The sequence below is a fragment of the Dokdonella sp. genome (genome assembly GCF_041395345.1).
GTDB lineage: Bacteria > Pseudomonadota > Gammaproteobacteria > Xanthomonadales > Rhodanobacteraceae > Dokdonella.
The window spans coordinates 57,672-115,342 of the sequence record NZ_JAWLAR010000014.1 but is presented as its reverse complement, the minus strand read 5'-3'; the positions used below and the strand labels follow the sequence as shown (position 1 = coordinate 115,342).

Here is a 57,671-nt window from a genome sequence, read left to right as displayed (position 1 = left end):
CTGGTTCGAGCTTGCCGTGCCGGTATCAACAAAGGTCGAGCAGGAGCTCGCCAGCGCCGAGGGCCATGTCAAGGTGGGGGTCAAGGTATTCGATCTGGGCGGCGGCGCCTGGCGCTACGACTACGTGGTGATGAACTACGATTTCGCTCGGGCCTTCACGGAAGGCAGCGAGCCCAATCTGCGCGTCGTGCACAACTTCGGCTTCGATCGATTCAGCCTGCCCGTTGCAGCCGGTATCAATATCAGCAGCCTGAACTTCAGCGATGGGGACATGGATTCCGGCAATGACTGGACTGCTTCCAGCGCTGGCGGAAACGTGACATGGACCGCTCCGGCGAATCCGAATCCGCCGGCGAATACGCCAGCGGTTTTGAATCCGCTCAACTGGGGCACGCTGTATCGCTTCTCGTTTGTTGCCAACGGCCCTTCGGGCCCAGGCAGCGCCAGCCTGCACATCGCCCAGAGTGGTCTGCCGGCCAGCCTCAGTACAACATTGCTGGTGCCGGTCAACGACGTGATATTCGCCCACGGTTTCGAATCGCCGTAACCAGCAACCAACCGCGTTTCAGCGGATGGACGTGCGCGCTCGGCGCTCGGGTCAGGCACGAGCGGGCGCGTGGCGCCCGCCTGGCCCGAAGGATTAAAGTTGGTCAGGAGCCGGGGGCAAATCGCAGCGAGTGGCGTGCAGGTCCGGGCAGGAATGGAGTCGGTTTTCCTTCGACCCAATCCTGATGACCCGCGCCATAGTAGGGTGAGAGAGGGTGGCCGCTTTGTCCGCCCGGCAATTCGAAATAACCGTTCTCCTCGTCGCCGGGCGCGACGGCAAAGCGCTCCGATGCGCCGAATTTCGGTCCCTGTACGCGCGGCATGTTGCTGTCGCCGGGCAACCGGTCGGCGGGCATGTCGAGATGGCGTGAAATGAAGCCGGGCAAGGCGCGCGACAGCGGATGAGTAATGCGGGCCATGTTGCGTTCGCCCCAGGTCCTCACTTCGATACCCCCGGGATGCGACTCGAGGCGCGCGGCCACGCGATCCAGGCAGGCCATCTGCAAGGCCTCCCAACTCGGATAGTTCGGTGGCAACAGATGCAGCGGCTGTTTCTCGAGCAACATCCAGATTGCATGTTCAGCCTGACCCAGCTTGGGCATCTCGAAATCCGGATAACGTACACGCACGGCACCGGCAAATGCATCGAGCACCGTGTCCTTCACTTCATTGCGCCAGGCTCGAACGATCCGGTAGCTGACCGAGTCGATCGATGCCCGACCCTCCCAATCCGCAAGCGATTGCTGGATCTTCGCCCGCTGCGGCGTCCCCGCGCTGTGCTCGAGCAGCTTGACCAGCCTTTTCCGCCACGGATCGAGAAACACGGCGCGGTCATCCAGCTGGATCTCGAGCATGTCGGTCGGGGTGAATTGTTCCTTGCCAAGCAGGTCATCGCGAATCTGTTGCTGGCGCGCGCCGAGGTCGTAGCCGCCATCCCCGAGCACGTCCAGATGCCTGCCTTCGTCGACAATGCGCGCGTTGGCCGTCCACAGTCGCTGCCAGGGTGGATTTGATATCAACGGATAATCGGCCGTGGCCAGCCATCCGTTCCAGCCGGTTTCCGGCGTACTCCAGTCTGCGGGCAGGCGTGGATCGAATCCGCCCACCCGGACCGGAATGCGCCCGGCAATAGTCCAGGCAATGCTGCCGAAGCGGTCCGCGACGAGAAAATTCTGGGCGGGCATGCCGGCGTTCTGGGCAATGGCGATGCCTTCGTCGGATGTCTCTGCCAGTTCAAGGCGCAGCAACTCCAGGTTTACTGCACCCTCGCGGTGTGCAGTCCATGCCAGGGCGAGCGGTGTGCCGTCGGCGTCGCTGGCAAGGATCGGGCCCCACTGTGTTTCCTTGATCTCAAGTACGTCAGGTGCCGAGCCCTTGACCAGGATCGTCTCCGACTGGGTGGCGATGGGCGCGCTGCCCGCGGCGGTCAGGTAGCGATCCGCATCATCCGGGTCGGCAACGACGCGAACCCAATCGGTGAAATCTCCGTAGCTGTTGGTAAAGCCCCAGGCGATCGAGCGGTTGCTCCCGGCGACAATCGCGGGCGTACCCGGCAGGCTGGCGCCTGAGACGTCGACGGTTTCGCCCGGACGGCGTGTATTCGGATAGATCAGACGGGCACGAAACCAGAGCCCGGGCACGCCCAGCCCGAGGTGCATGTCGTTTGCGAGCAGGGCAGGCCCGCCAGCCAGGGCGCCGTTCACGGCAAAACTGTTGCTGCCAGGAACGTCATCGGAGCCGGCTGTCCCGTTTCGCAACAGGGAGGCGTCGAGCGCACGCAGGTCGAGGTCGGTGGCAGGCGGCGGATCCGGCCAGCGCATGGGTGGTCCAGTCAGCGGCGCATCCCAGCGACCGCCGGTGGCGGAAAGAAACTGCCAGGCCGAATCCGGCAGGGCATCGCGCATGCGTGCGAACGCGAGCTCGCGCGTGTTGGCGGCGTCGTTCAGGGTGAAGTACATGGCATCGACAACAAGCACGGTGTCCGCGCTGGCCCAGGGGCGCGGTCGGGTGCCGGTCAGCAGATATGCAAATGGACGAGTGCCCAGATCGTTCAGTCCGGCATTGACGCCATCCCGATAGCGCTCGATCTGCGCGCGCTCGGATTCCGGCAACAGGGCAAGGGCCGCCTCGGCGCGTGCGCGCATGCGATGCGCCCGGGCGCGTCGATCAATCGGCAGCGCAGCCGCACCGAACAGCTCGGCCAGTTCGCCGGCGGCGCTGCGGCGCATCAGGTCCATCTCGAAAAACCGTTCCTGCGCATGCACATAGCCCAGTGCCCAGGTAACATCGTTTCGACTCGAGCCGGTGATGGTCACCGTGCCACGCTCATCACGATCGAGCGTGGTCTCGGCGCCCACTTCAGAGGTGACGACAAGGCCATCCAGTTGCGGCAGGCTTCCGCGAAGAAGCAGCCAGCCCGTGATGGTCAAGGCGATGACCAGTAGCGAAAGGGCGACAAGAACGCGGACCAGCCAGCGTGTGGACTTCTTCATCAGGCGGCTCCGTTCGTCATGCGCTGGTCTCGATGCGTTCGACGCGCTGGAAGCCGCGGGGCAACAGACTGCCGCGCGTGGCGCGGTTGCCGCCGTACTCAACCAGGTCGGCCCACTTCAGAATCAGCTTGCGTTGCCCGGCGAACAGCGTGGCTTCGCCCTTGCCTTCAGCAACGACGGCCACACCCACCACGCGTTCGCCGGCAGCCAGTTTGGGCTTCGGGATCTCGATCAGCTTGTTGCCCTTGCCGCCGTTGTCGAGCTCGGGCAGTTCGGCAACCGAGAACATCAGCAGATGTCCCGAACTGGTGGCGACGACAATGCGGTCGCGAGCGGAATCCTCGACTATCGCCGGGTTCAGCACGTGGGCCTTTTCGTCCAGGTTCATGAGCTGCTTGCCGGCCTTCTTGGTGCCCAGCAGGTTCTCGAAGCGGGTCACGAAGCCGTAACCCAGCGTCGAGGCGAGTACCAGGCGCGTGCCGGGTTCGGCAATCGCCACGGTATCGAACTGGGCTCCTGCCGGAAGGCTGAATCGCCCGCTGAGCGGCTCACCGTTGCCGCGCGCCGATGGCAGCGAATGCGCGGGCGCAGAGTAGCTGCGTCCGGTAGAGTCGATGAACGCGGCATGTTGTGTCGTGCGTCCTCTGGCGAAGGCCAGCAAGCTGTCGCCTTCGCGGTAGTTCAAGGCCGCTGCGTCGAGTTCATGTCCTTTGCCGGCACGTACCCAGCCCTTGACCGAAAGCACGATCGTGGTCGGCTCGCTGGTCACCAGGGCTGCCTCGTCGAGGGCCTGTGCCGCGGCACGGGCAACAAGCGGCGAACGCCGGTCGTCACCGAACTTCATCGCATCGTCGCGCAACTCGTCCTTGATCAGCGTCTTCAGGCGTGCCTTCGAATTCAGCAGAACGTTGATCCTCGCGCGCTCAAGCTCGAGCTCCTCGCGTTCCGCATTGATCTTCATTTCTTCAAGTCGCGCCAACTGACGCAGGCGCGTTTCAAGAATGTAGTCGGCCTGTTCCTCGCTGAGCGCGAAGCGCTTCATGAGCACCGGCTTGGGTTCGTCTTCGCTGCGGACGATGCGGATAACCTCGTCGAGATTGAGGTAGGCAATGCGCAAGCCTTCGAGCAGGTGCAGGCGGCGTTCGACTTTCTCGAGTCGATGCTGCAGGCGCCGAGTTACCGTATCCGTGCGGAAGCGCAGCCATTCGGTGAGGATCTGTTTGAGGTTCTTGACCTGCGGTCGTCCGTCCAGACCAATCATGTTCAGATTGACACGGTAGCTCTTTTCGAGGTCCGTGGTGGCGAACAGATGAGGCATGAGCTCGTCCGCATCAATCCGGCTGGAACGCGGGATCAGGACCAGACGGATCGGATTTTCATGATCGGATTCATCACGCACGTCCTCGATCATCGGCAGTTTCTTCGCCCGCATCTGCGCCGCGAGCTGCTCGATGATTTTCGATGGGGAAACCTGGTGCGGCAACGCCGTGATGACGATGTTGGCATCCTCGCGCTGATAGATGGCTCGAGCACGCAGTGAACCGTTTCCGGTCGAGTACAGGTTGAGCAGTTCACTCCTTGGCGTGATGATTTCCGCTTCGGTCGGATAGTCCGGGCCGCGAACGTGCTCGCAGAGATCTTCGATGCTGGCGTTCGGTTCGTCGAGGAGGCGAATGCAGGCGGTGGCGACTTCGCGAAGATTGTGCGGAGGTATGTCGGTTGCCATGCCGACGGCGATGCCGGTGGTGCCATTGATCAGGACGTGCGGAATGCGCGCCGGCATCCAGGCCGGTTCCTTCAGGGTGCCATCGAAGTTGGGTGTCCAGTCGACCGTCCCCTGGCCGAGTTCCTCGAGCAGGGCTTCGGCAATCGGGGTCAGCTTCGACTCGGTGTAGCGCATGGCCGCGAACGATTTCGGATCATCCTGCGAGCCGAAGTTGCCCTGGCCGCCAACGAGCGGGTAGCGGTAGGAAAACGGTTGCGCCATCAGCACCATGGCTTCGTAGCAGGCGTTGTCGCCATGCGGATGGAACTTGCCGATCACGTCGCCAATCGTGCGCGCCGATTTTTTCGGCTTTGCTCCCGCACTGAGGCCGAGCTCGCTCATCGAATAAATGATACGGCGCTGGACCGGCTTGAGACCGTCGCCGATAAACGGCAGCGCTCGGTCGAGCACAACGTACATCGAGTAGTCGAGATAGGCGCGCTCGGCGTAGTCCTTGAGCGCGATCTGTTCGTAGTTGCCTTGCAGAGTCATGATTTCCGGATTCGATGCGTTTGCGGGAGGGGCGACGCGAGCCGCGAATTGTGCCGGATCGGGACCCGTCGCGCACGGCTGCCGCTTGCGCCAGGTGAGCGCTACCCGGAGACTTGAGCCGTCGCTGACCCCGATGCCTGACAGGCGGACTTTCGGCCCCTGCCACTGTAAGGAAACGCCCAAGATGCCGGTCCAATCGACCATGAGCAGTCGCCAACACCAGTTCGAAGCCCTTGTGCGTGGACACTCCACCGACCTGTACCGCTATGCGTACTGGTTGTGTGGCCAGGATGCACTGGCTCAGGACCTGGTCCAGGACACGTTTCTGCGAGCCTGGCGTGCGCTCGACAATCTGCGCGAGGTCGCTGCGGTCAAGGCCTGGTTGATCACGATTCTGCGTCGCGAGCATGCGCGATTGTTCGAGCGCAAGGCGATGCCGTCCGATGACATCGACGATCTCGACTTGCCGGACCCGCAGCCGACGCCGGAACGCCGTACCGAGGAGTCGGCGCTGCGCCGGGCCATCGCCGAACTGGATCCGAAGTATCGAGAGCCGCTTGTCTTGCAGGTCCTCGGTGGTTTTTCCTGCGCCGAGATCGCCGAGCAACTCGGCCTTGGCGAAGCGGCCGTGATGACCCAATTGTTTAGGGCACGCCAGAAACTTAAGGGGCAACTGGGTCTGGATGACCCGGTAGCCGAGGTGAGTGAGCTATGAATTGCCTTGAATTCCGCCGACATCTGGGCAGCGAGCCAGCCAGTCGCCTTGATGCCTTTGTTGCGCACCGGGAGTCCTGCCCGAATTGTGCTGCGGCCAGCGCACGCGCCGATGCGCTCGAGATTCGCCTGCGGCGCGCGATCAACCTGACCGTTCCGGGCAACCTCGCTGATCGCATCCTGCTGGCGCAGACGACCGAGAAGCGCCAGGTTGCACGCAACCGCAGTCGTGCGCGCGGGTTCGGTGCATTGATTCTTGCCGCCGCAGCATCGGTTGTCGTTGCCCTGATCGCCTTGCCAGGGAGGCAGCAATCCCCGCCCGAGCTGTCGAACCTGGTCGTCGAGCACTTGCATCATCATGACGTGGGAAGTGCGGAGACAGGCAATCCGGTCGGCAAGGACGCCGTTATCGACGCGTTCGCGGCGCGCGGTGTCGTGTTGTCGGCGGTTCCGCAAGGCATCAACTACGTGCACCTGTGCCCGGCAGGTCCTTACCGAACCGTGCACATGGTCATGCCCGAGCCCAGCGGCGCAGTCAGTGTCTTCTACGTGGTCGATCCGCCATCGCGTGAACGCGCTGATTTCGAAAAGGATGGCATGCGCGGCCGCGAAGTTCCGATCGGGAATGGCGCTTTGGTCATGCTGGCCAGCGACAGTCGTGATTTCGACGCCATAGAGACGGTCTGGAAATCCGCGCTGATCGAAGGTGTCGCGAATGTTCCGCCGCCGAATCCGGAGGACGAGATCCCCCCGTCGGTCATGCGTCTGCAGTACGCCGCACCCTGATGCAACTCAAGACAACCACCAGGTCGGATTCCATGATTCCGGCCAGGGTCCGCTCATGCCCGGGATATGCCGTGGCCAAACTGGAGATCTGAAAATGAAGCCCATCGTCGATGCATTGATCAACTGGCCCGAGCGTGTCTCGGCGTACTTCGCCTGGCTGGGTCCGCTGGTGGCCAGAATTACCGTCGGCTGGGTCTTTCTCTGGGCTGGCTGGGGAAAGCTCGGCGCCTTGCCTCAAGTCACCGAGAATTTCCGCGAGTGGGGTGTCATGGCGCCCGAGATCATGGCGCCGTTTGTCTCCGGACTGGAGTTCGTGGGCGGCATCATGCTGCTACTTGGATTGTGCACCCGAATCTTTTCCGCGCCGCTGATCGTGGTCATGGTCGTCGCGATCAAGTCGGTATTCTGGGATCAGGTCGATTCGCTCGACTATTTGCTGGGATTGAGCGAGTTTGCCTATCTTGCAATCTTTCTCTGGCTCAGCGTGGCAGGCCCGGGCACCGTCTCGCTTGATCATGTGCTGCAGCGCAGCGTCGACCAGCGCAGCCAATGAAGGCATTGGCCGCAACGAGCAATCGGTGAAAGATTGTGCGTGAATGCCGGGTCTCATGCCCTGCGCATTCGCGCTGTTCGTCAAATCGTCATGGTGAAAGCGCGCACTAGAGGCGCATGGATCCAATACCGGCCCGTGTACGGATTTTCCGTCAGGCCGCAACACTGCAACTACACTTGGAGAACATCACAATGAACAATCTCAGCGCTGGAATTTCAGGATTCAGTCTCGCTCTCGTGGCAGCCAGTCTCGCCGGTGCCTCCGGGCAGGTGCTTGCCGGTGATGCCGCCGCAAAGGCCGAAGTCGGGCACTGCATGGGCGTGAATGCGTGCAAGGGCCACAACGGCTGCAAGACGGCCGAGAACGCCTGCAAGGGCAAGGCCGGTTGCAAGGGCACGGGTTTCGTCGCAACGACCGAGGCCGCTTGTACCGCAATGGGCGGCAAGATGGACAAGACCGCAGGCATGGCCATGGCCGAACAGACCGACGTCGTGAAATGCTACGGCGCAAATGCGTGCAAGGGTCACAATGACTGCAAGACCGCCGACAACGCCTGCAAGGGCCAGGGTGGTTGCAAGGGCCAGGGTTTTGTCGCCATTCCGGCCAGCACTTGCGCCGACGTAGGCGGCACCACCAAGTCCTGATGAGAAATCGCGCCGCCGGCGTGAATATGCCGATGCCCGAAGCTCCGGCTTCGGGCATCCGCCCGTGGCATGGTTATGGACTGGGTTTGCGTACCGAGCACTTTGACGCGGTCTTGCAGGAAGACCCGAAAGTTGACTGGTTCGAGATCATCTCCGAGAACTTCATGGTCGCAGGCGGCAAGCCGCGCCACTATCTCGATGCCATTCGCTCGCGCTATCCGATTGCCATGCACGGGGTTTCGCTTTCGATCGGCAGCACGGATCCGCTTGATCGGGACTATCTGCGTGGCCTGCGCGACCTGGCCAGTCATGTCGAACCGATCTGGATCTCCGATCACCTGTGCTGGACCGGATACGGCGGCATCAACAGCCATGATCTGTTGCCGCTGCCCTACACGGAAGAAGCCATCGCTCATGTGACCGCCAGGATTTCCGAAGTTCAGGATTTTCTTGGCCGTGAAATACTCATCGAGAATGTTTCGACCTATGTCGGCTTTGCCGATGCCGAGATGGACGAGGCCGCGTTTCTCGCAGAGATCGTGCGCCGAAGCGGTTGTCGAATCCTGCTTGACGTCAACAACATCTACGTCAGCTCGCGCAATCACGGCTACGATGCCGACGCCTATGTGGCCTCCTTGCCAGCGGACAGGATCTGGCAAATCCATTTGGCCGGGCACAGCGACTACGGCGACTATGTGATCGACACCCACGACCACCCGGTTCGCACGGAAGTGTGGGATCTCTATGCGCGCACCCTCGAGCGGATTGGTCCGGTTACCACGATGATCGAGCGCGACGACCACATTCCGCCGTTGGCCGAACTGGTCGCCGAACTCGATCAGGCGCGGCGGATCGGCGCCAAGCTGGATGCAGCAGTCCGCATGGAAGCATGCGCATGACTGCGCTTCGCGAACTGGAACGTCACTTCCTCGGCCACGTTCGGGGTGGCCAGGTGTTTCCGCGCAGCTGGTGCGGGCAGGGCAGCGTGGACAGCAATGTGGGACTCGCCATCTATGCAAATGCCTATCAGGCACGATTGAACGAGGCGCTCGAATCGGATCATCCCGTCCTGTCGGTCTACCTGGGCGATTCGCTGTGGTCGGAATTCTGCACGCGATTTGTCCACGACTGTCCATCGCGCGTGCGCTCGTTGCGAGACTTCGGGCAGCAGGCCCCCGACTGGCTGACCAGGAATGAACCGTTCTCTGCGCACCCTCTGATCGCCGAACTGGCCGCGTTCGAACGCCTGCTGCTCGATGCATTCGATGCGGCCGACGCGCCGCGCCTGCAATGGTCCAGCATGCAGCAACGGCCGCCGGATTCCTGGCCACGACTGCGACTGCGATTTCATCCAAGCGTCCGGCTGCTGGAAACCCGCTGCAACACGGTGGAAGTGTGGCGGGCGTTGAAGAACGAAGAGGCTCCGCCAGCAGCTACCGAGTCAACAGCGCCCGCGCATCTGATCTGGCGTGACGAGGAACGCATTTCCCGCTTTCGCCCGGTCGACCCTGTTGAACTGGCTGCATTGAAAATCTGCCTCGGCGATGCAGGAAACTTCGCCCAGCTCTGCGAGCGGCTGGCGCAGACGCATCCCGTCGATCAAGTCCCTTCGCTGGCGATCGATTGTCTGCGCCGATGGGTCGATGAGGGCGCAATCGCAGGAACAGACGAACGCTGAGCGGGGATTGCTTCAGTGCGGCAGGAAGTCGTTGGGTTCGATCAGCTTCCAGTCGGGCATGTCGCTTGCACACTGGCGCAGCAGTGCGCTGTGGCCAGCGCCATACACCACGATGACGCGATCACCCGGTTCGACCATCTGGGCAAGCCTTGCGCAGATTTGCAGGTTGCGCATGGTCCACTGTCCGACCAGTTCAGCGCCAGGCTGTGTCTTGCCATCTCCCATGAAAAGCAGGTTCATGTAGAAGCTGGAATCGTCACGAATGGCTTGCGCTGTATTCATCGAGTAGAGAAGCTGTCCAATGGTCGATGTCTGCTGCCTTGCACTGAACGCCTGCATCCTTTTCTCAACGTCACTGCTTGCCTGCTCCAGCTCCGCATATCGACCTGCCTTCTTCGCGAAGGCTTCCACGGCTTCGTAGGGAAAATTGCCGTCGACGTCGATGCCATGGACTTCGGCGAGATTCAGTTTCTTCGCGAGGCGAAAGGCAATCTGGTCGATCTCATTGCGACTTTCCTGGCGCTCTCCGGCCAGGTAATCGTGATATACAGGGACGGTGTGATTCGGTTGGTCGTCTGCATTGCGCTCGACTGCTACGCGATTTGGCCTGAAACGAGCCAGGCTGTCGACAACGTCCTTCAACTGCTTCTGGCGCTCTGGCGCGAGCACGTCATCCGCTTTCATGTTGTGCAGATCGAGGCCGGGATTGCCCATGTGGTAGGTGCCGAGGATCATGACCTCGACAGGCGCCCCGGCACTGGCCGTAGTCGCCAGGATCAGGCTCAGAAAAGCGGTTGCGGCTCGCGACATGTCGGCTCTCCGTTGCAATCGTCCCTCAGATGCGGGATGCATGCGGAGGGTTTAAGGCAACGCTGAACAAGTGGCGCAACCGTCACGACGTCTGTCTGCGTGCAGATCGCGGTGCGCTGACGCAGATGGACCGGCCGTCTCGGCAACTGCTCCTGCGTTGCTCTACCTCCTGCATCCATGCAGTCGCTTCGAGGCAGCGCAAAAAGGAGCTGCGCGCTGACAGGCGTCGCCTGGCAGATTGGTTCTCTACTGAAACAGGTGGCTTTCAGAAGGCCCGCCAGCCGCACCGCGAGTCTTGCCAAGGCCACCCGCCTTCACTTCGCCTCGCAGCACGACGGGCAGACCTTCTGAATGCCATGACGATTGCGCCACTTGTTCAGCGTTGCCTTGATCAGCGTTGAGCCGGATATCCGCCCGGGACACCTTGCGGACTGAAAACCATCTGCCAGAGCTGGTCGCGTCGGGAACGAAAGCTTGCTGCCGAAGCAGAAAGATAGAATCGCCACATCCTGCGGAAACGTTCGTCATAGCGAGCCGACAAGTCGGGCCAGGCCCGATCGAAATTCTCGATCCACGCCATCAGCGTTCGATCATAGTCCGGGCCGAATCCGTGCCAGTCTTCCAGAACGAAATGCCTTTCTGCCGCCCTTGCGATCTGCGCAGCCGACGGGATCATGGAATTGGGGAAAATATATTTTTCTATCCATGGATCGGTGTGGTTCGATGAGGTGTTTCCACCTATCGTGTGCAGCAGGGTCAGGCCATCGTCGGTCAGGCAGCGCCGCACGACATCAAAGTAGTTTGCGTAGTTCTTCTTGCCGACGTGCTCGAACATGCCGATCGAGTAGACGCGGTCGAATTTCTCATTGATTTCGCGATAGTCCTGCACGCGAATTTCCACTGGCAGGTCCGTGCAAAGCATGCGTGCGTATTCGGCCTGTTCCACGGAAACCGTGATGCCGACGCCGACAACGCCATGGCGTTGCGCTGCAAACTGCAGTGCTTCCCCCCAGCCGCAGCCGATGTCGAGGACGCGCATGCCGGGCTTGAATCCCAGTTTTCTGCAGATCAGGTCCAGCTTGGCTTCCTGAGCCTGGTCCAGGGTCTCGGAGGAAGGCCAGTAGGCACAGCTGTAGACCAGGCGCTTGCCCAACATGGCGTGGAAGAGATCATTGCCGAGGTCATAGTGTCGCTTGGCGATCGTATAGGCACGCTTTCCGCGCTGCAGATTCAGAAGCTCGGACTTGATCCACAAGCGCACGTCGTCAAGGCGTGCGGCGCGTTCATCCACACGCGCCACCAGAAGCCGATGGATGAACCCGTCCAGGTCATCCGTATCCCACTGGCCGTCCATGTAGGATTCGCCGAGGCCAAGCGAGCCGTGCGAAATGACACGCGCATAGAAGGCGTCGTCGTTGACGCGAAGGTCCCAGGGCGCGCCGCCGTCAACCTCGACGCCACAGTCCGCAAGCAGGGCGGTGACTCGTGATTTCAGGTCGGCTCTGGGCATGGCGGCATCCCCGGGCTAGTGGCGAAGTGCTACCCGGACCAGGGCGAAACCAAGTGTGGCAGCAAGTATCGAGCCGACCACATGTACCGTGATCATTGAGGCGGCCCAGCCCCATTGCTGGCGCAGCAAGTGATTCAGTGTCTCGCCGGTGAACGTCGAAAACGTGGTCAGACCCCCGAGAAATCCCGTGGTGATCGCCAGGCGCCATTCCAGCGGCAGCGTCTGGAACTGATCGAGCATGCCGAGCACGATTCCCATCAGCAATCCGCCGATGACATTCGCAAGCAGCGTTCCCATCGGAATGCCAGGCAGGGCGGAATCGAGGGCAAGGCCCAGCGTCCATCGAGCCAGCGCACCGATGCTCGCGCCGCCCGCCACGGCCAGGGCGGACAGAAAATTCATGCTCGCACCTGATCGGCTCGCAGCGCTGTCGTATCCATGCATTCAATCTTAATCGATGCCGCGCGGGATGACTTGCCTGGCGTCAATCCGTAGCATGCAGGGATCCCGGACCGAGTGAACCCTGCCATGACACCCGTCGGCGCAAGAAGCAGTCGCCGCCTGGCGCCGCTGCTTGGCGCCCTGGCCATGTTCGGCCCGTTTTCGATCGACACGATGTTCCCTGCATTCCCGGCCATCGCCGCGCAATTGCAGGCGAGCCCGCTGGCCATGCAGCAGACACTGAGCGTGTACATGGTGGCCTACGCCATGATGTCCCTGCTGCATGGGCCCTTGTCCGACTCACTGGGGCGTCGCAACGTGATTCTCGGCGGCGTCGCCGTGTTTGCGATGGCCTCGATGGGTTGCGCAATGTCGAACTCGATCGGCGAACTGCTCATTTACCGGGCCATTCAGGGTATCTCGGCAGGCTCGGGCATGATCGTGGGGCGTGCCATCATCCGCGACTGTTTCGAAGGTGCGGCCGCGCAGAGACTGATGTCGACCGTCTCGATGATTTTTGGCGTGGCTCCCGCGATCGCGCCGATTGTTGGTGGCTGGGTCATTGCCTACGCCCGCTGGCCGATGATCTTCTGGTTGCTGGCCGCATTCGCCGGCGTGCTCTGGGTCGCCTGCGCGTTCATGCTGCCGGAGACCCACCCGCAGGAACGGCGTCTGCCGCTATCGCCGCGCAGCATGGGCAGGAGCTACCTGCATATCCTCTCGGATCGCGCCTTTTTTCCACTGGTCTGTGCCGGCACCTTTGGTTTCAATGCCCTGTTCGTCTACATTTCATCGGCGCCGGCATTCGTCCTTGGACTTCTCGAACTCAACGAGCAGCAGTTCGCCTGGCTGTTCATTCCGGCCATCGGCGGTCTCATGTTCGGGTCGTTCCTGTCCGGGCGCACAGCAGGAAGGTTGAGTGCCGACGCCACGGTCAGGCTTGGCTATTCGATCATGCTCGGTGCTTCGGCGATCAATATCGGTGCGGCCTGGCTGTTGCCCAGGCCTATGGTGCCGTGGTCGGTATTGCCGCTGGGGTTGCATTCCATGGGAATCGGACTGGCGTTTCCGACCCTGACCCTGCAGTTGCTGGATCGATTTCCCACGCACCGTGGCGGAGTCTCTTCCCTGCAGGCATTCTGCAGTCTGATGATCAGCGCAACACTGGCGGGTGTCGTTTCACCGATGGTGTCCGACAGTGCACTCAAGTTGTCCGTGACTGCCGCAGCCATCACGACTTGCGGATTCGTCGCCTGGCGTGGGTTCCGCGTGATTGAGCGGCGACAACGCGCGCTTGCCGCGACGGAGCACTGAGGCTCGGCGCCTGCCTAGGCGGGTGGAGTTGCCGCCGATCCGCCCAGGATGGTGCGCAACAGGGCGAAGATCTCTTCCTTGGTGCCGACGACGTTGATCTGGGATTCGCGCGGAAAATCGGTGCCGAGGTTGACCGCATAGGACAGGCCGATATCGACGCCGTCATCGTCGAAGCGGTTGAATGTCTCGACCTTGCCGACATAGGCGATGCGATTGGCATCGAGAAATCGACCGTCCGGAATCTTTACCCAGCGCTGCATGGCTACACCCGTCTTTGCGTTTCAGGAATCCCCGGTTGCCGAAGACATGCGAGGCAACCGGGGACAGGGTACTGCTTCAACCCTCCCAACCGCACTCCTTTCCTTCATTCTGCTCGGTCAACCACGCGTTAAGCGGTGCGAAGTAGTCCAGGATCGCGCTGGCATCCATCTGTTCCTGGCCAGTCAGCTGCTTGAGAGTCAGCTGCCACGGCTGGCTCGCGCCCTCGCCAAGCATGGCCCAGAACTTTTCGCCGGCCTGCTTGTTCCCATAGACCGAACACTCATGCAACGGGCCATTGAATCCGGCGGCTTCGCACAATGAGCGCTGGAACTGGAACTGGAGGATGTGGGCGAGAAAGTAGCGCATGTAGGGCGTATTGCCCGGCACGTGATATTTGGCGCCCGGATCGAAGTTTTGCTCGGTCCGTTCGATCGGCGAAGAGACGCCCTGGTACTTCTGGCGCAGCTGCCACCAGGCCGCATTGTAAGAATCTGACGGAATCGACCCGTCGAAGACGCCCCAGCGCCATTCATCGATCAGCTTGCCGAATGGCAGGAAGGCGATTTTCGCCAGGGCGAGTTGCATCTGCGTGTTGAGGACCGCTTTCTCGTCAGCCTTGGCCTCGCCGGTCAGGCCGATCTGGTGCAGGTAGCCCGGGGTCAGGTTCAGCTGCACCGTATCGCCGATCGCCTCGTGGAAGCCGTCATGGGCGCCGGTCTGGAACAGGGGCGGCAAGTCGTTGTAGGCCAGGTAGTAATAGATGTGGCCAAGCTCGTGATAGATCGTGTTGAAATCCTCACCGGTCGGCTTGATGCACATCTTGATACGAACGTCCCCTTCGAGATTGGTGTCCCACGCACTGGCGTGGCAGACCACGTCGCGGTCGCGCGGACGCACCAGCATCGAGCGTTCGTAGAAGGAGTCGGGCAGGGCCGGCATGCCGAGCGACTGATAGAAATCCTCGGCGCTGCGTACCATCTTCTCGGCCGAGTAGTCCTGCTTTTTCAGCGCCGAATCCAGATCGACACCGGCGACTCCGGGGAACGGCTGGACCATCGGATAGAGAGCCGACCAGTCCTGCGCCCACATGTTGCCCGTGATGTGTGCCGGAATCGTGCCGTCGGCCGGCATCTTGTCAGCGTATTTCTCTTCGAGCTTGCCGCGCACATAGCACTGCAGCTGGGAATACAGCGGTTTGACCTGACCCCAGAGACGATCGGTCTCACTGCGCAGCGCCGATGCGTCCATGTCGTAACCTGAGCGCCAGGCCTCGCCGGCGTCGGCATAGCCTGTATCGCGAGCCCCTTCATTGAGCAGCTCGGCGAATCGGGTGTAGTCGGCACGCATGCCGTTGCCAACGGAATGCCAGCCCTGCCAGGCTTCGAGATCCTCGTCCCAGTCGCGGCTGCTGGCCAGGGTCTCGGACAGCTCATTGAGATTCCTGCAGGTGCTCTTGTCTTCGGGATTGCTGCAGTACTTTCCGGAGCCGTAGGCTGCACCCAGCCTGGAGGCGATCTCCGCCATTTCGGCCAGATGATCGGGATCCTTCGGCGCAGGCATCGAGCTCTGGCGCTTGAGCATTTCCAGGGCGCGCGCCGTGGTCGGCGAGATGCCGGCTACGTCATCGAACTTGCGCGAAGCCTCGATGGCGTTCTTGAGACGAATCAGGCCGCGTTCGTTGGCCTTGGCCTCGAGCAGGCCCGTATCCGGGGTGATGTAGGTGGCTGCCACCCATTGTGCGGCGACGTCCTCCACATAGTGGTCGCGAATTTCCTGGTTCACGCTGCTGACAAAGGCATCCGCATCCGCAGGGGTGACTGCGGGCGCGTTCGTGGCCGATGGAGCGCCTGCTGGTTCCTGCGTCGCGTTGCACGAGGCCAATGCGAGTGCGCCGGCCAGTACCGGCAGGTAGGTGAACTTCTTCATGCGAAATCTCCCGAATCGAACACGAAGGCTAGACCGAGTCCCGCGCTTCCTGCAAGCCGGCCGGAAGGGCCTTGCGACCGAGTGGTCAATACTTGCCCAAACTCATCCCATGCGGGTGCTCGCGCCGCTTGCAGGTGCGCTGCTGACAATTCGTTGCAATTGCCGTCACTGCGGGCAAAGACTCGGCGCGACGGGAATGGAATGTCCATGACGCGGAATTTTCCGGGCCGATACGCGTGCGTGACACCGGCGATTCGCGTTTTCGCCGTTCCTCGTCGCTCAGATCGGCCCTATTTCGCGCTGGTGCAAATTCCGTCATTGACGTAAATTCGTGCCGGCAGCCTGCCACGGGTGCTTTATTCGCCAAAATGCGCTGTCTGGCACGGATTCTCTAGCTGGTTTTCGTGCACGCGCGATGCTGACGTTCGGGCATTGATGTGAGGTTGTTGGAGCCGACCCGAAAGGGCGGAGATATCGAGGCGTAGGGCATCTGGCCCCAGGAAATGGAATCCCGGGTTGGCCTGATTCTTGCTTTTGTCTCGAGCAGCAAGGGGGAATCATGTTCAAACTCTCAAGTCGGCCCGCGGCTGGGCGAGTCTCGCCTGCATTGTTCAAGGCCGTAGCCGGGCCCGCGTTGGTGTGTTCCCCCGCGCAAGTACCCACTCATCCGTACGAAGTCCTACCCGGCTTTTCGCCGATTTCCGGAAATCCTATGAATTCTATTGCCGCGACCCGCCAGGCTGCGACTGCTTCCACCCGCCACTTCAGTGGAGTGCGACATAAATGGCGCGCCAGCCTGCTTGCACTTGCTTCGATCCTGGCCAGCACGATGTTTGCCCCGCTGGCGATGGCGCAGCAGGTCTGCGGACTGCCTGGCAGTGATCCGGCCTCCACCGCCTCGGGGATCGTCAACAGCTATTTCGATGGCAGCAATCAAGCCACCCTGAATGCATCGGCCACCACTCTGACGCTGGGCGCGGTCAGGGCCGGTAGCGCCACGACAACCGTATCGAATGGCGATCTGCTGATCGTCATGCAGATGCAGGACGGCGCCATCAACTCCGACAACACCGCCAACTACGGCAGCGGCACCGGAGTCGGCATGGGTACGACCAGCATCGGCAACGCCGGTCTGTATGAGTTCGTGCGTGCCACCAGCGGGGGCGGTGCGGGCGCCACGATAACCTTCACCCCGGCCCTGACAAACAGCTATCGGCAGGCGGCGGCGACGGCAACGCTCGGCCAGCGCCGCTACCAGGTGATACGCGTGCCGCAGTACGCCTCGGTAACCCTGCAAGGCGTCACTGCGCCGAGCTGGAATGGCCTTGCCGGCGGCGTTGTGGCAGTGGATTCAAGCCAGACCCTGACGCTCGGAAGCGGTACGGTTGAAGGCGAGACCAATCGCGCGGTGTTTCTGGGCGGCAAGGGTTTCCGTGGCGCATCCGGCTTTGGTTCGGCTGCAAACAGCCCGGGCACGGACTGGCGCCTGTCCGACAGTACCAGCCAGGCCCACGGCGGCAAGGGCGAAGGTATCGCCGGCACACCGCGCTATGTCTCGGTCAAGAACAACGGCTGGGGTTACCAGACCACCGGCATTGTCACGGATGCAACCCTCGTTCGCGTCGACAATGGTGTCAACGGATATCCCAATGGCGACCGTGCGCGCGGCGCGCCGGGCAATGCGGGCGGTGGCGGCACGGATGGTGGCGGCAACAGCAATCAGTACAACGCAGGCGGCGGCGGTGGCGGCAATTACGCGCAAGGCGGACTGGGCGGCCGTCCCTGGGCCCGACCGCTGGAAGATACCAACGGCCGCGGTGGCGCTTCCTACGCAGGAGTCTTGAGTTTCAGTCGCGTGTTCATGGGCGGCGGCGGTGGTGGTGGTGGTACCAATAATTCCACTTCAGAGAATCTTGCGTTCGAGAACCAGGCGATAGCCTGCAATATTTCGGCGGGTGCCAACACGGGCGCCAAGTGTTCGTCGGGTGCTGCGGGCGGTGGCGTCGCGATCCTGCGTGCGCGCACCGTTACCGGCACCGGCATCATCGATGTTCGCGGCGCACACGCGTACAACGTTGGCAATGACGCGGGCGGCGGCGGCGGATCGGCCGGTGCCGCGATCCTTCACGTGATCGAGGGCGGCAATGCCACGGTCAATGGAGCGGGCGGTGATGGTGGCAACGCGTGGGCGAGCAACAGTGGTGGAGCCAATGCAGTCGCAAACCGGCACGGCCCGGGTGGCGGCGGCGGCGGCGCATTCGTCGCTTTCAGTCCGGCGGCTCTGGGTATCACCGCAAATCTCGCCGGTGGCGCGCCGGGTCGAACCACCAATGGCCCGACCGACACCTACCTGGCCAACGGCTACAACGGCGGCCTGACCACGTTTCTCACGCCCGACGTGCCGGGCGTCATCCCTGGGGCGCTGTGCTATCCCGATCTGCGTCTGAGCAAGACCAACGGTACCGATGTATTGCTGACATCGGGCACCACGACCTATACGCTGACGGTCACCAATGCAGGCGCCGTTCCGACCAGTGGCACGATCACTGTCGTTGATGTGCTTCCGGTACAACTGAGTGTCGCCGATGGTCCTCTCGCCCTCGGCGGCGCACAGGCCGCCAACTGGACCTGCAATTCGGTCAGCAATGTCATCACCTGTACGTCCAGCACGGTCATCCCGGCCACATCCACCAGCGTATTCGCGTTCAGCGCAAATATTTCAGCGGCGAACGGAGCTTCCATCGTCAACCGTGCTCGCGTCGGCGGTGGCGGTGATCCCGACAATGCGCCACCCACACCTGGCAACACCCCGGCTTGTACTGCTGACAACGTGCCGGCAGGCTGCGCGATCGACGCCGACGTGACCAACGCGCCGTTCCTCACCCTTTCCAAGTCCGGCTCGGCCTTCGTTGCCGGCAATAGCGGCAGCTACACGCTGACAGTCACCAATATCGGTTCGCAGCCGAGCGCCGGGACGATACGGGTTGTTGACGTACTGCCTGCCTTCGTCACGTTCACCAGCGCTTCTTCGCCGAGCGGTTTCACCTGCTCGTCGACTCCGCCAAATGTGGTCTGCAACAGTTCCACCGTTATTCCGGTGGGAGGCACTGCGACCATTACGATCAACGTGGCCGTGGCAGCCGGTGCGTCGACCGCTGTTACCAATCGCGCACGGGTCGGAGGCGGTGGTGATCCAAGCAAGCCGACTCTGCCGGCGACCGACGGCAGCACGACATCGACCTGTCCCGCACCGATTCCGCCAGCCACCACAATCAGTGTTCCGCTGACGGGTTGTGCCGCGGTAACCGATCCCGTGCGTCGGGTCAATCTGACACTGGCCAAGAGCGATGGCCAGAGTTTCATGCCGGTCAATGGCCAGACCAACTATCAGTTCACGGTCAGCAACACAGGCGATGCCGCATCCATAGGGACAATCTTCTTCCGCGATGTCCTGCCCGCGCCAATGACATGGCCGGCGACCCTGACCGTTGGCGGTCCCGATGCAGCGAACTGGACCTGCGTCCGGGTCGATGGCACCAATGTGACCTGCAGTTCTCCGGCTTCCATTCCGGCCGGCGGCTCCAGCACTTTCAGCATCATTGCCAATGTCGGCGCGGTAGCGACGAACGGTACGAACTACGTCAACAAGGGGCGAATCGCCGGTGGCGGCGACCCGTATCTGATAAGCACGCCGCCAACATCCGGCGAAGTGACGGCATGTACTGGCGACAATGTGGCCCCGGGCTGCGCGATCGATCTCAATGTCGGTCAGACTGGACCGCAGATTCGCCTGGCGAAATCGCATCCGGATCCACAGGCTCGCAATCCGGGCGATACGTTCGCCTTCAATCTGCTGGTCAGCAATTCCGGCGGCGTCGCTTCCTCGGGAACGATCACCGTCGTCGATGTCCTGCCGGTCGGCTTGACGTATTCCGGCCCGGCAAGCTTCACCAGTGGCGGGTTCACGTGCTCCTTCAATGCGACCCCAGCACCGGGCTATTTTACCTGCACGCGCGCAACTGCACTGGCGGTTGGGGCAAGCACAACCATCAGCTACAACGTCACTGTCAGTACTCCGGCATCGAATTCAATAGTCAACAAGGCGCAAGTGGGCGGCGGCGGCGATCCGCAGAACGGGACAGCCCCGACCAGAACATCGACCCTGCAGTGCACGGAAGATGGCTCGCCAGGACTCGGTTGCGCGATCGATCCGGTTCCGTTGAATGCCAATCCCGGAATCAGCAAGTTGCAGTGCCAGGGCGCAGCCTGCGGTACGGCCATCGGGAATTACACGTCTTCGATAGCGCCGGTCGTGACCGGCACCCCGGTCCGATTCTTCCTTCGCCTGTCGAATGCCGGTCCCTCGACAGTCGTCAACGCGACGATCAGCGACACCGTACCGGTCAACTTCACTTCGCTGGCAATCGTCGCCGTCACTCCTTCAGGCGGTGCAGTCTGCAGTGCTGCGAATGTGGCGCTCTCGGCCAGCCTGCTGACGGGAACGATTCCGTCGTTGCCTGCCGGTTCGACCTGCGACATCGTCATTTCGGGCACGGCAAGCGTCGAGGGTATCGACGTTCCGAATACGGCAACCATCACGGCGCCGACCGGCATTGTGGATACGGTTCCCGGCAACAATTCGTCGACGGTGACCACCACGATAGTCGGGCAGGATCCTGCCCTGAACACGGAAAAGCTGCTCACTTCCAATGCCGATGGCGATGGCAGCACCACGGTGACCCTCGGCGATGTGCTGACCTACACGATCACGGTAACCAATGTCGGCAACATTCCGCTGACGAATGTGGTGGTGACGGATAGCCTGATCACACCGACCGGCGGCACGACGCCGTGCGCAAGTGTTCCAGTCGGTGGTACATGCACCCTGATCGGTACCTATACGGTGCTGCTGGCTGATGTGACCGCCGGCAGCATCACCAACACCGGCACTGGCGATTCGGATGAAACGTTGCCGGAAGACGATGTGGTGATTACACCCGTCACCCGTCCGGATCTGTCCATCAGCAAGACCGACGGTGGCATCACCGCCGCCCCGGGCGAAACGGTCACCTATACGCTTTCCTACGACAACGTTGGAACAACTGCGGCAACCGGCGTTGTCATTTCCGAGACGGTTCCCGCGAATTCGACCTTCAATCCCGGTGCAAGCACGGCTGGATGGACATGCGCCCCCGACAACAACGCAGGCAGCACCTGCACCTTGTCGATAGGCACTGTTGCCGCGAGCACGGGAAGTGGCGTGACCTTCTCGGTAGTCGTTGACGTGCCGTTCCCGAGCGGGATCAATTCAATCAGCAATACGGCCACCATTGCCGACGACGGTAGTCATGGGCCCGACCCGACGCCGTTCAACAACACCGGTAGCGATACAACGCCGGTTGTCGGTCCGCTGCTGACGACGACCAAGGTCGGCGTGCTGGACAACACGGTGGTGGCACCGAACAACCAGAGCAACGTGGGCGACACGATTGCCTACACGGTGACGGTGGCCAACTCGGGCAATGGCGATGCGACCGGCGTGACGGTCAGCGATCCGCTGCCGGGTCTGACCCTGACCTGCACGATTGGCGGCAGTCCGACGGCGTTGCCGACGACGTTGGCGGCGGGCGAGAGCCTGGTGTGCACGGGCACCTACACCCTGGTCGCGGGCGACATCAGCACCGGTCAGGTGGACAACACGGCGACCACGACGGGTACGAATGTGTGTGACCCGACGACGTTGGGTTCGATCTGTAGCGACAATGAAATCACACCGCTGGATCGCCTGCCGGTGCTGACGACGACGAAGGTCGGCGTGCTGGACAACACGGTGGTGGCGCCGAACAACCAGAGCAATGTGGGTGACACGATTGCCTACACGGTGACGGTGGCGAACTCGGGCAATGGTGATGCGACCGGCGTGACGGTGAGCGATCCGCTGCCGGGTCTGACCCTGACCTGCACAATTGGCGGCAGTCCGACGGCGTTGCCGACGACGCTGGCGGCAGGCGAGAGCCTGGTGTGCACGGGCACCTACACCCTGGTCGCGGGCGACATCAGCACCGGTCAGGTGAGCAACACGGCGACAACGACGGGCACGAATGTGTGTAACCCGACGACGGCCGGATCCGTGTGTAGCGATGACGAACTGACGCCGCTTTCGCCTATCGTGACCCTGGCGAAAACGCTGAGCGTCGGTGGTCCGACGGCGGAATCCGGCGAGACGCTGACCTACAGCCTGACGCTGACCAACGCGACGGGCACCAGTGCGAACTACGCAATTGCCGATCTGGGCGAGACCGTCCCGGCGAACACGACGCATGCGGGTGGAGATGACTTCACCTGTGCCGCAGCAACGGCGGGTTCGGCTTGCTCGAACACCGCGGCGATCACGGTGCCGGGCAACGGTAGCGTGACACTGAGCTTCAACGTCCTGGTGGATAGTCCGATCCCGGCAGGTGTGACCTCGATCCTCAACGTGGCGGTGCCACCGACCGGCGTGCCCTGCGATGCGGTTGCGGGTTGTGACGAAGACACCCCGACCCCGGCGGTTGTGACGGTGGCCAAGTTGCTGACCAGTGAGGACGGCAGCCTCGCAGGCATCGCCGAGGCGAACGAGACGCTGGTGTACACGATCACGCTGACAAATAGCGGAGGCAGTGCGGCGAGCTATGACCTGACTGACACGCTGAGTGCTGGTCTGACCTATGTGACCTCCAACCCGCTGGGCGCGAATGCGGGACAGACGACAACGTGGACGAGCCTGGCGGTTCCGGCCGGAGGCATGCTGGATGTGACTGTGACGGCGACGGTGGATAGTCCAATCACAGTGACTGAGGTGTCGAACCTTGCGAAACCGACGGGCGATCCGGATCCGGCGTGTCCGAGCACGACGTGCGTAGTGACACCGACACCGAATCCGAACATCACGGCCTCGAAGAGCTGAATCCGGCGTCCGGCACGTACGGTCATCGTCGGCCAGACGATCACCTACACGCCGAGTGCGACGGTGAGGATGCCGTGGCGCGACGACGGCGCCGACTCCTGCTGACCGACACCCTGGGTGCCGGTTTGACGCCCGGCACGCTGACCGCCCCGCGGTGGGTCAGCACGACCTCGCCTCAGGACGGTGTGTGCACGTTGCCGACCGGCACGGTGCCGGGCACCTACACGTTCGAGTACACCGCGACGGTGGATAGCGACGCGACGAACGGCACGATCAACGTGGCCGTCCCGGAGCGGTGGCGATCCGATCCGAGCTGCACGACGGTGGGCGGTTGCGAGACCGATCACCCGCTGGGCGATCCGAACATCACGGCCTCGAAGAGCTCGAATCCGGCGTCCGGCAATGACGGTCATCGTCGGCCAGACGATCACCTGGCTGACGCTGAGTGCGACGGTGAGTTGATGCGGCGACGACGGCGCTGCCGACCCTGGTTGACCGACACCCTGGGTGCCGGTCGGTGTTCGGCACGCTGAGGCCCCGCGGTGGGCTCGTGCACCGGCCAGACGGCAGGTGGTGTGCACGTTGCCGACCGGCACGGTGCCGGGCACCTACACGTTCGAGTACACCCTGACGGTGGATAGCGACGCGACGAACGGCACGATCAACAACGTGGTCGTCCCGGAGCGGTGGTGGCGATCCAGATCCGAGCTGCATGACGGTATGGTTGGCAGACCGATCACCGTCAAGGATCCGAACATCACGCCCCAGAACGAGCTCGAATCCGGCGTCCGCACGACGGTGGTCATCGCTCAGACGATCACCTACACGCTGAGTGCGACGGTGAGCGATGCGGCGACGACGGCCGACCTGCTGACCGACACTCCTGGGTGCCGGTTTGACGTTCGGCAGTTGACCGCCCCGGCAGGGCTCGTGCACGACCGGCCAGACGGTGGTGTGCACGTTGCCGACCGGCACGGTGCCGGGCACCTACACGTTCGAGTACACCGCGACGGTGGATAGCGACGCGACGAACGGCACGATCAACAATCGGCCGCTGTCCCGGAGCGGTGGTGGCGATCCGGATCCTCGAGCTGCACGACGGTGGCGGTTACGAGACCGATCACCCGCTGGGCGATCCGAACATCACGGCCTCGAAGAGTCGATCCGGCGTCCGCACGACGGTCATCGTCGCCAGATCACCTACACGCTGAGGTGACGGTGAGCGATGCGGCGACGACGGCGGCGCCGACCCTGCTGACCGACACCTGGGGTGCCGGTTTGACGTTCGGCACGCTGACCGCCCCGGTGGTGGGCTCGTGCACGACCGGCCAGGTGTGCACGCCGCCGACCGGCACGGCGCGCCGGGTACCTACCGCGTTCGAGACACCGCGACGTGGATAGCGACGCGACGAACGGCACGATCAACGTGGTCGTCCCGAGGAAGGGCGATCCGGATCCAGCGTAACGACGGTGGCGGAGCGAGACCGATCACCCGCTGGGCGATCCGAACGAGCCACGGCCCCGAAGAGCCTGGAACTGTCCGCACGACGGTCATCGTCGGCCAGACGATCACCTACACGCTGAGTGCGACGGTGGATGTATGACGACGGCGCCGACCCTGCTGACCGACACCCTGTGCCGGTCGTTCGGCACGCTGACCGCCCCGGCGGTGTGGCCCGCACGACCGGTGTGCACGTTGCCGACCGGCACGGTGCCGGGCACCTACACGTTCGGAGTACACCGCGACGGTGGATAGCGACGCGCGACGAACGGCATCATCAACAACGTGGTCGTCCTGAGCGGCGGTGGTGGCGCGCGATCCGATCCGAGCTGCACGACGGTGGGCGGTTGCGAGACCGATCACCTGCTGGGCGATCCATCACGGTCACTGAATCCGGCGTCCGGCACGACGGTCATCGTCGGCCAGACGATCACCTACACGCTGAGTGCGACGGTGAGCGACAGCGCGGCGACGACGGCCACCTCGACCGACACCCTGGGCAGCCGGGTCGAGTTCGGCACGCTGACCGCCCCGGCGGTGGGCTCGTGCAGAAGACCGGCCAGACGGTGGTGCACGCCGCTGGACCTCGGCGCGGTGCCGCGCACCTACACGTTCGAGTACACCGCAGGATAGCGACGCGACGAACGGCATCGATCAACAACGTGGTCGTCCGAGCGGTGGTGGCGATCCGGATCCGAGCTGCACGACGGTGGGCGGTTGCGATCGACCACCTTCCGCTGGGCGAGGTGAGATCGGCCGCTCTCCCGAAGAGCTGAATCCGGCGTCCGGCACGAGGTCATCGTCGGCCAGACGATCACCTACACGCTGAGTGCGACGGTGGATGACGCGGCGACGACGCGCCGACCCTGCTGACCGACACCCTGGTGCGCCGGCTTGACGTTCGGCACGCTGACCGCCCTCGGCGGTGGCCAAGCTTCCGTGCACGACCGGCCAGACGGTGCACGTTGCGACCGGCACGGTGCCGGGCACCTACACGTTGGAGTACACCGCGACGGTGGATAGCGACGCGACCGGCACGATCAACAACGTGGTCGTCCCGACAGGCGATCCGATCCGAGCTGCACGACGGTGGGCGGTTGCGAGACCGATCACCCGCTGGGCGATCCGAACATCACGGCCTCGAAGCTGGAATCCGGCGCGCGTCCGTACGACGGTCATCGCCGGCCGGTCGATCACCTACACGCCGAGTGCGACGGCGAGCGATGCGGCGACGACGGCGCTGACCTCGCTGACCGACACCCTATGCAGCGGTCACACGCTGACCGTTCCAGGCAGGCTCGTGCACGACCGGCAGACGGTGGTGTGCACGTTGCCGACCGGCACGGTGCCGGGCACCTACACGTTCGAGCACCGCGACGGGTGGTGGCGACGCGACGAACGGCACGATCAACAACGTGGTCGTCCTGGAGCGGTGGTGGCGATCCGGATCCGAGCTGCACGACGGTGGGCGGTTGCGAGACCGATCACCCGCTGGGCGATCCGGAACATCACGGCCTCGAAGAGCTCGAATCCGGCGTCCGGCACGACGGTCATCGTCGCCAGACGATCACCTACACGCTGAGTGCGCGACGGTGAGCGATGCGGCGACGACGGCGCCGACCTCGACCGACACCCTGGGTGCCGTCGGAGCCCGGCACGCTGACCGCCCCGGCGGTGGGCTCGCACGACCGGCCGACGGTGGTCGTTGCGCCGACCGGCACGGTGCCGGGCACCTACACGTTCGAGTACACCGCGACGGTGGATAGCGACGCGACGAACGGCACGATCAACAACGTGGTCGTCCCGAGCGGTGGTGGCGATCCGGATCCGAGCTGCACGACGGTGGGCGGTTGCGAGACCGATCACCCGCTGGGCGATCCGGTGGTGACCGTCGTGAAGAGCTCCAACCCGATTGATGGCGCGACAGTAGCTGCGGGCCAGACCATTACCTACACGGTGACGGCCGTAGTGGCGAATGCACCACTGACGGACGTGCTGACCCTGACCGACACGCTGAGCGTCAATCAGACGCTGGGCACGGTGACGGCCGGCTCGTTCACCTGTGGTGTGGTCAATCCGCTGGTCTGCACGCTGCCGATCGGCACGGTACCAGGCAGCTACGTGCTGACATACGACGCGGTGGTCAACCTGGATGCAACGGGAACAGTGAACAATGCGGTAGTGCCCACGGGCGGCGACAACCCGACCTGCACGACACTGACCAGTTGCGATACGGAGCATCCGCTGGAGGCGAATGTGTCGATCCTGAAGCAGTTGACGGCTGAAGACGGCACGGTGGGCGGTGTTGCGGAGCCCGGCGAAAACCTGACGTATACGATCACGCTGACCAACAGCGGTGGTGTGGATGAGACCAATTTCGGTGTCACCGACCAACTGGATACGAACACGCTGTTCGTGATTGCCGACAACGGCGGAACGGAAGCGGGTGGGATCGTGAGCTGGACCGGTCTGACCGTTCCGGCGAATGGCAGCCTGGTACTGACGGTGAGCGTGGTGGTGGTCGATCCGATTCCTGCCGGCGTAACCGACATCGCGAACCTGGTATACGAAACCGGCACGACCCCGCCGGCGTGCACCACGACGCCCGGCCCGCAGTGCGTGATTACGCCTACGGCGCCGAGCATCTCGGTTACAAAGGCGCTCTCTGGCGAGAGCATCACGGCGGACGGTATCGCTGAGGCCGGAGAGCAGCTGACCTACACGATCACCGTGCGCAATGACGGCGGAACCGCGACGATCGGTACGATCGTCAACGAGACGGTGCCGCTGCACACGACCTATGTGTCGGGTGCGCCGGTGTGGACGTGCACTCTTGGCGACCCGGGCGGCACGCCTTGCGATACTCTGGTCGACGTGCCTGCACATGACGGCAGCCAACCAGGCCTGGCGACCCTGCTGTTCACCGTGGAAGTGGTCGATCCGATACCGGCTGGAGTCACCACGATTGCCAATGCAGTCGCACTCAACGACGGTACGCCGCCCGATTGCGTTGCGTTGCCCTCGCAGCCTGGCTGCGTGGTGGTGCCGACTGGAAGCCTCAGTCTGGACAAGACGGTCGCGTCGGTCACTGCCACGGGCCCGTCCAGCTACGTAGTGAGCTACCTGATCGAAGTATCCAACACCGGCGGTTCGGCGCAGACCTACACATTGACCGATACGCTAGGATTCCCGGCGCAAGGTGTCCTGTTCACCGGCGATGCCAACGTGACCACGACCGGCGGTACGCTGAACCCGGCGCTGGTCGGCGGCCAGTTCACCCCCGTGAATGGCACGATGGTGCAGCTGTCCGACACCAGCGTCAGCGTGGCGGCCGGAGCGATCCACAGCTACACCGTGTCGGTTCCGGTCGGCGTGCAACCGGCCAATCTGACCAACGGGCCATGCACGGGAGCGGCTGGAAACGGCTTCTACAACCAGGCTGCGGTGACCGGCATGTTTGACCTCGAGAGTGCAGCGTGTGCGCCTGTAAATGGCGATGTCGCCCTGATTCATCTGGTCAAGGAGGTTACATTGGGTCAGGATGCCAACGGCAACAACTACGGCGATGTCGGCGACGTGCTCAACTACACCTTCACGATCAGCAATCCTGGTGCGGTGCCACTGACCACGGTGCAGTTGCTCGATCCACGTGTGAACAACCTGCAATGCGATTCGCTGACTCAGTTGGGTTCGCCGATTCGGGTTCTGGGCGTCGATGAGCTGTTTGGGCATACATTTGATCCTGTGCCGGTGCCCGGAACGCTGGTCCCGGGTGATTCGGTCGACTGCTCTGCTACCTACACGCTGACGGCAAACGATGTCATGCGGCGTTCGGTTGTGAACTCGGCAACGACGACCGCGAGCGCGCCGGCAGGCCAGGCCGTGACCGCAACAGCTACTGCCATCTACACGTCGTTCCGCTAAGGACTGGATAATGACCAAGACCAACATGATCTCCCTGCGCGCAACGCGTGTCGCACTGGCCTTGGTGGCCGGGCTGCTTACGCTGCCGGCATTCGCCGCGGGCCTGCGGGTGACCGCCTCAGCCAACGCCTTGCCCCCCACAGCGGTGGCGGCGGGAGCGTTCGGTTTCACTGTCAGCAATGACGGCGCAACGGCGTTCGACAGCGTTCGCCTCGTCGCCGATCCGGGCCACGCACTGGAGTGTGCGAGCGTTACGGCGCAGAGCCGCAACTTTGTGCCCGGCGGCTTGCTGGGCGCAGGTGATCACGTATCCTGCACCTCGCAACCCATTGCTGGCCTGCGACATGTGGCAGGCGTCAGCGTGATTGCCAGCAGCGCGAGTGCGGCTCCACAGGAACGACACCTGACATTCACGACGAGGGGTGCTGCGACGCCTAGTCAGGGCATTGTCGTGCTCGTCGCTGGCGCTGTCCTTCAGGACACCAACTCCAATGGCATCCTCAATGCCGGTGAAATCATCGCCTACAACTACAGCGTGCTGAATCTCGGCACGCTGGCGTTGTCCGGATTGACGGTGGCCGACAATGACGGTGCGGTGACGTGTCCGCAAACCACGCTCGCCACTGGTGCCAATATGGTGTGCACCCGCAACCACGTGATCAGCGCGGCGGAAGAGGGCGCCGGGATAGTGGCGAACCTCGTCGACATCGTGGGCTCGGATGGCAGCGGCCCGGTCGGGGGTGGCGATTTCATCGTGACGTTCAATTTGCAGGGCACCGCCGGCATTCGCATGTTCAAGAGCCCGCTCCTGCAGGATGATGTGGACAGCAGCGGATACGCCAGCGCAGGCGATCTGCTTCGATACACGTTTGTCGTGAAGAACAGCAACGCTCAGTCGCTGAGTGCGGTCAACGTAATCGAGCCAGATCCGACCTTGATCGACACGCCAATCACCTGCGCCGCGACGACATTGGGAGGCCAGGCATTTACAGGACTTGGCAGCGGCGTCTTGCAGTCCAACGATGTCATTCTGTGCACGGCCGATCACACTATCACGACAGCCGAGGCAACCGCAGGATCAGCAGACAACCTTGCTGAATCGAGCGGCCAGCCGGCCATTGGCCTGCCTGTCAGTGGCACCGGAGCATCGGCCGTGGTCATCCCGTCGCCGGCCGATGTCACGATCGTCAAGACGCTGACTGGCGAGAGTGGCAGCCAGCCCGGCATTGCCGAACCGGGTGAAACACTGACCTACTCCATTACACTGAGCAACGCTGGCGGGGCCGATGCGCTCAACTATGGCGTGCTCGATCCGCTCGATGCGAATGTCGATTTTGTCAGCGCCGACAATGGCGGCATCAACATGGCTGGCGTAGTCACCTGGAGCGGCCTCACCGTCCCCGGAAGCGGCAATCTCGTGTTGACCGTGGTGGTAACCGTGAGCGATCCGGTGCCGATCGGTGTCGAGCAGATCGCGAACCTTGCCTACAATGCAGGCACTCAGCCACCTGATTGCACGCTGCAGCCAACGCCTGCGGCCTGTGTCGTCATCCCGGTCGCCGATCGCCCGCGTCTGAGCGTGACCAAGACCGCCGATACCAACGTGATCGTGCCGGGCGGGACCATCAACTACACGATCACCGTCACCAACGTCGGTACTATTGCTGCCAACAATGTCACCATCAGTGATCCGGTTCCTGCCTCGATCGCAAGTTTCACGTGGACCTGCGCAGCCAGTGGCGGGGTGACCTGCCCGAACGCAAGCGGCAGCGGTGCGATCAACGAGATTGTTCCAACGTTTCCGGTCGGTGCACAGTTGACCTATACCGTGCTGGCGGTCGTGACCGTCAACCCGGAGCCACCGCTTGTCAACGTCGTCACCGTTACGCCCTCGTCGGACACGGTCTGCGAGCCGAGCCAGACCGCACCGCCCTGTACAGCAACCGTTCCGCTTGGAGTCGCCATTGTCGCGGTGCCCGTGGATGCGCGCTGGGCACTGTTGCTTCTGATCGGATTGCTGGCAGCCGTTGCCGGAGTCAAGACTCGGTCGAAGAATTTCTGATCGCCCGGTTCTCCGGCGAGCGTGTGCTCACCGGAGAATCCGTTGGCTCTGTCTTGTCGCAAAGGGCTTATCAAGGCTGAAACTCACATCGATCCGGATTCGGGTTGCCCGACGATGACGCAAGCGGGCGACGACGCGCTACCCAGCAACGACGACAGCGATTGCGCGACCATCTGGGCGTCCACTTCCGCGATGCTCCGGCCAGTTCGATCTGGCTTATGCTGCTGGCCGCGGCGTTTGCGGTGTTCAACCTCGAGGCGATTTCTGAACGCGTGCACCGGGCAATGCCTGGACCAGGCCAAGCTGAATCCGAGGGATCGGTGCGCTGGGCAGTGACCTTCGCAGATTGACCGGGGTCGCGCGGCAGCCGTTTTCTCGTGACGCAGACCACCCTTCGGCACATGGACGGATGCATCAGACCTGATTAGTATCCGTGGTCTCCGTCCGTCGGCGGAGTTACCGGGGATAGTCATGAGAATTCGAGTTGTTTCCACTTTCCTTTTGTTCGCGGGAGTGCTGGCCGGAGCCGCCTATTTCGGCCTGAAGCCGGCGCAACCACTGGATGAAGATGCAGACGCCAAGGGCGTTTGGTCCAAGCCTGGCCAGGGCGATTTCTGGGCAACCCGTGTGGCTTACCCGACCATGAATTTCAGTCCGGTCTGGTACGACGAGGCCAAGCCCGCCGATCGGTTGATCCAGTCTGGAATTCCCGCAGGCGAAAAGAACTACCGGCGATCCGCCGAGTCACCGCTGACCCTGGCGCCGGGCGGCTGGACTTTCCTTGGTCCGTCCCCCTTGCTCAACGGCGGTGTCGTGGTTGCGGGCCGGACCAATGTGATCGTGGTCGATCCACGCGGACCGGATATCGACGGCCACTACACGGTCTTCGCCGCATCTGATGGCGGTGGTGTCTACAAGTCGACCGACTGCTGCGATGCGAGTACGACCTGGCGCAATGTCACCGACGACCGCGAGATTGCCAGCATCGCCATTGGCGACCTGTATATCGAACCGAGCAATCCCGATGTGATTTATGCCGGCACGGGTGACCTGCGCTACGGGTCCTTTTCGTTCGGTTCCGCGGGTGTGCTCAAGAGCGTAGACCAGGGCGAAACCTGGACCGTGCTCGGCGAGGATGTCTTCAATCCGTTCTATCCGCCATCGGTGGGGCTCGGATATCCCCAGTACCAGGCCATCGGCAAGGTCAGGACGGATCCGAACAATCCCGACACGATCATTGTCGGCACCAAGACGGGCCTGTTTGTCTCCAACGATGCGGGAACGAACTGGACCGGTCCCTGCTACACCAATGCCTTCAGCAGTCAGCGCCAGGACATAACCGGCCTGATTCTCCAGGACATCGGTGGCGGAGCCACGCGCATGTTTGCCGCCGTGGGTACGCGAGGCGGTCCCACCACGGTGCAGCCAGACCTTGCCAATCTCGGTGCGAACGGTGTCTATCGGGCGACCTTGCCAGCCACGGGCTGCCCGGCCACCGGTGACTGGACCCTGCTCGCCAACGGTTGGCCGGCAGGTACCGGCGATGGCAATCCGGCCGGGAAAACTCTCGGCCGTATCGAGCTGGCCGATTCCGCAAGCAATCCCGACACGATCTATGCAATGGGCTCGAACGGAGAATCGTTGGGCAATGGCGTGATCGGCATCTGGCGCACGGACAACGGTGGCGACAACTGGACTCAGACGGCCGTGGGTTCCAACGTCGAAGCGGGTGGCTGCAGCAATGCAACCGCCGGCGGTGGACAGATGTGGTATGACGCCGGGCTTACGGTTTATCCGGGCAATCCGAACACCGTCCTGCTCAGTGGCGTGGACATGTGGCGTTCGACGGATGGTGGCGCCAGCTTCAAGAACATCACCTGCGGTTACGGTAACGGCAATGTCCACGTCGACCATCATGCGCGCGCCTTCCTGCCGGACGGATTCGGTGGCTACGACAGCGAAAAGGTGTTGAGCGGCAGCGATGGCGGCGTCTTTTACACTCAGAATGCGATGTTCGGCACAGGCGGCAGCAGCGCAGCCAATCGGCCGACCTTCATCTCGCTGAACCAGACCATCGGTTCCATCGAGCTCTATTCGGGAGACATCACGGCCAACTTCGCAACGGCGGCAACGCCGGGTGCCAATGCCGGTGCCCAGGACAATGGCAGTTCGTTCGCGCAATGGAGCAACACTGATCCCGCTCCGGTTCAATGGACCGTCCGCAATGGCGGCGATGGCATCTATACGCGAATCGAGCCAATCAACGAATTGCGCTGGTACTGGTCATCCCAGAATGGTGCGTTGCGCGTTACCCAGGGCGGGCCAAACAGCGGCTCAACGTCGGCTGCGGCACCGGGCGGCTGGGGCGGTGACACCTTGAGCTTTGTCATGCCGGTCGAGCTGTATCGCTATGGTGTACTTGATGCGCCTGGCAGCGGATGCAGTACGGCGATCGGTTGCAGCTACATGCTGGGCGGAACCAATCGCGTCTGGGAGACCCTCTCTGGCGCCATTCCGACCAGCAGCTGGTATCCGAACAGTCCGAACCTGACCAAGAACACGCTGGGCAACCGGTCGTTCATCAACCAGCTGGCCCATGCCACGAAGACGCCGAGCGTGGTCATCGCCGGAACCAACGACGGCAACGTCCAGGTGGGTTTCGGAATGAACCAGGGCACGGCCAATTCCGCGACCTGGGTTGATCTGACCAACGGAAACGCCGTACTGCCGAACCGTCCGGTCATGGATGTAACCGTTGATGTGGGCGATGCGGGCAATCCTGGCGCGACCACGACAGGCTACGCAGCCCTGGGTGGTTTCGACCAGAACACGCCAGGAACACCGGGCCACATCTACGAGGTCACCTGCCAGAACAGCTGCACCACATTTACCTGGCGCGACGTGAGTGGCAACTTGCCGAATATCCCGGCCAATTCGGTGGCAGTGAACCCGAACATGCCGAACCAGGTATTTGCCGGCACCGACTGGGGTCTCTATTACACGGACGATGTCAGCGTTGCGAATCCGGTCTGGTACCGGTTCGAGAACGGCTTGCCTCGCGTGATGATCTGGGACATGGCAATCGATCGAGGCTTTACCACTCTCGCTGTATTCACGCGCGGACGCGGTGCCTGGGCCTGGCCGCTGCCCAGTGGCCCGATCGATCTGATTTTCCAGGATGGATTTGATCCACCGATGTAATTGACGGGTCAGTAGACACATGCGCCGGAGTGCACGGCACTCCGGCGCCATCATGGTTTCGGTTTTCCAATGCGATCGGGTTGTTGCGACCGGCAACAGCCAGCTCAGGGCGACGGTTGCAAGTTGTCGCCTACCAGATTCCGACTCTGCAGCCAGGCGCGTGCGTCATCCGCATCTTCCGCAAACCAGGCCCGTGTCGAGCCCAGGCGAAACGTGTAACCCCATTCGTCCATGTCAGCCATGAGCCGATCGCGACCGATGCCGGGAAGAGCGTCGGCAAGGACGATTTGCAGGTAGCAAGTGGCGTCTTCTTCGGCGATCGAATCCGTGGCGTTGGTATGCACCCGGACGCGCCGCTCGACCGGCATCACGATCAGATGGCAGGCCTCGTGCAACAGCGAATGGACGGGCGTGTCGCCTCGGGCATAGACCGTTTCGCCGATCAGCCCTGCTTCGGGTTCACCCCAGAAGCTGCCCGGTATCGGCTGCCCGTCCGCGACGCGCTCGAAATTGATGGCGTGTCCGGCCAGCAAGCGCCTTACAGCGGGTTCATCGATATCCGCCAGCACCAGCATGCGGGCAGGCGCCTCAGTTTTCGCCGATGGCGACTGCGCCATTTTCCGGCAGTGCCACGGAAAGTTCGAGAACCTCATGATCGCCGTCACGCTCGACGTTGATGAGCACTGCGTCAGGATCGACGTTGACGTACTTCTTGATCACTTCAAGGATTTCGCGGCGCAGGGTAGGAAGATAGTCCGGACTGCCTCGCTGGGCACGCTCCTGGGCAACAATGATGCGCAGTCGTTCCTTGGCGACGTTGGCCGTGTTCTTCGGCTTGGGCTTGAAGAAGTCGAGGATTCCCATGCTCAGCTCCTGAAGATTCGTGAGAGCAGACCTTTCTTCTGCGCATCAATGAAACGAAGGGGACGGGTCTCGCCCAGCAGCCGCGCGACGGCATCATCGTAGGCGTGGCCAGCGTTGGACTGTTCGTCAAGGATGACCGGAATGCCGGCATTCGACGCAGCCAGGACACCTTCGGATTCGGGGATCACGCCAACAACTTCGATACCGAGAATTTCCTGTACGTCCGCGATGCTCATCATGTCGCCGGATTCGACGCGGTTGGGGTTGTAGCGAGTCAGCAACAAGTGCTGCTCGACCTGACCGTTGCCGAGTTCGGCGCGTCGGGTCTTGCTCGCCAGCAAGCCAAGAATCCGGTCGGAATCGCGCACGCTCGAGACTTCGGGGTTGACCACGACGACTGCACGATCGGCGAAGTACATGGCCAGCGCGGCGCCCTTCTCGATGCCGGCGGGTGAATCGCAGATCACGAAGTCGAATTCTTCTGCGCGCATGCCATCAAGTACGCCTTCGACGCCTTCCCTGGTCAGCGCGTCCTTGTCGCGCGTCTGCGAGGCGGCGAGAACGAACAGGTTGTCGTAGCGCTTGTCCTTGATGAGGGCCTGCTTGAGCGTGCATTCGCCATTGATCACGTTGACGAAGTCGTAGACGACGCGTCTCTCGCATCCCATGATCAGGTCGAGGTTGCGCAGACCGACGTCGAAGTCGATCACGGCAACTTTCTTGCCGCGCTTTGCCAGGCCTACTGCCAGCGAGGCGCTGGTCGTGGTCTTGCCTACACCGCCCTTGCCGGACGTGACGACGATGATATCTGTCAAAGTCCTATCTCCATTGGCTCTTGTGATCCACCGTCAGCCGAGCCTGGCCAACAGCAGTTTTTCCCCCTCCAGCCAGGCCTTCACGGGCTTGCCGCGAAGGTCAGGTGGAAGATCCTCGAATACCCGGTACTGGCCGGCAATCGACACCAGCTCGGCGTGGAATTCCTGACAATAAATGCGCGCGCTCTCGTCACCCTGGGCACCGGCGAGCGCGCGACCGCGCAGCGCGCCATAGACATGGATGGATCCATCGGCAATGACTTCCGCACCGTTGGCCACCAGCTTGGTAACGACCAGGTCGCCGCCGCGTGCGTAAACCTGCTGACCTGAACGCACGACGGCATCCTGATGCAGGGTATGAGCAGTCTCCCGGCTGGGCGGTGGCGGTGTCGAGACGGACTCCTCTCTGGCCGGCGAAGCCGTGGTTTCCGCAGGCGGGGCCACGGCGGGTTCGCCAGAGCGCTCGAAGGCGGTTCGGAACTTGGCAAACAGCGGCAGGTCCAGCGATCGTGCCAGCGCTTCGTTTTCAGTGGTTCCGTACGACAGCCCAACCGGAAGCATGCCGGATGTACGGATGCGCTCGAGAAGATCCCGAACCTGATCAATGGCGGGCAGGGAAGGCAGATGGCTGAGGTCAAGGATGACCGGAGTGCGCAAGAACAGCTGCGGCGCCGTGCTCACACGCTCGCCGAGTTCGCCCGAGATGGCTTCGGCATCAAGGCGCTTCAGGCGCAGGTTGGCGACTCCGACCTGACCAAACTTGAGTTCGGCTGCCGGTTCCAGATTCTTCGTCGATTCACCCATTGTTGCGGTTCAGCCCCGACTCGCCTGCGCCAGGCCCTGGACAGGCCGGAGCTCGGCACGTTCGGCCAGCCACGGCTGGTCGGGCAGCTCGCCTGTGCCGGATTTCAGATAGGTGTCGCGCACGAACTCGTAACTGCACAGTGATTTCGCCAACAAGCTGACCGGGCGACCGACACCATTCATGAGTTGCTGCCCAACCTCGTTGAATCCGTAGGTTCCATGAAAAAGTACGGCAACATCGTCGCGTGGTTCGAGAAACACCTCGCAAGCCAGCAACGGCACGCGCAGTTCCGCATAGCTGGTCACGTCGCAATAGAAGATCCGGCCGAGGCCGAAGCCGCGATAGGGTTCGGCGATGACGATTCGGTCAATATAGGCGAATTCGGGATAGCGCTGTCGGAACCAGAGGAAGTTCGGGCTTGAATAGCCCGAGAATTCGCGCAGCGCGACAAGGAAACCGGCGATCACGCCATCGACCTCGGCGACCCTGAAATAGGCCGCATGGGTGAAAAACCAGCGCATCTGAGTCGCATCCAGAGCCAGAATGCGCGGCCCGACGGCGTTGTTGAGGGCGAGCACGGAATCGAGCTCGTGCTCACGCACGTCGCGAATAACGAAGGTCATGCGTTCAGGCGCTCCAGCGGGGGATTCGTCTTGCCGAATCGTTCGGCACGGAAGCCGGATTATCGCATGCGCAGGACCGGCGGACCATTAAAAAGGCGTCTATCCGGAGCCGTCTCTCGAATCCCGGACAGCCTTCAGTCAAGCAGGACAATGACTTCGGGCAGGTTGCGGGATGGTCCGACACGCCTATGATGGCGTCATGTCCATGCCCCACTTCAACCACATTCGGCTGCTGCGCTACGCCAGCCTGTTCACCTACGCCTGCGTCGGCATCCCGCTGCTGCAGTTCGAGACAGTCATTGCCGAAATGCTGGAGCGGGGAAGACCCTCCTATTTCTACGACCTCTGGCTGGGCTGCTATCTGCTTTTCGGAATCGTCTTCTGGTTCCTGACCCACGACATGGGTGCGCGCAATCCGTCCGGCCTGCGTCGCATGGTCCAGATCGCCATGTTGCTGTTGTTGAACCTGCTTGCCATCGCGGTCGGCTGGCTCAGCCAGAGCGGCCTTTGTGCGCTGCTGCTGGTCGTCGTATCGGTGGCCTTGCCCTGGATTCTCAATCTGCAGGTGGGCGTGGCCTGGATGGTCCTGCAGAATTTCTCCCTGCTGCCGCTGTTCGCCAGTTGGCCCAACTACTCGCTGACCCAAGCGGCCTGGCAGGCAACGATGTATTTCGGCATCTCGACGACCACGTTCGTCACTTCGCTCATCGCAAAGCAGCAAGCCGAGGCCCGCGAAGACCAGCGCCGCCTGAATGCCGAATTGCGGGCCACCAGGGCGCTACTGGCCGAGTCCAGTCGACTCGGGGAACGCATGCGGATCTCGAGGGAGTTGCATGATCTCGTCGGTCACCACCTGACTGCCTTGAGCCTGAATCTGGAAGTGGCCAGCCATCTGGTCAGCGGCCAGGCTCACGAGCATGTACGGCAGGCCCAGTCGGTCGCCCGATTGCTGCTTTCCGACGTTCGGGAAGTTGTCAGCCAGCTTCGCGAGGATGACAGCATCGATTTGACCGAAGCCCTGAAAAGCCTGACCGAGGGTGTTCCAGGCTTGCGCATCCATCTCGACTTGCCAGCCCACTTCACCATCGATGATCCGCGCCGCGCACAACTTTTGTTGCGCTGTGCCCAGGAGATCATCACCAACGCCGTCCGCCATGCCAACGCGCGCAATCTCTGGCTGGAATTCGAACGCACCAGCGACCGCAAGCTGGTCATCCATGCGCGCGACGATGGCCGAGGCGCAGTGCAGCTGAAGCGTGGCAACGGATTGACCGGCATGCACGAAAGGCTCTCGCAGTTTGGCGGCCAGCTCGATATCGTCACGTCCAAGGATCAGGGTTTTTCGCTGGATGCATGGCTGCCACTGGAGGCAACGCAATGATTTCCGTATGCCTAGTCGATGATCAGACCCTGGTGCGCCAGGGCATACGTTCATTGCTTGAATTGTCCGATTCCATTCGCGTGGTGGCCGAGGCGGTTGATGGTGCGCAGGCCGTGCAGATGATTCCCGAGGTCGCTCCGGACGTGGTGTTGCTGGACATGCGAATGCCTGGCATGTCCGGCCTTGATGTGCTCAATGCTCTGGGAAGTACCGGAAAATTGCCGCCGACCATCATCCTGACCACCTTCGATGACGAGCAACTGGTCCTTGCAGGCCTCAAGGCCGGTGCGCGCGGCTATCTGCTCAAGGACGTGTCGCTTGACCAGCTGGTCGATGCGGTCAAGGTGGTGGCCGGCGGTGGATCGCTGGTGGCGCCCATGGTCACCCAGCGGTTGCTGTCCGGACTTGAGCGGATGCACAACGACTTCACCAGCCTTGATCGCCCGGACCCGCTGACCGAGCGCGAAACCGAAATCCTGCGCCTGATGGCTGGCGGCTACAGCAACAAGGAAATTGCCAATTCGCTCGGTGTCGCCGAGGGAACCGTAAAGAATCACGTCTCGAACATCCTTTCCAAGCTCGGAGTTCGCGACCGCACCCGCGCGGTTCTCAAGGCCTTCGAACTCGGGATTGTCTAGGGCAACGCTGATCTGGTGGCGCAACCGTCACGACGACTGTCTGCGCGCGGACAGGCATCGCCTAACTGATTGTTTTTGAAACACGTGGCCTTCAGAAGACTCGCCATCCGCAGCGCGAGCCTTGCCATGGCCGCCAGTCTTCAACGCACCCCGCAGTAAGCCTGGCTGCCTTCGGAAGGCCATGAGGGTCGTGCCACGTGATCCACGTTGCCCGAGGTTTCGAGCGGGATGAGGCTGATGCGGGGCTTCGCGGCGCTCGAATCGTAGCCATTGCGCCCCAGAGTCAAGTACCATGCTGGATCTGAGCCATGTGGTTCCGGGAGGATCCACTTGAGGGTATCAACACGCCGGACCCGGTAAATTCCTGCCAGATCGCGGGTTTTTGCCGATTCAGATGTGCCGGTGATCAAACAAGTCCTGGAGAGGTCCGGAATGACGCGTGTTCTTGAATTGCTGGTTTCCCTGCTGATCGTCGCGGTCCTGATTGTCGTGGTCGGTGTCCTGCTTCCCAACCACGGTCACGTCGAGCGGCAGGTCGAAGTATCCAGTCCGCTCCGGCAGATATTCGATTCCGTCAACACCTTGCGCCGGTTCCCCGAATGGTCACCGGAGCGCCGCCTCGATCCGCAATTGCACATGGAATACGAGGGGCCACGCACCGGTGTCGGCGCCAAGGTCAACTGGCGTGGCAACGAAAGCGTTGGCAGCGGCAGCGTGGAAATCATTTCCTCGGATGAAGACAGCCAGGTCAAGATGGCCGTGGTCAATGATTTCGCCGGAGAGAACAAGACCTATACCGTCACGCTCAATCCGTCGGAAAACGGCAAGACAACGAAGATCGTCTGGGCCTATGACGTCGACTACGGCTGGGATCTGGCATGGCGCTATGCCGGCCTGTATATCCATGGCAAACCCGACGCAACGGTGCAGACGGCCGTCGCAAACATCGCCAACATGCTGGCCTCGTTCCCCAATGTCGACTACAAGGATCAGGATATCCAGGATGTCGAAGTCGTTGGTGTTCCCGTGCTTGTCGTCTCGACCAAGGCACCGCGTACCCTCGATGAAGTTGAGGATGCCACCCTCACGGCGGTGGCGCGGATCGAGGCTTTCATGGAGAAGGCCGGTCTGATCCAAACCGGGCCCGTGCGCACGGTCACGACGAATTGGGGCGACGAGAACTACGTATTCGATGTCTCCATTCCGGTCGATTCCGCCACGTTCACCCTGGACGGCAACGAATACACGATCAAGGCGCCGGTGCTCTCGGATACGGTTGAAGATGTCCTCGAAGAGGAAGACGCCGGACCCCTCGCCCTGGGCGACTACGATGAAGACGGCTACCTGATTCTCGAAGACGGCATTCGTGCCAAGATCAGCTACAGCGGTCGTGCCCTGGTCACCGAGTACAGCGGAAGTCCTGCTGCCCTGCCGCTGCTGCGCCTGCAGCTGAAGGCGTTTTCTGAAACGCATGGCTATCTCTACAGCGAGATGGGTGCCGGGCGTTTCTGGGACGAAGTCATCGAGACCACTGAAGACGGCGAACAGACATTCAAGGTGACCTTGCCGGTCGAACCCTGAGTCCAGCGCTGCGACAGAATTGCAATCGAACGGGCGGTCCGAAAGGTCCGCCCGTCTTGCATTGGCGCTCCTCGATTCACTTGCGTGTCGGCGTGGCTGGCCTCAAGGTGCCTCGTAGCGAATAGCGCAGACGATGCAACGGCGTATGCCGCCGGGCGTGACGACTTCGAATTCTTCATCGACGCGCGTTTTCAGTGCAGCGCGAGCGAACGGTGAGTCGATGCTGATCCAGCCCCGGCTCGAATCGATCTCGTCGGCGCCCACGATTCGATATTCGTGAACGGAGCCATCTTCGTCCTCGACCGTGAAGGAGGCGCCAAACCAGATCGCGGTCAGATCTGCGGGCAGGGTGTCGGCGGCATGCAGGTCGGGAATGCGCTTGCTCAGGTAGCGCACACGGTGGTCGATTTCCCGCAACTGCTTCTTGCGATAGATGTATTCGGCATTTTCCGAACGATCCCCTTCGGCCGCGGCAGCGGTGATGGCGGCAACGACTTCAGGTCGACGGATTCGCCAGAGTTCGTCCAGCTCGTCCTTCAATTTCAGCAAGCCAGATCGTGTGATGAGGTGCGAAGAGGCCGCCGAGGGCGGGCGCCAGCGACTCATCGAACGTGTTCCACTCAACGCCCCTTGAAAATGCCGCCGAGCACGCCGCGCATGATGGAGCGGCTCATCTGGCTGCCGGCATTGCGGGCAGCGGACTTGGCCATCGCTTCAAGCATGCCCTGACGCCGGCTCGTACCGAACAACATGTCGCGGATCCTGCCCATGAATCCGCCTTGTTCCGCGCCGGCCTTGCCCTTGGCTTCACGTCTTTGGCTGACCACGGGTTCGGACTCCGCAGCCGTGGCTTCCTGTCTTGCCGCCAGCTTTTCGAATGCGGATTCGCGGTCGGCCAGCGTGTCGTACTTGCTTCCGAATGGCGAGCGCAGGCGGATGGTCGCCCGCTCCTCTTCGCTGATCGTGCCGATTCGACAACCGGGAGAGGCAATGAGTGTCTGCTGCACCGGCAAGGGAATACCGCCTTCCTGCAGCGTCGTCACCAGCGCTTCGCCAACGCCTAGCTGGGTAATGGCGGCTGCAACGTCCACTTTCGGATTGGGTGGCATGGTCTCCGCTGCGGCTCGCACGGCCTTCTGATCGCGTGGCGTGAATGCACGCAGGGCGTGCTGGATGCGATTGGCTATCTGGCCCAGAACCGCCATGGGCACGTCATCGGGATTTTGCGAGCAGAAATAAACGCCCACTCCCTTGGAACGGATCAGGCGAACAACCTGCTCGATCCGTTGCACCAGGGCGGGCGGAGCATCGTCGAACAGCAGGTGGGCTTCGTCGAAAAAGAAAACGAGCTTCGGTTTGTCGATATCGCCAGCCTCGGGCAGGCTTTCGAACAATTCGGAGAGCATCCAGAGCAGGAAGGTCGAATACAGCTTGGGTTTCAGGATCAGCTGGTCGGCGGCAAGAATACTGATGATGCCGCGCCCCGACATGTCCTGGCGCATGAAATCGACGAGGTCGAGGGCCGGCTCGCCAAAGAAATTGTTGGCACCCGACTCCTCCAGCGACAGCAGCGCGCGCTGGATGGCTGCCAGTGAGGCGGCGCTGATCAAGCCATAGTTCCTCGAGATGGTCCTGGCGTTGTCTGCCGCAAATGCGAGCATCGCGCGCAGGTCCTTCAGATCGAGCAGTAGCAGGCCCTCGTCGTCGGCCGCGCGGAAGACCACCTCAAGTACCCCTTGCTGGGTATCGTTGAGTTCGAGCAGGCGCCCCAGCAGGGTGGGCCCCATCTCCGAGATGGTCGCCCTGACCGGATGCCCGAGCTTGCCGAAGATGTCCCAGAACACGACCGGGTTTGCATTCGGGCTCCATTCCAGAGCCAGCTTGTCGAGCCTGGACTGGAGTCTATCGCTCATTGCTCCGGCTTGGGCCAGCCCGGCCAGATCCCCCTTCACGTCGGCCAGAAACACCGGTACGCCCAGTTTCGAGAATCCCTCTGCAAGAAGCATCAGGCTGACCGATTTGCCGGTGCCCGTCGCGCCTGCAATCAGGCCATGGCGATTGGCATATCGTGCATGCAGCCAGACTTCCTGATCGCTCTTCCCAACTAGGATCTCGTTCACCAGTAGTTTCCTCGATTACGGGTTTTCAGATTGCGGAGCCGATTGTAGTCGACGCTTGCCTGAAGTGCCGGTGTGGTGCTCGGTGCGAGGAGTACGGATGTCCGATCTGGCCTGTCGCCCTGTCGCCCGAACCCCGGAAGGACTGGACTGCGGGCGCTCCGATGCCGCTTTCTGGCCGCCTTGCGCGGCCCCATGGCGCACTGGAGTCCCGTGCGGCAACGTTCATGGACGCATTCGGCCCGATCAGCCTCCCGAGGTGACGCTTGCTCGACGTGTTGCCGTTGCCGCAGGTCCGGCGCTCGGTTACCGTGCCGCATTCGTCACAAGGATTTCCCAGGCATGCCTATTTTCTACCGCATGTTTTTCATGCTCGCATTGGCAACATTGACGGCTTGCGCCGGCACAGGCACCGCTACGACGCGCACCTCGCCTTCGGGAAAGGTCGATGAGAGCGCCGTCAACGCGCTTTACAGCCGGCTTGATGAGGACAGCCTTCGCTTTGAATCAGGTCTGCAACTGGCCGAATCCGGCGATGAGGCGCGTGCGCAGGCTGAAATGAAAGCGGCCATGGATGATCTGCAGGCCAGTGCTGCGACCTGCGCATCCACGCCGGGTTGCGATGGCAACCGATTTGCTTCCGTGTACGACCGCTTGCTGCGACGCAGTCTGGAATTTCCGTCCGTGACGAACCCGGGTAGCACGGACGTGGTCGTCGATGAGCCCACCAGGGAGTCCAGCGAGGATTCGCCGGTCATCGCCAGTCTGCCCGCCATGCAACGCACCATCACCTTGCTCAAAGGCAAGGAGCTGGCCGATATCCTGGTCACGAACGAGGCGGTCAAGGCAGGACTGGAGCAGTGGCTGACCCAGTATCGGCCGAATCTGATGACGGCCTACGTCAACTACCAGTTCATGCGCTACAAGATGTGGCCCGAATATCACAAGGCGGGTCTGCCCGAAGCACTCCTGTTTGGAATGATGGCGAAAGAATCCGGGGGCCGCGTTCATGCGGTTTCGCGATCGGGTGCTTCGGGGCCGTTGCAGTTCATGCCGGCGACGGGGCTTCGCTTCGGCCTCGGGAGCAAGGATGGCTTCGACCAGCGCTTCGATCCGGCCTTGTCCACGCGCGCCAACGCGGCCTATATCAATGAGCAACTGGAGCGACTGAATGGCAATCTGGAGCTCGTCATCGCGGCCTACAATGGTGGCGAAGGGCGAATCGGCAGGTTGGCGGCCCGCAGCGGCGCGAGCAGCTTCTGGGATCCCAAGATCTACTCCGCTTTGCCTCCAGAGACGCGAGACTACGTGCCGATGGTGCTCGCAGCGGCCTGGTTGTTTCTTCATCCGGAGCGCTACAACCTCGAATTCCCCAGCATCAACGCACACCCCGGTCGCATCAAGCTGGTCGAACCGGCATCGCTGGCCGAGCTGACCGTCTGCCTCGGCAATACCGGCAACATGTATGACGGCTGGTTCCGCACCTTGCGCAATCTGAATCCGTCGCTGGATCCGCAGAAGAAGCTTGCGGCCGGCACCGAACTGGATGCTCCGGTTCAACTGGAGTCGGCGTATGCGCGACAGTGCGTCAGTGGTCGCTGGGCTCAGTTGGCCAGCGAGCTCAATCAGGCTACCGCCTCAATGACGCCGGTTCGCAGCGCCGCACGCAATACCGCATCGAGCGGCACCTACACCGTACGTCGTGGAGACAATCTCGCCGCGATCGCTCGTCGCAGCGGTTGCGCCAACACGCGGGAAATTGCCCAGTTGAATGGCATTCGGGCGCCGCAATATCGGATCAAGGCAGGGCAGAAACTGCAAATGCCGGCTTGCAGCAAGCGCTGAATCCCGATGTGCTAAAAAAAACGCAGCCGGAGGGCTGCGCTTTTCTCGGTACCCGATTCAACGAGGCGGATCGATACCCGGAAGCTTGGCTGCGGATGACTTTCAGGCGGCCTGAGGGTGGTTCGCCAGCAACTGCGACATTTCCTTGGCCGGTACCGTTTCCTTCAGGGTGCGCAGGGTGCGCATGACCAGTCGATGCAGCTCGCGCTGGTCCGCGTAGGGAGAATCCTTGGTTTCGTGAAAGGTGACGGTCAGCCACAAGGCAAGGCCGCGCAAGCGAACCTGCAAGCTGTCGGACTTCATGCGCTCGTATCCAATCGATGTACCACTGCCCCATGGCGAATACTTTTCATCCGGCGGTGTGGCATAGAGGTGCGGATATTCACTTTTTGCGGCGTTCGAGAACTCGCGCATGGCCAGTGCGGCCAGCTGGCGGCGTGCATTCGGCGCCAATTGCTCCAGGGCTTTCTCGATCTCCTTGAACTGGCGGCGGAGCTGCATGCCGCGGGTGAGGGCGATCAAGCGGGTAATGAGGTGCATCGGTGTTCCCCTGAGGTCTGCAAGCCGCGCCTGTGACGCGGAATGTAATGTTGTGACAATTCTAGTCCCATTTCTGGAGACAAAGCTATCCCTGAGTCACATTTTGTTCCAATCACGGCGGTCCGGATGGCCGTGTCAGAGTCAGCGGTCCCGGCCCAGGCTTCCAATGCCGAATCCAACCCTCATGGCTTGCTCGGGCTTCAGCGTGGAATCGAGCTGTGGGCCTCCATTGGGAAGCAGCAGGATGACGGTCGATCCCATGTTGAATCGACCCATTTCCTCGCCTCTTTCCAGCCGGATGGCGTTCCCGCGATAGTCCCGTTTGCGAATCTTCGATGCATACGGGGGAATTTCCAGATCGCCCCATACGGTCGAAACGCTGGACACGAGCAGGGCTCCGACCAGAACCAGGGCAAACGGACCGTGTTCGCCGGTGAAATGGCAGACCAGCCGCTCGTTGCGCGCAAACAGGCGCGGAATCGACTCCACCGCCTGTGGTGCGACGCTGAAGATGCGCCCCGGCACATGCAGGGTTTCGACCAGGGTTCCGGTCATCGGCATGTGCACGCGATGATAGTCGCGTGGCGACAGGTAGACGGTGATGAACTGCCCTTCCTGATAGGGTGCAGCGGAAGCCTCATCGCCCAGCAGTTCGGCGCAGCTGAAATCCCGCCCCTTGGCCTGGAAAATGCGCCCCGCAGAAATGGGCCCGGCCTGACTGATGCGGCCGTCGGCAGGGCATAGCAGGGCTTGCGGGTCGGCATCGATCGGCCGCGCCCCCGGCTTCAGTAGACGGGTAAAAAACGCATTGAAATGCGCGTATGAAGCCAGCTCGGGCTGCGCGGCCTCGTCCATGTCGACGTTGAATCGGCGAGTGATCTGCCTGATCAGGAAATTCTTCCACGGCGCCCAGGTCCAGCGCGTGGCATGGAAAACGATACGCGACAGCAGCCGGTGTGGCAGCAGATATTGAAACAGGATGGAAACAGGCATCAGCGCGACTCGACCAGGGTGAGAATGTCGGAGCTGATTTGCTCAGCCACGAAAGGCGGACGAAACAGTCCGGCACGGCGACCATCCGGATCGATGATGATCGAGGACGCGCTGTGGTCGACGTTGTAGCCGCCCGCCGGATCCGGATCCCGCACATAGAGCAGGCCGAGCGAGCGGGTCAGTCGGGTCAGCTGTTCGTCCGTACCAGTGGCAGCGACAAAATCCTTGCTGAAGAATTGAACGTAGCTGGCCAGCTTTTCCGGTGTGTCGCGCTCGGGATCGACCGATATGAACAGGAACCTGACCCGATCCGTCACGCCTCGCCTGGCCAGCTCGGTCCAGACCTGCCTGAACGTGGCCAGGGTCGTCGGGCAGATATCCGGGCAATGAGTGAACCCGAAAAATGCGATCGTCCAGTGACCGCGCAGATTGGCTTCGGTCAACGCGGAGCCATCGGTGCGCTGCAGGCTGAATTCGGCGACCGGGCGCGGATCCGGATACAGGACAGCCGTCTGCAGCGATGGTGGCGGCGGATCGGCCAGCCAGCGCGAACCGGCCCAGAGGCCGAATGCAAGGGCCAGGGCAGCAATGACAAGAACAAGGGCAAGGCCGATGCGGCCACTCGGAATAGGCGTTTTCATCAGTCCAGTATAGCGAGCCGGATGGCTGGTCCGGGCGCGGCATGCTGACCCGGTCCGCGGTCTTGCAGATGGCACCCCCTGGCCAGCGTTGCCTTAAAGCTCGGATCGCGAAAGCTCGGATCGCGCGGCTTCGGCGACTATACTTCGCGGCCTTGCCTCGATCCCGAACCCATGACCGCAGAACTTGCCACCATCATCGACTTCATCCGCTTTGGCGCCAGCCGGTTTTCAGCGGCGGGGCTGACCTTCGGACACAGCTACGACAACGCAATGGACGAGGCGACCCACCTGGTCTTGCAGACCCTGCATCTGCCACACGACCTGTCGCCTGCCTATGGCCAGGCCAGGCTGACGGCTGCCGAAAGGTCATCGGTACTCGAGTTGATCGAGCGGCGCGTGAGTGAGCGCACGCCGGTCGCCTACCTGACCGGAAAGGCCTGGTTCGCCGGCCTTGAATTCCTGTCGGACCGACGCGCCCTGGTACCCCGCTCACCCATAGCGGAATTGATCCTGGCCGGCTTTTCCCCGTGGCTTGATGACCGCGAAGTCATCCGCGCGCTGGACCTGTGCACGGGGTCGGGCTGCATCGGCATTGCCATGGCTTCGCACAATCCGGACTGGCTGGTCGATCTGGTCGATATCAGCGACGAAGCGCTGGCCCTGGCGCGCGAAAACATCGCCTACCAGCAAGTCGGCGACCGCGTTCGTGCCCTTGCATCGGACCTGTTCGCCGGGCTGGAAGGCCAGCGCTATGAGCTGATCGTCAGCAATCCGCCCTATGTCACCGAGCAGGAGTTCGATGCATTGCCTGCGGAATACGCGCATGAGCCCAAACTCGGCCTGACCGCTGGCGCCGACGGCCTTGATATTGCATTGCGCATTCTACTCGATGCACCGCAGTACCTCAGCGACGATGGCGTGCTGATTGTCGAAGTGGGTGAAAGCGAACGCGCCCTGGCTGAGCTGCTGCCGTCGGTGCCGTTCAACTGGGTCGAGTTCGATGTCGGTCAGATGGGCGTATTCGTGATCGATCGCGCCGACCTGATCGAACATGGCGAGAGCATCCGCGCAGCGCAGCGCAGCTGAAGCCGCCACCGGGATCGAAAACCGCCATGTCCAGCAATGCATTCGGAAAACTGTTCACCGTAACGACTTTTGGCGAAAGCCATGGGCCGGCGATTGGCTGCGTGATCGATGGTTGCCCTCCTGGGCTGGCGATAGCCGCCGAGGACTTCCGCACCGATCTCGATCGCCGCGCTACCGGCCGTTCGCGGCATACCTCGCAGCGCCACGAAGCGGACGATGTCGAGATCCTATCCGGCACCTTCGAAGGACACACCACGGGCACACCGATAGCGCTGCTGATCCGCAATACGGACTCGCGCTCGAAGGACTATTCCGAAATTCTGCAGACGTTTCGGCCCGGCCATGCCGACTATACCTACTGGCAGAAGTACGGCATCCGCGATCCGCGCGGTGGCGGCCGTTCATCGGCCCGGGAAACCACCATGCGCGTGGCTGCAGCCGTAGTTGCGCGCAAGTGGCTGGCAGAGCACTTCGGCATTCGCATCCGCGGCCATCTGGCGGCCATTGGCGAGCTTGAGCCCCGTACGTTCGACTGGGCAGCGGTCGAGCAGAATCCCTTCTTCTGGCCGGATGCCTCGATGGTCGCCGAGCTTGAGGAATTCATGACTGCACTGCGCAAGTCCGGAGACTCGGTCGGAGCGCGCGTGAACGTGGTCGCCGAGGGTGTCCCGCCGGGTTGGGGCGAGCCGGTCTATGCGAAGCTCGACGCCGACCTGGCAGCGGCCATGATGTCGATCAATGCAGTCAAGGGTGTCGAGATAGGTGACGGTTTCGCCGTGGTGGCGCAGCATGGATCCGGGCATCGTGACGAAATGACTCCGCAGGGATTCCTCAGCAATCACGCAGGCGGCATTCTGGGTGGCATCAGCAGCGGCCAGGCGGTGACCGCCAGCGTGGCCTTCAAGCCCACTTCGAGCATTCTGATTCCGGGGCGAAGCGTGAATCTGGCCGGGGAGCCGATGGAAGTGCGGACCAGGGGGCGGCATGATCCCTGCGTCGGCATACGCGCCACGCCAATCGTCGAGGCCATGATGGCGCTGGTGCTGATGGATCACGCCCTGCGCCACCGTGCCCAGTGTGGCGATGTCGGCGAGGTTGCGCCACGGATACCCGGTGCGGTGGAGTAGGCATGCGATCGCAGCCGGGGGCTTTGCTGCACTGCAAAAATGATTGACACTGGTCGCGCTCCCGCGGCGATGCAGCTCGTCGCTTGGGCGGCAAATTCCTATCGAACGAATCCTCAGGGTCTGGCATGAGCAGCAAGAACAGCTTCAAGGTCGCCATGGTCGGCGCCACCGGTGCAGTGGGTGAAGCGCTGATGGAAATACTCGTCGAGCGCAAGTTTCCCGTTTCCGAATTCGTTGCGCTCGCCAGTGCACGCAGTGCCGGAGCCAAGCTGGATTTCGGTGGGCGCCAGGTGCTTGTCCAGGATCTGGCCCATTTCGATTTTTCCGGAACCGATATCGCTTTCTTCTCTGCAGGTGGCAGTGTCAGCCGCGAGCATGCTCCGCGCGCGGCAGCGGCCGGTGCGGTGGTCATCGACAATACTTCGGAGTTCCGCAACACGCCCGACATCCCGCTGGTCATCAGCGAGGTAAATCCGCAAGCCATCGCCGCCTATGCGCAGCGTGGAATCATCGCCAACCCGAATTGCTCGACCATGCAGATGCTGGTCGCGCTTGCGCCCATCCACCGTGCGGTCGGCATCGAGCGCATCAATGTCGCGACCTACCAGTCGGTCTCGGGCGCCGGTCGTTCCGGCAATGAGGAGCTGGCGCGACAGACCGCAGCCGTGCTCAATTTCCAGCCCGTAAAGACGGAAAAATTCAGCACCCAGATAGCATTCAATGTCATCCCGCACATCGATGAATTCCAGGACAACGGCTACACACGCGAAGAAATGAAAATGGTCTGGGAAACACGGAAGATCCTCGACGACGAGCGCATCCAGGTCAATGCGACCGCTGTACGCGTCCCGGTATTTCTTGGCCATTCGGAGGCCGTACATCTCGAAACACGCGACAAGATCACGGCAGAACAGGTCCGGAATTTGTTAAATAGCGCGCCAGGAGTGGAGCTTGTCGATGAGCGCAGGCCTGGCGGCTACCCAACCCCGGTCGGTGACGCTGCTGGCCAGGATGCGGTATTCGTGGGCCGAATTCGCGAGGACATTTCGCATCCGCGCGGAATCAATCTCTGGGTTGTCTCGGACAACATTCGCAAGGGCGCAGCCCTGAATGCTGTTCAGGTCGCCGAACTATTGGTGAAAACGTATCTGTGATCTATAGTTACGATTGTGTTATAAGGCATTTTCGAGGTTTGGTCGGCTCCGTGTGGAGCCGCCCAGAGTTCATAGGCATCGTATCCGGGGAGCCCTGTTCATGAAACGACCGTTGCAATTGTCGCTGGCCATCGCGCTCGCGTTGGGGGTGACCGATGCGTACGCACTCGGTTTGGGCGCGATCCAGGTCAAATCCGGGCTGAATCAGCCGTTGGTCGCCGAAATTCCGATCATCCAGAGTTCCCCGGGAGAAGCCGAGGGGCTGATCGTCGGACTGGCCTCGGTGGACGATTTCGAACGGGTCGGCCTGAGCCGGTCCAGCATTGGCGTCGCAGTCCAGTTCAGCATTGGCAAGGACGCGCGCGGTGAGCCAGTGATCAAGGTGACCAGCGACGAAATCGTTCGCGAACCCTTCCTTGGCCTTCTGCTCGAGGCGAATTGGCCCAAGGGACGCCTGCTGCGCGAATACACGGTATTGCTCGACCCGCCGGTAATGGCCCCCGCAGTGAAGGGAGCCAGCGCGGTAGCCGTTGCGACCAAGGCCACGGCACCGACTTCGACCCAGCCCTTGCCCGCCTCCAAGCCGGCACCCAAACCGGCCATGGCCTCGACGCCACCGGCAGCGCCAGCCGCCGCGCCCAAGGCCAGTCCGGCGCCAGCGAAGCCTGCTCCGGCCACGCGCACTGCGGGTGGCAATGAGTACGGGCCGGTTGCGGCCGGGGAAACCCTCGGCGAAATCGCACGGGCGACCTTGCCGGGCTCCGACGTCAACGTGAACCAGATGATGCTGGCGTTGTTGAAGAACAATCCGCAGGCGTTTTTCAAGAACAACATCAACGCACTCAAGCGTGGTGCGGTGCTGCGCATTCCGAGCGCCGAGGAGATTGCCGCCAGCGGCAGCGCTCGCGAAGCGGCCGCAGCCGTGCGTGCCCAGATCGACGAGTGGCGCGGTGCAGCCGCCTCAAGCGCGCCGACCCTGGTCGCCGACACGACACCGTCCAGCCAGAGCTCCACGGCGCGCAGTGGAGCCACCTCGGCCAGCAGCGAACGACTGGCCCTGGTGCCGCCGCGCGAAGGCAAGGCAGGACAGGATGCCGATGATCGTCCGAGTGGCGGCCGTGCCGGCGGAACCGGTGATGTCGCCAGCAAGGCTGAACTGGCCAGAGTCAAGGAAGCCCTGACCAGCAAGGAACAGGAATCCAGCGAACTCAGGTCGCGGGTCAAGGATCTTGAGGAGATCAAGGGCAAGAACGAAAAGCTGATCAGCCTGCAGAGCACGGAGCTCGCCGAGCTGCGCGAAAAGCTCAAGCAACTGCAGGAGCAGGAAGCAAAGGATGCCAAGGCCGCGGCAGCGATGGCCAAAGCCGACACGTCCGACAAGGAAAAGGATGCGGTCAAGGCAGAGGCCCCGGCGACTGCAAAGTCCGAGTCCGATTCGATCAAGGCAGAGCTTGCACCGGCCGATGATGCAACGATCACCAAGGATGACATCTGGGGCAATGCAGACGGCACCGGACCCGACAAGTCAGGCACCAGCGATTCGGCCGCCTTGGCTGACAGTGGAAAACCAGCAGCTGCCCCCGCTGAAGCAGACAAGATCGTGGATGCAGCGGCTCCAGCTCCCGGATCCGAATCCTCTCCCGCATCCATGGCACCCGAGCCAAGCCCGCCCGTTGTTGTGGAGAAAGCACCGCCACCCGCGCCGGCCAAGGCCGAGCCCGGGAAAGACACCGCGAAACCGGTTGCACCGGTCAAGCCAGCCCAGCCGGCCACGCCGTGGTATCTCGAACCCATGGTTCTTGGTGCAGCGGCGATCGGTGGCCTGCTGCTGGTCATTCTTGGCATCTTCGGATTGCGCAAGCGCAAGCCTGCGGCTTCCGGCCCTGCGCGTACATCGATCGCGGGTGCATTCGGTGATTCGCCGATCGGCGCTCCGCCCCTGGCCGACGCGGACTCCGAGGAGCAGGAACTCATCGCACAGGTGCAGGATGATCCGACCAATGCAGGCGCGCATCTGGAACTGCTGAGCCTCTATTACGCACAAGGCGATACCGCCAAGTTCGAGGCGGCCGCCGAAGAAATGTACGCGTACGTGGCAGATCCGAACGAGGTGAGCTGGCGCGAGGTTCGCACGATGGGTGAGGAACTGGTTCCCCACAATCCGCTTTTCAGCAACCAGGATTCGATTGTCGACAATTACTCGGATCGGGCGGAAAGTGAGGAATACACTTTCGAGGAGCCCGCTGACACCGTTGAGGATGACTTCCCCGATTTCGAAGAAGAAGTCGAGAGCGCGGAGACGGCGAGGAGCAGCCTCGAGACCGCCAGCATGCCGGCACTGGATGTATCCGACTTCGATCTTGGCGAGACGCGGCCACCAGAACCTGCTCCAAGTTCCGACACGTCGTTCAGTTTCGATCTGCCTCCGATTGAAGACGCGCCGGCCATGACTGAATCGAGAGTCGAGGATGACGGGGAGGGAGCAGACATGGACGAACCCGACGGCGACGTTTCCGACGAGGAATTCTTTGCGGGCGAAGATGCCATCGGCACCAAGCTCGATCTGGCCAAGGCCTATCTCGACATGGGCGATCCGGAAGGCGCGCGCTCGATGCTCGAGGAGGTCCTTGCCGAGGGCAACTCGTCGCAGCAGGATGAAGCACGCAAGCTGATCAGCGAAATCGGCTGAGTCGAGATCCACGCGATTGATCGAGGCCGGGGACATCCCCGGCCTCGTTGTCTGTGAGCGGCGGGATCCTGCTTCTTGCAGGACCGAAATGGCTGGCCGAAGCAGTGCAGCAGCAACAGCGCTAGTGCCGGACGATTACGTCGGCAGTGCCAGCAGTGGTTATCCGTCGCGCACGCGAATCCGGTCAGACAGGAGGGGCGATAGCCGAGTCGCCTGCGGCCTTGCTGCAAGGGGGAAAAGCACTCGTGCGGCCCGCCCGTGGCCGGATCATCGGCGCCTCTCGCCACCCATACGGGCTAGAATTCGCCCTCTTCAACACTGCGGAGTATGCATTGCGCATCGCGCTTGGCATCGAGTACGACGGCACGGATTTCCTCGGTTGGCAGCGTCTGTCCCACGGCCCGACCGTGCAGGGTGCCGTGGAGGAAGCGCTCTCGCATGTCGCCGACCATGCCGTGACCGTCACTTGCGCCGGTCGCACCGACTCCGGTGTTCATGCGCGCTGTCAGGTGGTCCACTTTGACAGCGACTCGGACAGGACCACGCGAAGCTGGCTGTTGGGGGCGAACTCACGATTGCCTGTCGCAGTGGGTGTGCGCTGGGCTGTTCCTGTTGCCGACGACTTCCACGCTCGCTATGGGGCCATCGCAAGACGCTACCGCTACACCATTCTCAATCGACTGGCGCGGCCGGCACTGGACGCGCGCTATGTGGCTTGGGAACGACGGCCCCTGGATGCCGAGGCGATGCAGCGTGCCAGCCGTGTCTTGCTGGGCGAGAACGATTTCAGCGCGTTTCGCACCGTCGCGTGCCAGTCGCGCACGCCATTCCGGAACCTTCGCTCTCTGGAGATACGCCGCTGCGCTGATCGCGTCGAGATCGACATCGAGGCGAATGCGTTCCTGCACCACATGGTGCGAAACATTGTGGGTTCCCTGTTGCCGGTGGGGCGCGGCGAAATGCCGGAAGACTGGATCGACCAGTTGCTGAGGGGACGCGATCGCAGTCTCGCCGGCCCGACTGCCTCGGCATCGGGACTGTGCTTCATGGCCCCGGTCTACCCGCCCGCTTGCGGTCTGCCCGACGAGGTCAGCGCAACATGACTCGCATGCGCATCAAGTTCTGCGGGATCACGCGTCAGGGAGACGCGCAGGTCGCAGCCGATCTCGGTGTGGACGCGCTGGGCTTCGTATTCACGCGCGGCAGTCGACGATTTGTCGAACCCGATTCCGCCAGGGCGATCATTCGGGCCCTGCCTGCATTCATCACGGCAGTCGCTCTTTTCATGGATGACGAGCCGGCATGGGTTCGCGAGGTCACTTCAATCGTCAACCCATCCCTGCTCCAGTTCCACGGGGAAGAGGCGGTTGCCGACTGCGCGGGCTATGGCAAGCCGTTCATCAAGGCCGTGCCGATGGCATCGGTCGCCGATGTGGCAAGCTATGCGGCCAGCTACCCCGGGGCCAGCGGCTTTCTGCTCGATGCGCATCGGTCGGGTGAGCCGGGCGGACAAGGTCTTCGCTTCGACTGGTCGAGACGGCCCTTGCTGGAGCAGCCGCTGATTCTCGCAGGCGGTCTGGACGCGGCAAATGTTGCCGCAGCGATTCGGCAGATGCGGCCTTACGCGGTCGATGTCTCCAGCGGAATAGAGTCGGCACCCGGAATCAAGGATGCCGAAAGAATGCGTGCCTTTGTGGCGGCAGTGCGTGCCGTCGAAACTGATTGAGCAATCCGAAAAATGAACAAGCCGATCCACATCGACGACTATCACGCCTATCCCGACGTGCACGGGCGCTTCGCCGACTACGGTGGCATCTACATGCCGGAAACGCTGATGCCGCCGCTGGAGGAGTTGACCGCGGCCTATCTCGGGCTACGCGAGGATCCCGAGTTCATCGCCGAGTTCGAACGCGACCTCAAGCACTATGTTGGTCGGCCCTCGCCGATCTATCACGCCGAGCGCTTGTCGCGGAAAATCGGAGGCGCCCAGATCCTGCTCAAGCGCGAGGACCTGAACCACACCGGTGCGCACAAGATCAACAACACGATTGGTCAGGCTCTGGTGGCACGTCGCATGGGCAAGCGACGCATCATTGCAGAGACGGGCGCCGGCCAGCATGGCGTGGCGACGGCGACCGTCTGCGCGCGATTCGGTCTCGACTGCGTGGTCTACATGGGTGCGGTCGATATCGAGCGGCAGAAGATCAATGTCTATCGAATGAAGCTGCTCGGTGCCGAAGTCGTTCCGGTTGTCTCGGGATCGAAGACGCTCAAGGATGCGCTCAATGAAGCCATGCGCGACTGGGTCACGAACGTCGCCGATACCTTCTACATCATCGGCACGGTAGCAGGGCCGCATCCGTACCCGATGATGGTGCGCGATTTCAATGCAGTGGTCGGACGCGAAGCCCGCGCCCAGATGCTCGAGCAATACGGCAGACTGCCGGACGTGCTGACCGCCTGCGTGGGCGGAGGCTCGAATGCGATCGGGCTCTTCCACGCCTTCCTGAATGATCGCGAGGTTGCCATGGTGGGTGCCGAAGCCGCTGGCGAGGGCATCGGAACCGGCCGCCACGCCGCTTCGCTGGCAGCGGGCCGACGCGGCGTGCTGCATGGCAATCGCACCTACGTCATCTGCGACGACAATGGCCAGGTGACCGAGACGCATTCGATTTCAGCCGGACTGGACTACCCCGGCGTCGGTCCCGAACATGCTTTCCTAAAGGATTGCGGCCGGGCCAGCTACGTTGGCGTCACCGATGACGAGGCCCTGGCCGCATTCCACGAACTGGCGCGAACCGAGGGAATCCTGGCCGCGCTCGAATCGAGTCACGCCATCGCCCAGGCGATGAAACTCGCCAGGACCCTGCCCAGGGACCAGCTCATCCTGTGCAACCTGTCCGGGCGTGGCGACAAGGACGTGCACACGATTGCGGCGCGCGAGGGCATCGCGTTGTGAGCGGACGCATCGAACAGCGATTCGCCGAGCTGAGCAAGTCACGGCGCAAGGGACTGATCCCGTTCATCACCGCTGGCGATCCCGGGATGCAGTCGACCGTGCCGGTCATGCATGCCCTGGTTGCGGCGGGTGCCGACCTGATCGAGCTCGGCGTGCCTTATTCCGATCCGGTTGCAGACGGACCGACCATCCAGCATTCCAGCGAACGCGCAATCGCACGCGGCGCCGGCGTGACCCAGGTGCTTGAATGGGTCTCCGAATTCCGCCAGCGCGACACGGCAACACCGGTCGTGCTCATGGGGTACCTGAATCCGATCGAGATCTTCGGCTATGCAAAATTCGCCCGCATCGCGCAGGAAGCCGGCGTGGATGGGGTTCTCATCGTCGACCTCCCGGTCGAAGAGTCCGCGTCGATCAGCCTGCTTCGTGATGCCGGAATCCACCAGATCTTCCTGGTTGCGCCGACCACAACCGAACGCCGACTGGCCGCTATCCGTACCCAGGCACAGGGCTTTGTCTACTACGTGTCGTTTGCCGGAATCACCGGAGCGGACCGTCTCGATCCTGATGCAGTCGGCAAGCGCGTGGAAGAAATCAAGCAGGGCGGCGACATACCTGTCGCAGTCGGCTTTGGCGTGCGCGATGCCGCCGGTGCCGTTCGTATTGCCGAGCATGCCGATGCCGTTGTCATCGGCAGTGCGCTGGTGGCCAAACTGGCTGAAGCAGCCGATACTGAGGCAGCGGTTGCCGCAGCGTCGGGCTTTCTTGGCCCGATACGATCCGCGCTTGACGGCTTGTCAGCCTAGAAGCACCCAGGCGCAGGAATCAGAATACCGGTTCCGGGTCGCCACATGATTCCGGAGAGAGAAACACGATGAACTGGCTGCAGAAACTCATGGCACCACGAATCCGCACAAAGGGCACAGGCAAGGGAAAGGTGCCCGAGGGCCTGTGGGAGAAGTGCGACGGGTGCGGTGCCGTGCTTTACGGACCGGAGCTGGAAAACAACCTGATGGTCTGCCCACGCTGCACGCATCACCACAAGATTCGTGCGCGCAGACGGCTCGAAGCCTTGCTCGACGCAGGCAGCGCCATCGAGGTGTTCGGCGGACTGGAGCCGGTCGATCCGCTCAAGTTCAGGGATTCGAAGAAGTACAAGGATCGTGTCGTCGCCTCGCAGAAGGCAACCGGCGAAAAGGACGCTCTGGTCGCCATGCAAGGCCTGCTCAATGGACGCCCATTGGCCGCTTGCGCATTCGATTTCGCGTTCATGGGCGGGTCCATGGGTTCCGTGGTGGGCGAGAAATTCACGCGCACGGCCGAACTCGCTCTTGCCGAGCGCATGCCCATGGTCTGCTTCAGTGCAACCGGTGGCGCGCGCATGCAGGAAGGCTTGTTTTCGCTGATGCAGATGTCGAAGACTTCTGCGGCGCTGGGACGCCTGCGTGCCGCCGGGCTGCCGTTCATTTCGGTGTTGACCGATCCAACTACCGGAGGGGTGTCGGCGAGTTTTGCCATGCTCGGCGATATCAACGTTGCCGAGCCCAAGGCACAAATCGGTTTCGCCGGCGCGCGAGTCATCGAGCAGACCGTTCGTGAAACCCTGCCGGAGGGGTTCCAGCGTTCTGAGTTCCTGCTCGAACATGGCGCCATCGACATGATCGTCGACCGGCGCGAGATGCGCGACAAGCTCGCTGATCTGTTCGCACTGATGATGCGCCAGTCGAAGGTGGCTTGATTGGAGGCCGGGAATCGGGATTCGGGATTCGGGATTCGGGAAGCGGCCGCGTGCATGGACACTGCGACCAGCGACTTCGAATGTGATCCATTCGCCCGGCGCAACAATAACCCTACCCTGAGCCTGTAGCAGCGACTTCAGTCGCGATGCTCGTCGATTCGTTCGTAGGGGCGAGTCTCAGACTCGCCCGCTTCCAGCTTGTTCGCGGGATTCCGGATCAGGGCGGGAGGGTCCGAGACCCACCCCTGCGAAAAGGAGCGAACGATGATTCAGGCTGCGGACGCTCGTCTCGCGTTGCCGTCTCGTTGCTGTATCAGGCGAGGTTGAGAAAATCCGCGCTGCAGATGAAGCGCACTGCGTCGAGCCTCGGCCCCGCTTGCGGAATGGCCGTGCGCAGCGCTTCCAGCTCCGCGTCGATCGCCTCGATTTCCTCTTCACGAACAGCCGGGTTTACCCGGGCCAGCGCGACAAGACGGGCATGCTCGTCTCCGAGTTCGCGCTCGACCCGC

At 62.4% G+C, this 57,671-nt stretch carries 50 protein-coding genes (2 of these 50 cut by a window edge); 32 read left to right on the top strand and 18 right to left on the bottom strand.

All coding sequences use genetic code 11. The annotated features are described in order from the left end of the window. Positions 1 to 547: the 3' end of a hypothetical protein gene (locus R3F00_RS13630; protein ID WP_371282345.1), read on the top strand. Its footprint begins 1,466 nt before the window's first position; 547 of the gene's 2,013 nt are visible here — the last part of the coding sequence; its start codon lies off the left edge, out of view; the stop codon is at positions 545 to 547. A 103-nt stretch (positions 548 to 650) separates the two neighbouring features. On the opposite strand, the gene R3F00_RS13625 is transcribed toward R3F00_RS13630, so the two are convergent. After that, positions 651 to 3,038, bottom strand: a complete 2,388-nt coding sequence (locus R3F00_RS13625; RefSeq protein WP_371282344.1) for a penicillin acylase family protein — start codon at positions 3,036 to 3,038, stop codon at positions 651 to 653. A 16-nt stretch (positions 3,039 to 3,054) separates the two neighbouring features. Then, positions 3,055 to 5,295, bottom strand: a complete 2,241-nt coding sequence (parC, locus tag R3F00_RS13620) for a DNA topoisomerase IV subunit A (protein ID WP_371282343.1) — start codon at positions 5,293 to 5,295, stop codon at positions 3,055 to 3,057. On the opposite strand from parC, the gene R3F00_RS13615 reads away from it, so the two are divergent. The 6 genes from R3F00_RS13615 (at position 5,294) to R3F00_RS13590 (ending at position 9,670) form a co-directional block, all read left to right on the top strand. Beyond that, positions 5,294 to 6,010, top strand: coding sequence for a sigma-70 family RNA polymerase sigma factor (locus R3F00_RS13615; RefSeq protein ID WP_371282342.1), 717 nt, complete (start codon positions 5,294 to 5,296; stop codon positions 6,008 to 6,010). The genes parC and R3F00_RS13615 overlap by 2 nt on opposite strands. Next, on the top strand, positions 6,007 to 6,795 hold the full coding sequence (locus R3F00_RS13610; protein WP_371282341.1) for a DUF3379 family protein: 789 nt from the start codon (positions 6,007 to 6,009) through the stop codon (positions 6,793 to 6,795). The genes R3F00_RS13615 and R3F00_RS13610 overlap by 4 nt, the downstream gene beginning before the upstream one ends. A gap of 94 nt (positions 6,796 to 6,889) precedes the next feature. Then, positions 6,890 to 7,348, top strand: a complete 459-nt coding sequence (locus R3F00_RS13605; RefSeq protein ID WP_371282340.1) for a DoxX family protein — start codon at positions 6,890 to 6,892, stop codon at positions 7,346 to 7,348. 191 nt (positions 7,349 to 7,539) lie between these two features. Next, on the top strand, positions 7,540 to 7,992 hold the full coding sequence (locus R3F00_RS13600; protein WP_371282339.1) for a hypothetical protein: 453 nt from the start codon (positions 7,540 to 7,542) through the stop codon (positions 7,990 to 7,992). Between the two features lie 26 nt (positions 7,993 to 8,018). Continuing rightward, positions 8,019 to 8,891, top strand: a complete 873-nt coding sequence (locus tag R3F00_RS13595) for a DUF692 domain-containing protein (protein ID WP_371282352.1) — start codon at positions 8,019 to 8,021, stop codon at positions 8,889 to 8,891. After that, on the top strand, positions 8,888 to 9,670 hold the full coding sequence (locus tag R3F00_RS13590; protein WP_371282338.1) for a DUF2063 domain-containing protein: 783 nt from the start codon (positions 8,888 to 8,890) through the stop codon (positions 9,668 to 9,670). The genes R3F00_RS13595 and R3F00_RS13590 overlap by 4 nt, the downstream gene beginning before the upstream one ends. A gap of 12 nt (positions 9,671 to 9,682) precedes the next feature. Here the strand turns inward: R3F00_RS13590 and R3F00_RS13585 are convergent, their stop codons facing one another. From R3F00_RS13585 to crcB, 3 genes are all read right to left on the bottom strand, one after another. Continuing rightward, positions 9,683 to 10,480, bottom strand: coding sequence for a DUF5694 domain-containing protein (locus tag R3F00_RS13585; RefSeq protein ID WP_371282337.1), 798 nt, complete (start codon positions 10,478 to 10,480; stop codon positions 9,683 to 9,685). A 391-nt stretch (positions 10,481 to 10,871) separates the two neighbouring features. Next, complete coding sequence (cfa, locus tag R3F00_RS13580) at positions 10,872 to 11,990, bottom strand: cyclopropane fatty acyl phospholipid synthase (protein WP_371282336.1); 1,119 nt, start codon at positions 11,988 to 11,990, stop codon at positions 10,872 to 10,874. A gap of 15 nt (positions 11,991 to 12,005) precedes the next feature. Further along, complete coding sequence (crcB, locus tag R3F00_RS13575) at positions 12,006 to 12,392, bottom strand: fluoride efflux transporter CrcB (RefSeq protein ID WP_371282335.1); 387 nt, start codon at positions 12,390 to 12,392, stop codon at positions 12,006 to 12,008. Between the two features lie 126 nt (positions 12,393 to 12,518). Here crcB and R3F00_RS13570 point away from each other — a divergent pair, with 126 nt between their 5' ends. Next, on the top strand, positions 12,519 to 13,745 hold the full coding sequence (locus R3F00_RS13570) for a multidrug effflux MFS transporter (protein WP_371282334.1): 1,227 nt from the start codon (positions 12,519 to 12,521) through the stop codon (positions 13,743 to 13,745). A gap of 14 nt (positions 13,746 to 13,759) precedes the next feature. On the opposite strand, the gene R3F00_RS13565 is transcribed toward R3F00_RS13570, so the two are convergent. Together R3F00_RS13565 and R3F00_RS13560 are read right to left on the bottom strand one after the other, a co-directional pair. Further along, complete coding sequence (locus R3F00_RS13565) at positions 13,760 to 14,005, bottom strand: hypothetical protein (protein WP_371282333.1); 246 nt, start codon at positions 14,003 to 14,005, stop codon at positions 13,760 to 13,762. Positions 14,006 to 14,081: 76 nt separating this feature from the next. Further along, complete coding sequence (locus R3F00_RS13560; protein ID WP_371282332.1) at positions 14,082 to 15,932, bottom strand: M2 family metallopeptidase; 1,851 nt, start codon at positions 15,930 to 15,932, stop codon at positions 14,082 to 14,084. 1,861 nt (positions 15,933 to 17,793) lie between these two features. Between R3F00_RS13560 and R3F00_RS13555 the strand changes: the two genes are divergently transcribed. The 11 genes from R3F00_RS13555 (at position 17,794) to R3F00_RS13505 (ending at position 33,566) form a co-directional block, all read left to right on the top strand. Continuing rightward, entirely contained in the window at positions 17,794 to 22,878 is a 5,085-nt protein-coding gene (locus R3F00_RS13555; protein ID WP_371282351.1) for a beta strand repeat-containing protein, read from the top strand. Beyond that, the gene (locus R3F00_RS13550; RefSeq protein ID WP_371282331.1) at positions 22,827 to 23,411 is read left to right on the top strand and encodes a hypothetical protein; all 585 of its coding nucleotides are present in this window, start codon (positions 22,827 to 22,829) and stop codon (positions 23,409 to 23,411) included. Before R3F00_RS13555 ends, R3F00_RS13550 begins: the two co-directional genes overlap by 52 nt. 37 nt (positions 23,412 to 23,448) lie before the next feature. After that, a complete protein-coding gene (locus tag R3F00_RS13545) occupies positions 23,449 to 23,898 on the top strand; it encodes a hypothetical protein (RefSeq protein ID WP_371282330.1) in 450 nt (149 codons plus the stop codon). 50 nt (positions 23,899 to 23,948) lie between these two features. Beyond that, the gene (locus tag R3F00_RS13540) at positions 23,949 to 24,089 is read left to right on the top strand and encodes a hypothetical protein (RefSeq protein ID WP_371282329.1); all 141 of its coding nucleotides are present in this window, start codon (positions 23,949 to 23,951) and stop codon (positions 24,087 to 24,089) included. A gap of 1 nt (position 24,090) precedes the next feature. Further along, on the top strand, positions 24,091 to 24,279 hold the full coding sequence (locus R3F00_RS13535; RefSeq protein ID WP_371282328.1) for a hypothetical protein: 189 nt from the start codon (positions 24,091 to 24,093) through the stop codon (positions 24,277 to 24,279). A gap of 385 nt (positions 24,280 to 24,664) precedes the next feature. Continuing rightward, the gene (locus R3F00_RS13530; RefSeq protein ID WP_371282327.1) at positions 24,665 to 25,012 is read left to right on the top strand and encodes a hypothetical protein; all 348 of its coding nucleotides are present in this window, start codon (positions 24,665 to 24,667) and stop codon (positions 25,010 to 25,012) included. A gap of 292 nt (positions 25,013 to 25,304) precedes the next feature. Next, entirely contained in the window at positions 25,305 to 25,961 is a 657-nt protein-coding gene (locus R3F00_RS13525; protein ID WP_371282326.1) for a hypothetical protein, read from the top strand. A gap of 17 nt (positions 25,962 to 25,978) precedes the next feature. Continuing rightward, positions 25,979 to 28,303, top strand: a complete 2,325-nt coding sequence (locus R3F00_RS13520) for a hypothetical protein (RefSeq protein ID WP_371282325.1) — start codon at positions 25,979 to 25,981, stop codon at positions 28,301 to 28,303. Between the two features lie 10 nt (positions 28,304 to 28,313). Beyond that, a complete protein-coding gene (locus R3F00_RS13515) occupies positions 28,314 to 30,365 on the top strand; it encodes a hypothetical protein (protein WP_371282324.1) in 2,052 nt (683 codons plus the stop codon). A gap of 161 nt (positions 30,366 to 30,526) precedes the next feature. Further along, a complete protein-coding gene (locus R3F00_RS13510; RefSeq protein ID WP_371282323.1) occupies positions 30,527 to 30,715 on the top strand; it encodes a hypothetical protein in 189 nt (62 codons plus the stop codon). 121 nt (positions 30,716 to 30,836) lie between these two features. Further along, positions 30,837 to 33,566, top strand: coding sequence for a WD40/YVTN/BNR-like repeat-containing protein (locus R3F00_RS13505; RefSeq protein ID WP_371282322.1), 2,730 nt, complete (start codon positions 30,837 to 30,839; stop codon positions 33,564 to 33,566). Positions 33,567 to 33,670: 104 nt separating this feature from the next. Here R3F00_RS13505 and R3F00_RS13500 read toward each other — a convergent pair whose 3' ends face one another. From R3F00_RS13500 to R3F00_RS13480, 5 genes are read right to left on the bottom strand one after another with little or no spacing between them, the layout of a single operon-like run. Then, complete coding sequence (locus R3F00_RS13500; protein ID WP_371282321.1) at positions 33,671 to 34,141, bottom strand: hypothetical protein; 471 nt, start codon at positions 34,139 to 34,141, stop codon at positions 33,671 to 33,673. Between the two features lie 13 nt (positions 34,142 to 34,154). After that, complete coding sequence (gene minE / locus R3F00_RS13495) at positions 34,155 to 34,430, bottom strand: cell division topological specificity factor MinE (protein WP_371282320.1); 276 nt, start codon at positions 34,428 to 34,430, stop codon at positions 34,155 to 34,157. A 2-nt stretch (positions 34,431 to 34,432) separates the two neighbouring features. Then, positions 34,433 to 35,245 (bottom strand): septum site-determining protein MinD, encoded by an 813-nt coding sequence (gene minD / locus R3F00_RS13490; RefSeq protein ID WP_371282319.1) that lies wholly within the window; start codon positions 35,243 to 35,245, stop codon positions 34,433 to 34,435. 33 nt (positions 35,246 to 35,278) lie between these two features. After that, a complete protein-coding gene (gene minC / locus R3F00_RS13485; protein ID WP_371282318.1) occupies positions 35,279 to 36,049 on the bottom strand; it encodes a septum site-determining protein MinC in 771 nt (256 codons plus the stop codon). A 9-nt stretch (positions 36,050 to 36,058) separates the two neighbouring features. Continuing rightward, complete coding sequence (locus R3F00_RS13480; protein ID WP_371282317.1) at positions 36,059 to 36,673, bottom strand: GNAT family N-acetyltransferase; 615 nt, start codon at positions 36,671 to 36,673, stop codon at positions 36,059 to 36,061. Between the two features lie 199 nt (positions 36,674 to 36,872). On the opposite strand from R3F00_RS13480, the gene R3F00_RS13475 reads away from it, so the two are divergent. The 3 genes from R3F00_RS13475 to R3F00_RS13465 all read left to right on the top strand — a co-directional run bounded on the left by R3F00_RS13475 (position 36,873) and on the right by R3F00_RS13465 (position 40,273). Next, positions 36,873 to 38,054 (top strand): sensor histidine kinase, encoded by a 1,182-nt coding sequence (locus tag R3F00_RS13475; protein WP_371282316.1) that lies wholly within the window; start codon positions 36,873 to 36,875, stop codon positions 38,052 to 38,054. Beyond that, positions 38,051 to 38,692: a response regulator gene (locus R3F00_RS13470; protein ID WP_371282315.1), complete on the top strand. Its 642-nt coding sequence runs from the start codon at positions 38,051 to 38,053 to the stop codon at positions 38,690 to 38,692. Before R3F00_RS13475 ends, R3F00_RS13470 begins: the two co-directional genes overlap by 4 nt. A gap of 432 nt (positions 38,693 to 39,124) precedes the next feature. After that, positions 39,125 to 40,273: a hypothetical protein gene (locus R3F00_RS13465; protein ID WP_371282314.1), complete on the top strand. Its 1,149-nt coding sequence runs from the start codon at positions 39,125 to 39,127 to the stop codon at positions 40,271 to 40,273. A gap of 102 nt (positions 40,274 to 40,375) precedes the next feature. Here the strand turns inward: R3F00_RS13465 and greB are convergent, their stop codons facing one another. Together greB and R3F00_RS13455 are read right to left on the bottom strand one after the other, a co-directional pair. Continuing rightward, positions 40,376 to 40,879, bottom strand: coding sequence for a transcription elongation factor GreB (gene greB / locus R3F00_RS13460; RefSeq protein WP_371282313.1), 504 nt, complete (start codon positions 40,877 to 40,879; stop codon positions 40,376 to 40,378). A gap of 14 nt (positions 40,880 to 40,893) precedes the next feature. Continuing rightward, positions 40,894 to 42,393 (bottom strand): helicase HerA-like domain-containing protein, encoded by a 1,500-nt coding sequence (locus R3F00_RS13455; RefSeq protein ID WP_371282312.1) that lies wholly within the window; start codon positions 42,391 to 42,393, stop codon positions 40,894 to 40,896. Positions 42,394 to 42,732: 339 nt separating this feature from the next. Here R3F00_RS13455 and R3F00_RS13450 point away from each other — a divergent pair, with 339 nt between their 5' ends. Next, positions 42,733 to 44,235 (top strand): transglycosylase SLT domain-containing protein, encoded by a 1,503-nt coding sequence (locus tag R3F00_RS13450; RefSeq protein WP_371282311.1) that lies wholly within the window; start codon positions 42,733 to 42,735, stop codon positions 44,233 to 44,235. Between the two features lie 102 nt (positions 44,236 to 44,337). On the opposite strand, the gene R3F00_RS13445 is transcribed toward R3F00_RS13450, so the two are convergent. From R3F00_RS13445 to R3F00_RS13435, 3 genes are all read right to left on the bottom strand, one after another. After that, a complete protein-coding gene (locus tag R3F00_RS13445) occupies positions 44,338 to 44,775 on the bottom strand; it encodes a hypothetical protein (protein ID WP_371282310.1) in 438 nt (145 codons plus the stop codon). A 141-nt stretch (positions 44,776 to 44,916) separates the two neighbouring features. After that, positions 44,917 to 45,768, bottom strand: a complete 852-nt coding sequence (gene asd / locus R3F00_RS13440) for an archaetidylserine decarboxylase (RefSeq protein ID WP_371282309.1) — start codon at positions 45,766 to 45,768, stop codon at positions 44,917 to 44,919. Continuing rightward, positions 45,768 to 46,409 (bottom strand): SCO family protein, encoded by a 642-nt coding sequence (locus R3F00_RS13435; protein ID WP_371282308.1) that lies wholly within the window; start codon positions 46,407 to 46,409, stop codon positions 45,768 to 45,770. Before R3F00_RS13435 ends, asd begins: the two co-directional genes overlap by 1 nt. 171 nt (positions 46,410 to 46,580) lie before the next feature. On the opposite strand from R3F00_RS13435, the gene prmB reads away from it, so the two are divergent. The 9 genes from prmB (at position 46,581) to accD (ending at position 57,162) form a co-directional block, all read left to right on the top strand. After that, positions 46,581 to 47,495 (top strand): 50S ribosomal protein L3 N(5)-glutamine methyltransferase, encoded by a 915-nt coding sequence (prmB, locus tag R3F00_RS13430; protein ID WP_371282307.1) that lies wholly within the window; start codon positions 46,581 to 46,583, stop codon positions 47,493 to 47,495. A 26-nt stretch (positions 47,496 to 47,521) separates the two neighbouring features. Continuing rightward, positions 47,522 to 48,622: a chorismate synthase gene (aroC, locus tag R3F00_RS13425; RefSeq protein ID WP_371282306.1), complete on the top strand. Its 1,101-nt coding sequence runs from the start codon at positions 47,522 to 47,524 to the stop codon at positions 48,620 to 48,622. 125 nt (positions 48,623 to 48,747) lie between these two features. After that, on the top strand, positions 48,748 to 49,776 hold the full coding sequence (locus R3F00_RS13420; RefSeq protein WP_371282305.1) for an aspartate-semialdehyde dehydrogenase: 1,029 nt from the start codon (positions 48,748 to 48,750) through the stop codon (positions 49,774 to 49,776). A 100-nt stretch (positions 49,777 to 49,876) separates the two neighbouring features. Then, complete coding sequence (locus R3F00_RS13415) at positions 49,877 to 52,465, top strand: FimV/HubP family polar landmark protein (RefSeq protein WP_371282304.1); 2,589 nt, start codon at positions 49,877 to 49,879, stop codon at positions 52,463 to 52,465. Positions 52,466 to 52,797: 332 nt separating this feature from the next. Next, complete coding sequence (gene truA / locus R3F00_RS13410) at positions 52,798 to 53,568, top strand: tRNA pseudouridine(38-40) synthase TruA (RefSeq protein ID WP_371282303.1); 771 nt, start codon at positions 52,798 to 52,800, stop codon at positions 53,566 to 53,568. After that, a complete protein-coding gene (locus tag R3F00_RS13405; protein ID WP_371282302.1) occupies positions 53,565 to 54,191 on the top strand; it encodes a phosphoribosylanthranilate isomerase in 627 nt (208 codons plus the stop codon). The genes truA and R3F00_RS13405 overlap by 4 nt, the downstream gene beginning before the upstream one ends. Positions 54,192 to 54,203: 12 nt before the next feature. Further along, complete coding sequence (trpB, locus tag R3F00_RS13400; protein ID WP_371282301.1) at positions 54,204 to 55,424, top strand: tryptophan synthase subunit beta; 1,221 nt, start codon at positions 54,204 to 54,206, stop codon at positions 55,422 to 55,424. Further along, positions 55,421 to 56,230, top strand: a complete 810-nt coding sequence (gene trpA / locus R3F00_RS13395; protein ID WP_371282300.1) for a tryptophan synthase subunit alpha — start codon at positions 55,421 to 55,423, stop codon at positions 56,228 to 56,230. The genes trpB and trpA overlap by 4 nt, the downstream gene beginning before the upstream one ends. A gap of 68 nt (positions 56,231 to 56,298) precedes the next feature. Next, positions 56,299 to 57,162: an acetyl-CoA carboxylase, carboxyltransferase subunit beta gene (accD, locus tag R3F00_RS13390; protein WP_371282299.1), complete on the top strand. Its 864-nt coding sequence runs from the start codon at positions 56,299 to 56,301 to the stop codon at positions 57,160 to 57,162. 313 nt (positions 57,163 to 57,475) lie between these two features. Here the strand turns inward: accD and rapA are convergent, their stop codons facing one another. After that, positions 57,476 to 57,671: the 3' end of an RNA polymerase-associated protein RapA gene (gene rapA / locus R3F00_RS13385; RefSeq protein ID WP_371282298.1), read on the bottom strand. It continues 2,648 nt past the right edge of the window; the window shows 196 of its 2,844 coding nt (coding positions 2,649–2,844); the start codon falls outside the window, past its right edge; the stop codon is at positions 57,476 to 57,478.

Coding starts and splice junctions, on each gene's coding strand:
- R3F00_RS13465 (WP_371282314.1), top strand. CDS start 39,125: ATGACGCGTGTTCTTGAATTGCTGGTTTCCCTGCTGATCGTCGCGGTC.
- R3F00_RS13515 (WP_371282324.1), top strand. CDS start 28,314: ATGACCAAGACCAACATGATCTCCCTGCGCGCAACGCGTGTCGCACTG.
- R3F00_RS13570 (WP_371282334.1), top strand. CDS start 12,519: ATGACACCCGTCGGCGCAAGAAGCAGTCGCCGCCTGGCGCCGCTGCTT.
- trpB (WP_371282301.1), top strand. CDS start 54,204: ATGAACAAGCCGATCCACATCGACGACTATCACGCCTATCCCGACGTG.
- R3F00_RS13615 (WP_371282342.1), top strand. CDS start 5,294: ATGATTTCCGGATTCGATGCGTTTGCGGGAGGGGCGACGCGAGCCGCG.
- R3F00_RS13475 (WP_371282316.1), top strand. CDS start 36,873: ATGTCCATGCCCCACTTCAACCACATTCGGCTGCTGCGCTACGCCAGC.
- minC (WP_371282318.1), bottom strand. CDS start 36,049: ATGGGTGAATCGACGAAGAATCTGGAACCGGCAGCCGAACTCAAGTTT.
- R3F00_RS13435 (WP_371282308.1), bottom strand. CDS start 46,409: ATGAAAACGCCTATTCCGAGTGGCCGCATCGGCCTTGCCCTTGTTCTT.
- R3F00_RS13560 (WP_371282332.1), bottom strand. CDS start 15,932: ATGAAGAAGTTCACCTACCTGCCGGTACTGGCCGGCGCACTCGCATTG.
- R3F00_RS13600 (WP_371282339.1), top strand. CDS start 7,540: ATGAACAATCTCAGCGCTGGAATTTCAGGATTCAGTCTCGCTCTCGTG.
- R3F00_RS13585 (WP_371282337.1), bottom strand. CDS start 10,480: ATGTCGCGAGCCGCAACCGCTTTTCTGAGCCTGATCCTGGCGACTACG.
- R3F00_RS13565 (WP_371282333.1), bottom strand. CDS start 14,005: ATGCAGCGCTGGGTAAAGATTCCGGACGGTCGATTTCTCGATGCCAAT.
- R3F00_RS13555 (WP_371282351.1), top strand. CDS start 17,794: ATGGGCGGCGGCGGTGGTGGTGGTGGTACCAATAATTCCACTTCAGAG.
- minE (WP_371282320.1), bottom strand. CDS start 34,430: ATGGGAATCCTCGACTTCTTCAAGCCCAAGCCGAAGAACACGGCCAAC.
- R3F00_RS13505 (WP_371282322.1), top strand. CDS start 30,837: ATGAGAATTCGAGTTGTTTCCACTTTCCTTTTGTTCGCGGGAGTGCTG.
- R3F00_RS13420 (WP_371282305.1), top strand. CDS start 48,748: ATGAGCAGCAAGAACAGCTTCAAGGTCGCCATGGTCGGCGCCACCGGT.
- R3F00_RS13415 (WP_371282304.1), top strand. CDS start 49,877: ATGAAACGACCGTTGCAATTGTCGCTGGCCATCGCGCTCGCGTTGGGG.
- aroC (WP_371282306.1), top strand. CDS start 47,522: ATGTCCAGCAATGCATTCGGAAAACTGTTCACCGTAACGACTTTTGGC.
- crcB (WP_371282335.1), bottom strand. CDS start 12,392: ATGAATTTTCTGTCCGCCCTGGCCGTGGCGGGCGGCGCGAGCATCGGT.
- prmB (WP_371282307.1), top strand. CDS start 46,581: ATGACCGCAGAACTTGCCACCATCATCGACTTCATCCGCTTTGGCGCC.
- R3F00_RS13605 (WP_371282340.1), top strand. CDS start 6,890: ATGAAGCCCATCGTCGATGCATTGATCAACTGGCCCGAGCGTGTCTCG.
- asd (WP_371282309.1), bottom strand. CDS start 45,768: ATGCCTGTTTCCATCCTGTTTCAATATCTGCTGCCACACCGGCTGCTG.
- R3F00_RS13500 (WP_371282321.1), bottom strand. CDS start 34,141: ATGCTGGTGCTGGCGGATATCGATGAACCCGCTGTAAGGCGCTTGCTG.
- R3F00_RS13450 (WP_371282311.1), top strand. CDS start 42,733: ATGCCTATTTTCTACCGCATGTTTTTCATGCTCGCATTGGCAACATTG.
- R3F00_RS13520 (WP_371282325.1), top strand. CDS start 25,979: ATGCGGCGACGACGGCGCCGACCTCGACCGACACCCTGGGTGCCGTCG.
- R3F00_RS13405 (WP_371282302.1), top strand. CDS start 53,565: ATGACTCGCATGCGCATCAAGTTCTGCGGGATCACGCGTCAGGGAGAC.
- R3F00_RS13610 (WP_371282341.1), top strand. CDS start 6,007: ATGAATTGCCTTGAATTCCGCCGACATCTGGGCAGCGAGCCAGCCAGT.
- R3F00_RS13625 (WP_371282344.1), bottom strand. CDS start 3,038: ATGAAGAAGTCCACACGCTGGCTGGTCCGCGTTCTTGTCGCCCTTTCG.
- greB (WP_371282313.1), bottom strand. CDS start 40,879: ATGAGTCGCTGGCGCCCGCCCTCGGCGGCCTCTTCGCACCTCATCACA.
- R3F00_RS13590 (WP_371282338.1), top strand. CDS start 8,888: ATGACTGCGCTTCGCGAACTGGAACGTCACTTCCTCGGCCACGTTCGG.
- R3F00_RS13470 (WP_371282315.1), top strand. CDS start 38,051: ATGATTTCCGTATGCCTAGTCGATGATCAGACCCTGGTGCGCCAGGGC.
- parC (WP_371282343.1), bottom strand. CDS start 5,295: ATGACTCTGCAAGGCAACTACGAACAGATCGCGCTCAAGGACTACGCC.
- R3F00_RS13480 (WP_371282317.1), bottom strand. CDS start 36,673: ATGACCTTCGTTATTCGCGACGTGCGTGAGCACGAGCTCGATTCCGTG.
- R3F00_RS13595 (WP_371282352.1), top strand. CDS start 8,019: ATGCCGATGCCCGAAGCTCCGGCTTCGGGCATCCGCCCGTGGCATGGT.
- cfa (WP_371282336.1), bottom strand. CDS start 11,990: ATGCCCAGAGCCGACCTGAAATCACGAGTCACCGCCCTGCTTGCGGAC.
- R3F00_RS13445 (WP_371282310.1), bottom strand. CDS start 44,775: ATGCACCTCATTACCCGCTTGATCGCCCTCACCCGCGGCATGCAGCTC.
- accD (WP_371282299.1), top strand. CDS start 56,299: ATGAACTGGCTGCAGAAACTCATGGCACCACGAATCCGCACAAAGGGC.